This window comes from Paraburkholderia oxyphila NBRC 105797, from assembly GCF_000685075.1.
GTDB lineage: Bacteria > Pseudomonadota > Gammaproteobacteria > Burkholderiales > Burkholderiaceae > Paraburkholderia > Paraburkholderia oxyphila.
Window position 1 is genome coordinate 1 of record NZ_BAYD01000018.1, and the last position, 57,671, is coordinate 57,671.

Below are 57,671 nucleotides of genomic sequence, written 5' to 3' on the forward strand. Positions count from 1 at the left end.
AACACCGGACGCTCGACAACGGCTCATACATTGTCGACAATCAGACCGATTCACCTGTTACCCGACAGGATCAGCTTGACTCTATCAATCCCACCGCTCCCGAACAGATGACCACAGGCGTAATGCAGTCGAACCCTGATCCGCACTCGGGGAATGCAGATAGATTTTCAGTCGTTCATTTTGTGTGGTGGACTGGTTTCCTCTTGCTATGCCTTGTCTTGTGGGAATTCGATAAGGCGGTATTCGGCATATTCATTGTCTCCGTTTTTCTGTTTCCACCGCTCGCGATTGCCTGGCTTGTCGGGACCATTGGGAACACCATTCGTCGCCGATGGCGTCGTGCGGCCTCCGCACTTTTGGGGCCTCCACTCGCCGGCGCTTTGATCGTAGGGCTGTCGTCTATCGGCTGGGACCCCGACCGCGTCCATTTCCTGCTGGTCAAGTATCCCCACGAGATCGAAGTTCATTTCTCAACCTCGGGCGAGAAAGCTGTACACAATTGGAGTTGGGGGCTGGACGCCGCGCCATTGTCGCCAGGCGTCGCCTACACATTAACGTACGATCCGACTGACGCGGCGTTGCACGCGGGAGAGGGTCCCGATAAATCCATTCGACCGATGGGTGATCACTTTTACATCGTTAAAGAGTCAGAGGACGGTAGTCCACTTTGAGTCCAGAAAGCACCAACCGCCCAAAGGTTTGAGGCGAGTTCGCCAATGCGTTGCTCGACAGATTCGTTTCCGGCGCACTTCAGAGGCTGGAGTCGGCCTATAGATGGCGGAGTTCGAGCAAAGCCGACGGCCGGGAGGAGTTGACCACGGGAGTTCGAGATCCCCGCGCCCCAGAAACCCGGGTGTCGCCCCCCACTTCCGGGTTCGGCCACAAAGCGACGTTCGACAGTTGGTCGTAGATCGCCGACAATCCACATTGTGCCCCTTTCTTCGGACGCGGGAGGAAAATGTCTGCCGAACTTGACGAGCTGCGAGCGTTTCACGCGAAGCTAATGGCAGCTGCCAGCAATTCGAACGATCCTCGTCTGGAGCGCGCCTTCGAACTTGTGCCTCGCCATGCTTTCCTGCCACCTGGCCCGTGGAAAATCATGGTGAACAAGGGCTACTACGAGACGCCCAGCGACGATCCTGTCTACGTCTATCAAAACAATCTGGTGGCCCTGGACGCAGAAAAGGGTATTAACAACGGAGAGCCTTTTTTGCACGCTGCGTGGATCGGTGCAGTCAATCCGCGCCCTGGCGACAGGATATGCCACATCGGCGCGGGCTCCGGTTTTTACACTGCCATACTTTCTGTCCTTGCATCCCCGGGAGGTAGTGTCGATGCGTTTGAACTTGATGCAACGTTGTCAAACGCTGCACGACAAAATCTTAAGCCCTACGAAGGGGTCACCGTAACGCATGGAGATGCAACGCAGGTCGATTTGCCACCCGCAGATCTGATCTATGTGAATGCCGGTGTTCTCGCACCCCCACCGTCGTGGTTAAACGCATTGCGCCCTGGAGGCCGTATGATTTTCCCGTGGCGCCCGGCGGATCGCGTAGGTCTCGCATTGCTGATAACGCGAACCGAGGACGGAGGTTTCGACGCTAAGCCTCTCATGAACGCGTGGTTTATCCCTTGTGTCGGCGCGGCTTCGACCCAGGACTATTTCGCAACGGCGCCTGACGCTCGCGCCGCGTGGTCCGTCCGATCACTCTGGCTCACGTCCGAGCGCGCGCCAGATGAAACAGCCGTCGTCACGTACAAACACGTCTGGTTTTCGCTTGCATCTGCTGCATGACTCAAACATCCCCCGCGAGGTGCCCTGTGAAAAGAACCTTAGGTCTGTGGAACGGAGTCGCCGCTCTTTTATTTCTGGTCTCGGCTCTTTGTTCGCCGTTGATTGCACCGCACAAAGGCGTTTGGACGTCTACGTCTCAATTCTTGTTAGGCGCGGGATTTATTGTCCTGGGCGCTGCCGAGGATGGCCTTAGAAACTTGGTGCGCACTTTGCTGTTCTGCTTCGGATTCTATAATGTTGGCGCGGTTATTTTTCGGTGGGTAGGTATTCCTTGAAGTAGGCGCCCCGCGTTTCCTGATGGACGCATTGACCGTTTAAGCTTTGGCAACTACCGTTGCAAACCGGATCCCCGAATGGTCGAAACGGTTCGACTTATGCCTCTTGCATGAGGTGGGGCCGCAAGATGGCAATCGCGTGCAGTCGTCGGATGCAGTGCTGCCATGAACGGTCACTCGATCGACCGAGCTGGATTGACAACAATCGGAATCGTAATTCGCTCGGGTACACTCATGTCCCTGCCACACGCACGGCAATAGCATGGATAGCCAGCTCTGGGTCATATGCGGGCTTACATTCGTAATCCACGTGATTGCGACATTGGCCTATGCAGTGCGAATCGCCGGCGTTCGCACGCGCCGCATCGCCTTGTCGTTTTCCCTTTTCGGGATCATCGCGCTGGTTTCCCGGACGGCCAATTCCTTTCAGGGGCCGTTCATCGCGAAACGGGTCGAACTGGATATCGCGCACCACATGGGCAGCGGGTTGCTCGCCGACTTTCGATTGCTCCTGCTGACCGCTACCGTGGCAACCATTGCTGGCTCGTTCCTGATTCCCACGTTCCAGCGTTACTTCAGCCGCGCCGTCGATCACTTTCAGGCAAACCGCTCGATTCCTCGTCTTCTGCTGCACGCCTTCAGTCGTGCCGGGGTCAACTACCTTCGCATCGGTGCGCGCTTTCCTTCCCGCCACAACGTTACGCAACTGGCAGCCAGCACCGGCGTGTCCTGGAAAGTCATCGCGCTGAACGTTGTCGCAATGGCGATCTGGACAGTCGGCGTGTTCGCATCGCTGTATGCGGGCTATCTGAAGCCCGATCTGAGAGTGACATGCGCGAATCTATCGTCGGTCATCAACGGCTTCGCGACCGTGGTATTGGCGGTCGTCGTGGATCCACAGGTTTCCGTAATGACCGACGATGTCATTGAGGGCCGGATATCGGAAAACAGCTTCCGGCGGGCGATCACGACGCTCGCGGGCGCGCGCGTTCTCGGTACGCTCTGCGCACAGGCTGTGCTCCTTCCGGCGGCATTCGTCATCGTCCGCGTCGCAGAACTCATTTAGCGCGGTGACCGACATGCGCGATACCGCCTGGACCGACCTGGACTGTCTTGTCGAAGATGCAATGAAGTGTTGGGGCGTCCCCGGCCTCGCCGTGGGGGTCGTTAACGGTGACGATGTGATCCTCCTTAAAGGCTACGGCACGCGCGAGCTAGGAGCCAATGCGCCAGTGACATGCGACACCCAGTTCATGATCTGCTCACTGACCAAATCCATCACGGCTGCCGGACTGGCGCTTCTGGTCGATGAGCAACGCCTGGGTTGGGACACAAAGGTGCGCGAGATACTGCCGGAGTTCCAGTTGCGGGACGCAAACGCAACCGAAGAAATCACTGTGTCCGATTTGCTCACCCATCGTACGGGGCTTCCTGCACACGACCGAATATGGTCACCTCCCGGTCGGCGGTCGCGACAGCAAATGGTTGACGCCCTGCGTTATCTCGAACTTAGCCGACGCCTTCGCGTGTCGTTCCAATATTCGAATCTGAGTTACGTGGTTGCGGGTATGCTCGCGGAGCGGCTGAGTGGCCGGAGCTGGGAGCAATTCACGACGCAGCGGCTGCTTTTGCCCCTGGGGTTCACCGGTTTCGGATTCTCGAAAGCGGATCTGGAATCGGCCGCAGACCGTGCTTTCCCGCATCAGTGGGACAGATGCGGTGTTTATCGGGGAAAGCTCTGGCCGATGCAAGCGACGCCCGCCGGCGGCATCAACGCGTCAGTAGCAGATATAGCGCGTTGGGTGCGGTTTCTGCTCTCGCGGGGACGGGTCGACGGCAGGCGACTGGTTTCGCAGGCAGCGATAGACGCGATGACGACGCCGCGCATAAACGCTGGCGACTCGGAATTTGCCGAGATCGGCAAGATCCACTACGGGTACGGATTGACGTGTGAGCATTACCGTGGCGACGTGACTGTCTCGCACACCGGATCGCAGCCCGGCTGGGGCGCGCTGATGACCATGATGCCCGCTCATCGTATCGGTGTGGTCGTGTTGACCAACCGTGACCCCAGCCCAGTTCGAGAATTGATCGCCTACGCAGTCTTTGACCGACTGCGCTCGCTCGCGCCGCTTGACTGGTTCGAAGTATTTCGCGCCAGACGACAAGCAGCTCTGGACAAGGAAGAGACGGAAGAAGGCGCCCGCACGCTGACGCATCGGTCGGATTCACCGCTCGACGAACCGCCGGAAGATCTCATTGGCGAGTACGAGCATCCGGCCTATGGCCGCATTTCGATCGTTCGGGGTGCGTCCGCGATGCACTGGAGTTGGCGTGGGCTCGGGGGGATGCTAGTGTGCCGCGCGCAGAACTCGTTCCAGCTGAAAGAGGATGGGGAAGCTCGCTATCCGAGCGGAATCGTGATCTCGTACGAGAAAAATGCGGAAGGTCGAGTCGATGCGCTTAGATCGCCCCTCGAACCCGCTGTGTCAGATATCGTTTTCCAGCGTCGCGTGGCCGGAGAGACGCAATGACTCGACGGTCTATACGCAGAGCGTCAGTGGAAGATATGAATGATTCGTGCCTTGAACCCGTTTCGAATGAAGGCCGCGCAGGCTCATGAAGCAATCGCCAGTTACGGTCGGTCGACAACGTTTCCTGAATCATTGAGAATCGGAAATCCTCTGTTCGAAGCTCGATCCGCCCAATGAAAATAAAGGCTGTGTTCTTCGATGTCGGTGAGACGTTGGTTGACGAAAGTCGTGATTGGAACGAGTGGGCCGACTATCTTGGTGTTTCGCGACTCTCGTTTCACGCGTCTCTGGGGGCTCTTATCGAGCGTGGTCAACACCATCGCCAAGTGTTCGGCATCGTGCGCCCAGGTGTCAACTTTGCCGCATTGCTTCGAGAACGTGAGGCGACCGGGAGTGTCTATTCGGTTACTGCGGAAGATCTCTACCCCGACGTAGTTCCCTGCCTGAGATGGCTGCGCGAAGCCGGCATTCTGGTTGGCATCGCGGGGAACCAACCCGTTGAGACTGAGCACGCACTCCGTTCTCTCGGAGTGCCGGCAGATATCGTCGCCTCATCTGCATCATGGGGTGTCGAAAAACCGGACGTGGGCTTCTTCCAACGCATCGTGGTGGAAGCCAATGGTCTCCACCCGTCTCAGATCGCCTATGTCGGTGATCGTCTCGACAACGATGTCGAACCAGCACGGCAGGCGGGCATGGTTTCGGTGTTTTTGCAGCGCGGTCCCTGGGCACTCATTCAGTCGCGCTCCGGACGGTTTGCGACTCCCGCTTACGTTATAGGAAGTCTTTCGTCACTTCCGGATTTGCTACACACTCTGTAGGGCCTCGTTCACCCGAGGGACTCTTTCGAGAAAAGCGTTTGGGCGGCCGACCGCCTCGAGCCGATTGTCTCCGGGCGCTGTCCGGCCAGGAGTAGCCTTTCAATTGCCCATCCTCAACCGCCAATAATCTGAAAAGCGGTTGGGTCACCGTAAGGGTGCTTTGCTAGTCTTCGCTCTCCTGTAGCAACTGGAGCAAAAGCAATGACAAGAATATCCGTTCGCCGGGCAGACTTGCTGGACGTGCCGACGCTCACGCAGATCCGTAACGACGCACACGCGTTGAAGGTGGCGCACGGTGACTATGCGTGGGGCAAGGAGGGGGACGGGTTTTCCGAGAGATGGGTACGAAACAATGTTTCAGAAAAAGAAGTGTACGTGGTGGAGCTGGAAAGTACTCCGGTCGGAACGTTTTCGCTTGATCTGGAGGAGGACAATCACTGGGGACCGCAAGAACCGATCGCCGGTTATGTGCACGGGCTTTCTGTGCGTAAAGGCTTTAACGGACGTGGCCTCGGGCTCTTCATGCTTGATTGGTGCGCTAACAAGGTGAGCGGCTTGAACCGGCGTTTTGTTCGACTCGACTGCGCCGTCCACAACGCGAAGCTGTGCGCGCCCTATGAGTCACTTGACTTTATCCGCGCAGGACTGTACTCGGAGCCAGAACCCGGCGGCTGTGTATGGTCACTGTACGAGAAACCGACTGACTAACTTTCCGTCAGAACTCCGATAGGCTGCTTGCACATGCCTAACCGAACGGTCGACGCATAGCGCTCTAGTCATTGCTGATGTACAGAGCCCGTCGAGAGATCGCTCCGGGTCGATCAGAGCCGGCCGCGTCAGGTACAGGTCGGCCAAGATCGGTGACTCGACTCCCACTCATAAATCGTTAACAATCAGGCATCAACGTCGATCTGGATTCTTGACAGATGGCTGACATAACCTTGCGCCCCGCTACTGAACACGACTGGGACTTCGTCGCAAGCACGTCGAGGACATGAATGGCGATTCTCGCGACTATCGCTATGGCAGCTGCTATCCAATCAGGAATTCCATCGCAAACGATGCGGGCGAATATCGAAGCCCCCGGTCCCGCAGGGCCCTTGCAAGGCACATTGCTATCACCTGGAAACCAGGACGTCCCGGTGGTTCTAATCGTGCCAGGCTCGGGGCCAACCGACCGGAACGGCAATGGCCCGAATGGTCTTCGGCCTTCGACGTACCTGCTGCTCGCCGACGGACTTCTGAGTCGCGGCATCGCGTCGGTTCGAATCGACAAGAGGGGCATGTACGGTAGCACGCTCGCGATACCGGACGCAGAGGACGTCACCCTCGACGACTACGCAGCGGACGTTCATTCGTGGGTGACGACTATCCGAAAGCGTACTGGTGTTTCCTGCGTATGGGTGTTGGGCCATAGTGAGGGGGGCTTGGTGGCGCTGGTAGCCGCTCAGCACACGGCTGACATCTGCGGTTTGATTCTGCTATCCACGGCAGGACGTCCGCTCGGAAAGGTATTAAGAGAGCAACTGAGATCCAACTCCGCGAACGCCCCTATCCTGGACAACGCGATGTCGATACTCGATGCGCTAGAAGCTGGCCAAACAGTAGACGTGACAAAAATCGATCCCGCACTGATGCCGTTGTTCAGGCCGCAAGTGCAGCGTTTTCTCATGAGTGAATTGACTGTTGATCCAGCGGCTCTTGTGGCGGGTTACAACAAGCCGGTGCTCATTGTGCAGGGATTGCAGGATCTTCAGGTCGGCTCCGAGGATGCGCAACTGCTAGAGCATGCAGATCCCGGCGCTGAACTCGTGCTCGTCGCCAACGCCAACCACGTCCTCAAAGCGGTACATACGCCGGACCGTCGAGCAAACCTCGCCGCTTATTCGGATCCCGATCTCCCGTTAGCGGACGGTATCGTCGAAAGGATTTCCGCGTTCGTGTGGAAATCAACGACAGGGCAGCGATAGGCTTGGTCACGTGATTGCCCGTCGGCGGTGTCTGCGCGTCTAATCGGCAAGCCGATACGTGACGACGAACGTCCGCTTTCGAAAAACTCGAAGGTCGCCTCCGGGTCGGGAAGCGCCGGCTGAATCGCATACCGTGATTGCGTTACCCATGCGCTAGCCAAACCCCGTTGCGTAGCTGGCCAGCCCATCGCATTTGACGCCATTCGGGCTCCGCTAGATGGGCGCATGCAGTCAGGTGGTCCATCCGCAGATATCTGTTGCCGGGGGGCACCTGCCGCCGAAGGCGCTAGCTGTTTTTGGGGCCGTGGATTGTTAGTTGCAATCACTCATCGCGCTTCGCGTCCAGGCACCTGGCGCGAGCCTGAGCTGGTTCACGCGCTGTTCGATGGCAATCTGCCAGAAGGCTTCACGATCTCACCGCTTCCCAACCGTGATCCCTCGATCCTCGTTGCCGAGCCCGAGCGTGCCCTGCTCGAGCTCGCGAGCGATGTCGGCAAGCGCCTCGCGAAAGGACAGTCCCTCGAAGAGGCAATCAATATCGCATCCTCATTGCGCAACCTGCGCCCGAAAGTACTGGATACCCTCCTCTCCCATTGCACGAGGGTAAAGGTCGTCAAGCGGGTGCGTGATCCTGGAGAATCCAGCGGCTTTGCCCTGGGGCCAGGATCTGCAACGCCATGTCGACAGGCTGGGTCCCGGAAAACGCTGGACCGGCAGCCGCAAGGGCACGCCTCCATTGAAACTGAAGGCGTCAAGCGCTCATTTCCAGCCAGCCATGAGCAGATGAACGACCCGTACCCCTACACACCGGCGATCATCAACACCGAGCCGGCGCGCAAAGCAGGCGATTGACGCGATGTAGCAATTGTCAATATCTGAAAGTTGCCGCGGTCCGCGAATTGGGATTGCTGGAATGGACGTCAAAGGCCGTCTTGATCATGCTCATGCGATCGGCCACGCGCTGCGGATAGCCTCTGGCGCCGCCGCTATAGCGCAGCAGCGCGTCGTGGACATCGCCATTGGAAGCCTCGATGTAGTCGTGCAATATTGACGAGCCGATGCTCACGTTCGTGCTCGAGTCCGTCAAATCCGCCGTGCGAAGGACGATGTCCTTATGTTGCGAGGGCAGGACTTGCATGAGCCCCCTGGCACCCGCTACGCTCACCGCGAAGCGATTGAAATCAGACTCCACCGCGATCACCGCGAGCAGCAGGAGTGGCGAGATCGTATCGCGCCTTGCGGCATTGAGCACCGCCTCGCCAATCCTCAGGGCCTCACGCAGCCCGATATGAAAGCGTACGTTCAGCACGGTTGCGATATCTTCGGCTGTCGGGGTGCTCGCCGGTGCCGTTTCGGAGACGGCATCGGGCGGCAAGGCAGTCGATTCCTCGGCGTCACACGCCATTGCGTTGAGGAAGCTCATGACCAGGAGTGTCGCGAAAACCAGAGCGCGAAGACCGTATATACGAACGCCCGGCCGGTCACCGAAATTGTTGCTCATGTTCGTTTGCGCTGTGCCAGTTGAACAAGTGGACACACTACACGCGACGAACGAACGATTTTGGAAAAAGATCGTCTCCCAGCAGAAAAATTGCATAAAGGGATACCTGGCCCGGCGTGAACCCGGTGTTGCGCGCGTAAGGGGCACAGTCGACAGGCGCGGTCAAGACTACTTATTAATTGAATTTAAATTGCTGGCGATAATTTACCACTGCCGGAAAAGTCACTTTTTCGCTTGAGGCACTCCCGTCACAATACGCCGGGCGTATCAAGCCGATCGACAATGCCCTTTCTCAGGACCCGCAACACCTCCCTGCCCTCCCGCGTAATCGAGAACTCCTGCCTCCCGGGTTCACGGTCGACACGTTGCGCGAGGCCGGCGTCGCGAAGAGCGGTCATGTCGGGATCCTCCACGTCTACCTCGACCGGTGCATAGCCGAGCAGCATCAACGCTGCCATTTCATGTGCGCTCAGTCGCGGCATACTGATCTTTCGACGCTCTGCAATTGGCGTTTCCATATGCATTTCTCTCTACACGGATCATACGCAGGCGGAGTCGCCGCTACCCCGTGCGCCGCAATGACTGCGCCTGAAGCGCAACGATGGCCGGACTTCCGGCCCGACGCCGGTCAATTGACCGGTATCGCCACGGAACGCGGCGAGGCGGCAACGCAACGCCCGATAGCTTCATTTAGCTATCCCCATCACGTGACAAGGTGCATAGGAGGTGTCGATACCACGCACACCGCTCGCCTGCTGGCAAGACGGTGGCTCAAGGAGAGAGACGCAGACGTCTTGTAAGTCAGGCAGCGAAGCGACTTCGGGGACGTGGAATTCGGATGATACTCATGGGACAAACCCTGGATATTTCGGTATTCGAATATTGTATTGTGCCGCTGCCAGTTCGCAAGTAAAAAGGTCGTAAAAGGCGACTCGCGTTGCGATTGGCGTCTGCAATGATGCGCGTTATATCGATTCGGGGCTGATTTTTTCACTTCCCTTATACATTTCAGACTACGCTAGTTTCACCTCGACAAACTTCAAGGAAAACCTGCGTATGAACACAGCACAACGCATCGCCCTTCGCGACGGCGTTCCGGATCACGCCAGCCTGTTGCGCGGCGGCACCGCGCCCTCGCGCGCACAGCGTGCCGAACTCGACGTCTGCCTCACGGGACTCGCTCCGGAAGTCCCACGCAGGAATCTCGCCACCCTTCTGCGTTCGCCACTCGGCGTCTACGTCGCCCACACCGAAGTCTTGCGCAACAGCGTGCGGGTACGATTCGACGTCGCCCCCGAAGACCTCGCTTTCACCTTGCACACGCTGTTGGCCACTTTACCCGAAGCCGTGATTGGCGCGGTTCAATACCACGAATGCGAAGAGGCCTGCTGATATGGACTCCGGAGTCTGGCTCCCGCTGGTTACCCCTTTTTGCAAGGGCAAAGTCGACGTCGCAGCACTGCAGACGCTCACGGACCATTATGTGCGCAGTGGCATCGCGGGTTTCGTCGCGCTGGGCACGACGGGCGAGGCGGCACTCCTGTCCGACCTCGAGCGCGCAACCGTGCTGCAGGCGATCACGGACGTCGTTGCGCAACGCTTGCCGGTGCTGGCCGGTGTCGGAGGGATCGCCACCCGCGATTTTGTGCGCGAGATTGAGCGGCTCGAGCGCTGGGATGTGTCGGGCTTTCTCGTCTCGGCGCCCGCTTATGTTTGCCCCAGTCAGGCGGGGATCGAATGGCATTTCCAGCAGGTCGCGCGGGCCACGCAACGGCCCATCGTGCTCTACGACGTGCCACACCGTACAGGCGTGGCGATCGAGCCCGACACGGTGCGCCGGCTCTGCGAGCTCGAGAACGTCGTCGCCATCAAGGCATGCGCGAGCCACCACTTCGGCGCGCTCGGCAATCTCTCCATCGACATGCTCTGTGGCACGGACGAGGCATTCATGGAATGTCTGATCGCGGGCGGACGCGGTGGGATTCTGGCAAGCGCGCACGTTTGCGCGGATCTGCTGATCGAAGTGCAAACACTGATGGACGCGGGCAAAGCCGGCACGGCCTGCCGGATCTTCGCGCAACTCCGTCCGGTGCTCAAATTGCTGTTTGCCGCGCCCAATCCTTCTGCGATCAAGGCGATGCTTGCCCTCGAGGGGCGCATTTCGCCAGAAGCCCGAATGCCCCTCACGCCGATCCACGACGAACTGCGTGAGCAGCTCGTGCGAGCGTCCGAAGTATTGCAAGCACTGCGCGCGGAATTGCCGTTAGCGCTAGCCTGACTTTCAGCCGAACGACAGGTGCGGCATCGCAAGCACCCGCCGTTTGAGCCGTCGTGCGGTCATCGCTCCGCTTGCCCAGACTTGCCTCTCACCGCACGTCAGAGCCATCGTCCAGGCGCAATGTGATCATGCACGTGACACTGGAAGCGCAACACGCCCTGCCGTCAGACCAGATCGAGTCGCGCGCCCATCTCCACGACGCGGTTGGGCGGCAAGCCCAGGTGTGCTGTCGCATCCAGTTCGTTCTTGCGCAGCCGGCCAAACAGGCTCAACAGCATGTGCCGTAACGGGCGCTGCTTCGTCTGTACCGAGAGCGACTCGCGCCCGAGGTAGAACGTGGTCGTCATCGCGTCATAGGCCGGACATCCCGCGCACTGCAACGCCTGCTCCAGCAGATGCGGCACGTCCAGCGTTTCCAGATAGCCGTAACGCCCCTCGATCCGCACGAAGCCCTGTTCCAGCCGCTTCACCCTGAATCGTTCGGCCGGTGCCACGCGTGGGATTTCCTCAGTCAGCAAGGTCAACAGAACCACCTGCTCGTGGAGTACCTGATTGTGCTTGAGATGATGCAACAATGTGGTGGGCACCGAATTGCCGTCGGCCATCAGAAATACGCCGGTGCCGTTCACACGGTGTGGCGGCGCGGCGGCAATGCTTGAGATAAACATGTCCAGTGGCAGGCCCGAGTCCTTGCGAGCCTGTTGCAACGCCCGCAACCCGATCAGCCAGGACGTCGACACGAGGAACGTCACTGCGCCAATCGTGAGCGGCAACCAGCCGCCATCGAGAAATTTCATGGCGTTCGCTGCGACGAACGCCAAATCCACCACCATGAATACCCCGGCGACCAGTGCAACACGCCACACGGGCCACATCCAGCGCACGCGTGCAAACGCGGCAAACACCATGGTCGTGATCGCCATGGTTGTCGACACGGCGATCCCGAACGCGGCCGCCAGGCTGTCCGACGTACGGAACCCCAGCACCACGCCAATGGTACAGATCATCAGCACCCAGTTCAGGCCCGGCAAATAGATCTGCCCGGCCGTGCTGGACGAAGTGTGCCTGACCGTCACGCGGGGGGACAGGCCAAGCTGCGCTGCCTGCCGCGTCAAGGAAAATACCGCCGAAATCAGTGCCTGCGACGCCACAATGGTGGCAAGCGTCGCCAGCACCACCATCGGATACAGGCCCCACGCAGGCACAGTCGAATAGAACGGCCGGTCCGCCGCGCCCGGATTGCGCAGCAGCAATGCCCCTTGTCCGAGGTAGCTGACGGTCAGGGCTGGCAACGCGAGGTAATACCAGGCGAGGCGAATCGGCCGCGCGCCGAAGTGGCCCATATCGGCGTACAGGGCCTCGCCCCCGGTGAGACACAGCACCACCGCGCCCAGCGCAACAAAGCCCTTGAAGCCGTTACGACCGAAAAATGAGATTCCGTTGAGCGGGTTGAACGCGGCCAGGATGGCCGGTGTTTGCGCCAGCGACATGAGGCCCAGCGCAAAGATGACCAGGAACCAGACCGCCAGAATCGGGCCGAATGCCACGCCTACGCGCCCGGAGCCAAATGGCTGGACGGCAAACAGCATGAGCAGGATCACGACCGTGATCGGCACGGTGTAATGCGCGAACGCAGGCGTCGCGACCTCGATCCCCTCAACTGCGCTGAGCACCGAGATCGCCGGCGTGATGACACCATCGCCATACAGCATGGCTGTACCGAACATTGCCATGAACACCCAGCGCAGGGCGCCACGCCGGGTCACGCGCCCGGTGCGCTCCCCCACCAGCAGTGCCAACAGCGCCAACAGTCCACCTTCGCCGCGGTTGTCGGCCTGCATCAACACCAGCACGTATTTGATGCTGACCATCAGGATCAGCGACCACAGGAACAACGAGACGACGCCTATCACGTTGGCGTGGGTCGGCGCGACCCCGAGCGCCCCTCCGAAAGATGCCTGTAAGGCGTAGAGGGGACTCGTTCCCAGATCGCCAAATACGATGCCAAGCGCGGCGAGCGCTAGCGCCAGTGTTCCACCGCTACCACTTGAGGACTGCGAAGCCTGCGGAGCGCGCATGATGTTCATGGATGTGTCATGTGTGTAGAGGCGCCGGCTCGCGACTGGCACAGTCACGACGATGCCGAAATCATGGTGATTCTTATACGCCAAAATGGCTCAATCGTGTCGCTCGATGCGCTGTACCTGCGTTGGAGTTGACGGAATATACTTTGAGATTCGCATGGCAGCGAAATGCGCCGTCATGCTCGAAGCAGCCGCAGCAAAAATCCCTTTTCTCCCGCTATCGGAGCCGTCCGGATGGACTTTAACGTCGGGCTCTTCGAACTGCTGCTGCTCGTTTCGGCACTGGTGGCCATGCTTGTACGGCGTTTGCGCATGCCGTATAGCGTCGGTCTGGTTATCGCTGGAATCAGCCTCTCCTTGCTGGCGTCTTCCCGATTTCCCGATATTCCCCTCAACAAGGATTTCATCTACAACGTCCTGTTGCCACCGCTCATTTTCGAGGCGGCGTTTCACATGCGCTGGGCCGAGGTGCGCAGGGATTTTGCCGTGGTCCAGACGCTGGCGATTCTCGGCGTCCTCCTGTCGGCGGGTGTGACGGCGGCATGCATGCATTACCTGTTGCACTGGGAATGGATCAGTGGGCTGCTCTTTGGTACGTTGATTGCCGCCACGGATCCTGTGTCTGTCCTGGCAGCTTTCAGGGATGCCAATGTGGCGGGCCGTTTCAGGCATTTGATGGAAGCAGAAAGCCTGTTCAACGACGGGACGGCCGCGGCAGGCTTTCGGGTCATGCTGGCATTCGTTGCCGGCACGCACGTGGGCCCGGTCGACGTGCTCAAGATTTCCGGCATCGTGATTCTCGGTTCGTTGTTTTGCGGCTGGCTGATCGGCAACATCGTGCTGTCGCTCGTTCACCGCACCGACGACCACCTGGTCGAGATTACGTTTGCGATGATCGCAGCCTATGGTTCGTTTCTGCTGGCCGAGAACCTTCACCTCTCCGGCGTGCTGGCGACGCTGATTGCCGGGCTTGTGATGGGCAGACGCACCGCAGTGAATCCGATGACGAAGAGAGGGCGTGAAGCGGTTGAGAGCGTGCTTGAGTACACGGTATTTGCCGCCAATTCATTCATCTTTCTCTTCATTGGCATCCAGCAGGCCCAGCGGGAGTACGAGACAGAGTGGGCATCGCTCGGCATCGCCGTTCTGGTCGTGATGCTGGCGCGCGCTGCGGCGGTGTACCCGTCCTGTGTGCTCTTCTCGCGCTCTTCGCTGCGAATCGACGCGCGGCATCAACATGTCCTGTTCTGGGGCGGACTGCGCGGCGCGCTGGCCCTGGCGCTCGCAATGGGATTGCCGCCCGGCGTGCCACGTCGCGAAGAAATCGTGACGGTGTGCTTTGCGGTGGTCGCTTTTTCAATCTTCGTTCAGGGCACAACCATGCCCGCGCTGCTACGGCGACTGCGCATCGTGTCCTGACATGCGTGCGGTGGTCAGTGAAGCATTGTGACGGGCGTTGTAGACAGGCGCCATAGCCTGGCGAGCACCGTCCATCTGTGAAAGAAGCCAAGCTGGCTTGCGTCGAGCACCACGATGTCGGCGCGATCCCTGGCCGCGTACGTCGCGATCGTCCGCTCGGGCGGCCCGAAAACGCGTTTCCAGGTGTACGGTACGCCGGCGTCGTCAAGGATCGCGCAGGTTTGCATCAGTGCGTCGCGTGTGCGCTCCTTCTCGGCTCTGCGCAGCTCGGCGCGCGAATGGAACGCGCTCACGCGACCTTCTGCCAGTTCATCGAGTACTTCGATCACCTCCACCTCTGACACGCATCGCTCGGAGAACAGGAACGCGCCATGACGCGCCGCCTCGGTTGCCCCTTTGGTACCCAGCACGGGAATAAGCAGTTTCAGCACAACATTCCTCCAGTCCCCCAATCGGGTGTTCTCGGTTTGATTGAAGCACGGACGTCACCAGGATGCGGTAAAAGCACAGGGGCAATGTATAAAAATGTCATCAAAATCGGCAGGCCATCGAATCTGGATGAGGGTCTTGCCTGTTGTTCAGACGATTGCAGCCGACAATCCATCGTCGGTCATTCAATGCTGCAGGCCCACCCGTTCCCCGCCGCGCAGAATCGCGCATCGTGCCCGGCCGCTACCGCTCCACTCATCCAACGCCAACCAGGCAATATCCAACACCGGTCTCCGTAACAATATGCCTGGGTCGGGCCGGGTCCCCTTCCAGTTTCTGGCGCAGGTGCGCCATATAGATCCGCAGATAGTTTGCGTTTTCTGCATGGGCGGGTCCCCAGACCTCCTCCAGAAGCTGGCGATGGGTCAGCACACAGCCCGCATGACGGACGAGTGTGACCAGCAGGCGATACTCGATGGGTGACAGATGAATCGTCTCACCGTTGCGCCGGACTGACCGGGCTGCCAGATCGACCGTCACCGCGCCAAACGATACCCGGGCCGATTCTGTGGTGACGGAGCGATCCTGCCTGCGCAGTTGCGCCCGGATTCGCGCCAGCAGTTCGGCAATGCCGAACGGCTTGGTCACATAGTCGTCAGCCCCCGCATCGAGCGCCGTCACCTTGTCCTGTTCCCGGGTGCGGGCCGACAGCACAATGACCGGCACAGCGGACCAGCCGCGCAGTTGCCGGATCACGTCCACACCCTCCATATCCGGCAAACCCGGATCGATAATCACCAGATCGGGCCTGGCGGTGGCGGTCATGGCCAGACCCTCCTCTCCCGTGCCGACATCGAATACGCGCATTGCCGCGCTCTCCAGCGAGGCTCGCACATAGCGGCGAATCTGCCTGTCATCCTCGATCAGGACGACCTTGACGGACGGATCGCTCATGACATTCACAGGCGATTCATGGTGTTGCCGGAGACGTTCGAGGACGGGTCTTGCGACGTCCCCACACCGGGAAGCTCCGGAACTTCAGTTTCCGTGGGCGGCGTTTCGTCCGCAGGCAACATGAACCAGAAACTGGCGCCGAGCACTTGACCTGCCATATCGGTGCGGTTCGACGCGCCTATCCTGCCCCCGTGCGCCTCGACGATCGCGCGGCAGATGGCAAGCCCCAGACCCATGCCTGGCAGTGCTGATTCCTTCTCACCGCGGGTGAACTTGTCGAACACCCGGGATTCCATGCCCGCGGGCAGACCCGGCCCGCTATCGCAGACTTCGACCCGCACGTAACGGTGCGCCTCTTCCTGCAACATGGACGCATCGATGGTCAGCGGCGTCCCGGCGGGCGTATATTTGGCGGCGTTCTCGAGCAGGTTCGCGAAGAGCCGTTCGACGAGTACCGCGTCGAGCTGCACGAGCGGGAGATCCGGAGGCACACGTGCCTGAACCTTGCGTTCGCCCAGCATGCGCCGGCAACCGGCCAGCGCGGAACCGATCACCTCCTCGATCGACGACCACTGCCGGTTCAACCGCATGCTGCCTTCCTGAAGACGCGCCATGTCGAGCAGGTTGATGACGAGTCCATTCATCCTCAGTGCCTCGTCGTGGATCGCCTCCGAGATTTCCTGTGCCCTCGGCCCGCCCGACATGGCGGCGCCCTGTTCGGCAAGCACCGAGGCAAATCCCACGATCGCCGTGAGCGGCGTGCGCAGGTCATGGGAAATCGCGGACAACAACGAATTGCGCAGTCGTTCCGATTCCATGCTGACGAGTGCATCCTGTGCGATCTCGACGTAGTGCACCCGTTCGAGCGCCAGCGCGATCTGTGCGACGAAGGTGTCGAGCATGCGCCGCTGCTCGGGCACGGCAAACTCCTCCATTCGTTCAGACACCAGCGCGATCACGCCGCGCGTGCGCATCGGCGCCTTGAGCGGCAGGTACAGCGCGATCGCGGCAGGCAGTGTCTCCGTGCCGTGACCGGCCTGTTTCTGCTGGTCGTAGACCCATTGGGCGATATCGCGATCGAGATCGGCGTCGTTGAGCGTGATCGCCGGATCGGGATTCTCGACCTTGGGCCGCACCTTCTCCGCGCTGTCCGGCAGCAGAATCACCGTGCGTGCCTGGAACACCTCGCTCACATGACGCATGCCGATCTCGATGATCTGGTCCGTCATCAGCGCGCCACCCAGTTCGCGCGTCATCGCGAACATGGCCCCCGTGCGGCGCTCGCGCAGCGTGGCGACGTGCGCCTGACGCTTGAGGCTCGCCGTCAGGTGGCTGATCGTCAGGGAGGTCATCAGCATCACGGCGAAGGTGAGCAGATATTGTGTGTCGGACACCGAGAACGACATGCGGGGCGGCACGAAAAAGAAGTCGAACGCGGCCACGCCGAGAAACGAGAACAGCACGCCTGGCCCGCGCCCGAGCCGTGCCGCCGTGAAGACCGCGCCGAGCAGGAAGAGCATCACGAGATTGGTCTGCGCGATCCGGTCCAGCAGCATGCCTGCGATAGCCGTGATGGCCGCACAGATCGCCAGCGCCCAGGCGTAGGAGGCCGGCGTGGAGCGGCGCGCGCCCAAATCGCGCCCCGCCAGGCCACTCACGGCGTCGTGGCGCTCGGCGGCTTCGCGCACTGCGCCCGAGTTGACCACCGTGACGTCGATATCGCGCGCCGACCAGACCATCTGCTGCGCAACAGACGGCATGAGACGCGCGCGCCATCCCGTCACGGACGATGCGCCCACGACCAGCTTCGATACGTTGCGCATGCGCGCATACGCAATCACCGTGGGCGCGACCTCGCCGCCTTGCAGCGTGACCGTTTCCGCACCCAGCTCCGACGCGAGCCTGAGCGCGTCTAGCGTGCGCTTGCGAATGGCATCGGGCAGCCGCTCGAGCTTCGGCGTCTCGACGTAGACGGCCAGCCAGTCCGCTTTCTGGTTCGAAGCGAGGCGCGCCGCCGCGCGCACGAGATTGCTGCTCGCGTGGCCCGCGCCGACACACACGATGATGCGTTCGCGCGCCTGCCAGATGCGCTCGATCGACTGATCGGCGCGGTACTCGCGCATCTGCGCATCGACACGGTCCGCCGTGCGACGCAACGCGAGTTCGCGCAGCGCGATCAGATTGCCCTTGCGAAAGAAATTGCGGACCGCATGCTCCGCCTGCTGCGGCATGTAGACCTTGCCTTCGCGCAGCCGGTCAAGCAGCTCCTCTGGCGGCAAATCGACCAGCGTCACCTCGTCGGCGAGATCGAACACGCGGTCGGGGACCGTCTCCCACACGCGGATGCCCGTGATCTGCCCGACCACGTCGTTCAGGCTCTCGAGATGCTGGACGTTGACCGTCGTGAACACGTCGATGCCGGCGTCCAGCAGTTCCTGCACGTCCTGCCAGCGCTTCAGATGCCGGCTGCCCTGGACGTTCGAATGCGCGAGTTCGTCGACGAGGATCAGTTGCGGCTTGCGCGCGAGCGCGGCATCGAGATCGAACTCGGCGAGCAGCCGGCCGCGATACTCGATGCGCGCCGGCGCGATGGCCTCCAGGCCTTCGATCAGTGCGAGCGTCTCCTTGCGCCCATGCGTTTCGACGATCCCCACCACGACGTCGGCGCCTTCGTCCTTGCGGCGCCGCGCGGCCTGCAGCATCGCGAACGTCTTGCCGACGCCGGCCGATGCGCCAAAGAAGATCTTGAGCCGTCCGCGCTGGCTTTTCTCTTCGTCACGCTGGATCCTGTCCAGCAGTTCGTCGGGATCGGGCCGGTTCATCGCACGTCTCCTCGCGAGTCATCCCGTTATCGTGTTGTCGCCGGCACGCGCGTTGACCGCGTACGGCCGCGCCGGGAGAAACTCAATGCATCGGCTTGATCTCGTCGAGCGCGAGATTCAGTGTCAGCACATTGACCCGGCGCTCACCGAAGATGCCCAGCTGCCGTCCCGAGGTGTTCTGCGCAATCAGCCCGTCGACCTGGTCAAGCGACAGCCCACGCGCCCTGGCCACGCGCGCCGCCTGCCAGGCGGCAGCAGCCGGCGTGATATCGGGATCCAGCCCGCTGCCGGACGAGGTGACGAGATCCACCGGAATCGGCGTCGTATTCGATGGATCGGCGGCGTGCAGGGCTGCGATGCGTCCCTTCACCTCGTCAGCGAGCGCCGGATTCGTCGGACCGAGGTTCGAGCCGCCAGAGTTCACTGCGTTGTAGGGATTGGGCGTTGTGGCCGACAGCCGGCCCCAGAAATAGTACGCAGCGTCGAACTGCTGGCCGATCACGCTGGAGCCGACCGGCTTGCCGCTCTTCTCGATCATGCTGCCGTTGGCCTGATGCGGAAATACGGCCTGGGCGACGGCCGTTACCACGAGCGGATAGACGATGCCCGTGATCACCGTCAGGAGCACAAACAAAACCAGCACGGGTCGCAATGATTGCTTCATGGCTCAGGCCCATCCCAATGCGGTAAGCAGCATGTCGATCAGCTTGATGAACGGAAATGGCATCAGGATGCCGCCAAGACCATAAATGAGCAGATTCCGGCGCAGCACCGCTGCCGCGCCGAGCGCGCGATACGGGACACCCTTGAGCGCGAGCGGTATGAGCGCGACGATGATCAGCGCGTTGAAGATCACCGCCGACAGGATGGCCGATGAGGGTGACGTCAGGTGCATCACGTCGAGCACGCGCAGGTTCGGGTAGGTCGACGCAAAGGCCGCCGGAATGATCGCGAAGTACTTGGCGACGTCGTTCGCGATCGAGAACGTCGTGAGCGAGCCGCGTGTCATCAGCATCTGCTTGCCAATCTCGACGATCTCGATCAGCTTCGTGGGATTCGAATCGAGATCGACCATGTTGCCCGCTTCCTTTGCGGCCTGCGTGCCGGTGTTCATCGCGACGGCGACATCGGCCTGCGCGAGCGCCGGCGCGTCGTTGGTCCCGTCACCCGTCATTGCGACGAGCCGTCCTGCCGTCTGGTGACCTCGAATCATCTTCAGCTTCGCTTCGGGCGTGGCTTCGGCGAGGAAGTCGTCGACGCCGGCTTCTGCCGCAATCGCTGCGGCTGTCAACCGGTTGTCGCCCGTGATCATCACGGTCTTGATGCCCATCTTGCGCAGCTCGGCAAAGCGCTCCTTGATACCGCCCTTGACGATATCCTTCAATTCGATCACGCCGAGTATGCGTGCGGGAGCGCTATCCGGGCTGCCATGCGCGCCCGGCTTTTCCGCGACGACCAGCGGTGTACTGCCGCGCCGTGCAACGTCGGTCACCGCGTTGTTGACTTCCGCGGGATAGCGGCCACCATGCGCCTCGATGTACAGCTTCACCGCATCGGACGCGCCCTTGCGGATCTCCCGGTCAGGCAGGTCAACGCCGCTCATCCGCGTTTGCGCCGTGAAGCCGAGGAACGTGGCGTGCAACGCCCCCATGTCGCGCTCGCGGATATTGAAGCGCTGCTTCGCCAGCACGACGATGCTGCGGCCTTCCGGTGTCTCGTCGGCCAGCGAGGCAAGCTGCGCCGCGTCCGCAAGGTCCTGCTCCGAGACGCCCGGAGCCGGTATGAAAGTCGACGCCTGCCGGTTGCCCAGCGTGATCGTGCCCGTCTTGTCGAGCAGCAGCACGTCGACGTCGCCGGCCGCTTCCACCGCGCGGCCCGACGTTGCAATCACGTTCGCCTGCATCATCCGGCTCATGCCCGCCACGCCAATCGCCGAAAGCAGCCCCCCGATCGTGGTCGGAATCAGGCAGACCAGCAGGGCCACCAGGGCCGTAATGGTCACCACATGACCGGCGTGGACGGCGTCAACGGAGAACATCGAGAATGGCAGCAACGTTGCCGTGGCAAACAGCAGCACGAGCGTCAATGCAACCAGCAGGATCGTCAGCGCGATCTCGTTCGGCGTCTTCTGGCGCTTTGCTCCTTCGACCATCGCAATCATCCGGTCGAGAAACGCCTCTCCGGGATTCACCGAGACCCGCACGACAATCCAGTCCGAGAGCACGCGTGTCCCGCCCGTCACCGACGAAAAGTCGCCGCCCGACTCGCGGATGACCGGCGCGGATTCGCCTGTGATGGCCGATTCGTCAACGGACGCGACGCCTTCGATGACCTCGCCGTCGGCCGGAATCGTGTCGCCCGCCTCGATCAGCACGACATCGCCCTTTCTCAGGTCGGTCGAAGTCGTGAGAAGAACGGGCGCCTTCGGATTCGGGGCGTTGAGCTTCTTGGCCATCACATTGTGCTTCGCGCTGCGCAGCGAAGCGGCCTGGGCTTTCGAGCGGCCTTCGGCAAGCGCCTCCGCGAAGTTTGCGAACAGCACCGTAAACCACAGCCACAGCGCAACGGCGAGGATGAAGCCCGCTGGCGCCTCCGCCTGGCCGGTGAGCGCGGCAAACCAGAGGATCGTGGTCAGGATGCTGCCCACATACACACAGAACATCACCGGATTGCGCAGTTGCGTGCGGGGCGTGAGCTTTCTGAACGACTCGACAATCGCGGGCTTCACGAGCACCGGCTCAAACATCGAGTGTGCAGCCGTACGTGCCTGGCCGAGATTGTCGGGACGATGGACAGGCGGCTGACTGGACGTAGTCATGCTTTCCTCGCATTCAGTGACCGGAAATCATCGACAGATGCTCCGCGACCGGACCGAGCGCAAGCGCAGGCACGAACGTGAGCGCGCCAATCAGCAGCACGGCGCCGAGCAGCATCACGACGAAGAGGGGTCCATGCGTGGGCAACGTCCCCTCGGTTACGGCGAGACGCTTTTTTTCCGCGAGGGACCCCGCGACCGCGAGTACCGCGATTGCTGGAACGAACCGGCCAAACCACATGGCGATCGCCAGCAATACGTTGTAGAAAGGCGTATTGACCGAGAGCCCGGCAAACGCGCTGCCGTTGTTGTTCGTGACCGAGGTGAACGCATAGAGAATTTCAGAGAATCCGTGCGGGCCGGGGTTGGCGATACCCGCGGTGCCCAGCGGTGACAACACGCCTATCGACGTGCCAACCAGCACGATCATCGGCATGGCGAGTACCGCGATGGCCACCATTTTCATCTCATACGACTCGATCTTCTTGCCGATATACTCAGGTGTCCGACCGATCATCAAGCCCGCGATGAACACCGCAAGCAGGGCAAAGACCAGCATCCCGTAAAGCCCCGAGCCGACCCCGCCGTAGATCACCTCGCCCAGCTGCATCATCAGGATCGGCACGAATCCCCCCATCGGCGTCAGCGAATCGTGTGCGTTGTTGACTGCGCCGCACGACGCGGACGTGGTCGCGACCGTGAAAATACCGGAATCCGCAATGCCGAAGCGCACCTCCTTGCCTTCCATGTTGCCCCCAGGCTGCAGTGCGGACCTGCTCTGGTCGACCTGCAGCGAGGTGAACAACGGATTGCCCGCCTGCTCGGCCGAGATCTCACCCCAGCATCCAATCGCGAACGCGATGGTCATCGCCGCAAGGACTGCATAGCCCTGCCGGTTGTCGCCGACCATTCTGCCGAAAACGATGCACAACGCCGCCCCAATGCACAGCATGGCGACCATCTGGACGAAATTCGACAGCGGCGTCGGGTTCTCATACGGATGCGCGGAATTTGCATTGAAGAAGCCGCCGCCATTGGTGCCGAGCATCTTGATCGCTTCCTGGGAGGCCAGCGGCCCCATCGCGATGGTCTGCTTGTCGGCCTTCATGTCCTGCATCACCGGATTGCCCTTCGCATCCTTGAGCGCGTTGCCTTGCGCGTCGGTCTTCGGCGCCTGCCAGGTCGTGACCTGAAGCGTCGGCACGTCAACATACGACCTGAAGTTCTGGATCGCGCCCTGACTGACAAACACGAGCGCCAGTACAAACGCAACGGGCATGAGGATGTACAGGGTGGTACGCGTCAGGTCGACCCAGAAGTTGCCTATCGTCTTTGCCGTGTGACGGGCAAAGCCCCGGATAAGCGCAATGGCTACCGCAATGCCGGTGGCGGCGGAAAGGAAGTTCTGCACGGTGAGGGCCGCCATCTGCGTGAGATAGCTGACCGTGGTTTCCGGCGTATAGTCCTGCCAGTTCGTGTTGGTGATGAAGCTGACTGCCGTATTGAAAGCGGCATCGGGCGTCATCGGGCCAAAACCCTGCGGGTTGGCGGGCAGCCACTGTTGCAGCCTCAGGAAGCCGTACACCGCCAATGCGCCCAGTGCATTGAAAAGCAGGACCGCAACCGCGTACTGTTTCCACGACATTTCGGCGGCCGGATCCACGCCCGCGAGTCGATAGAGCAGATGTTCGATGGGTCGCCCGATCCTGAGCACGACGGAAGATGAGCCATCAAGCACCGAGGCCATGTAGTGGCCCAGCGGGATCGCAACGGCGATCAGGACTACGATGAAAAGCACGACCTGGAACAGATTGTACGCATTCATTCGAGTTCCTCCGCGCGCAGTAGTGCGTACACAAGGTACACGAGCAGCAGAAGCGTCGAAGCAGCGGCGAGCCAGATCATCCAGGTGGTCATGGCCGGCCTCCCGGTGCGTGCCGGTGCAGTTTCTCGCATCCGACGACAAGCGCGAGAGAGAGCCCCAGAAAGACGGCGATGCCGGCAATGTAGATCAGATCCATTTCCGCTCCCCGGTAATGGTTCGGGCAATGACGACGCGAGCGGCAAGCCGCGTGTCATAAACGACATGTCAAGCCTAGGCAAGGCTGAATAAAAAAGGTGTAAATATCGATCGATCCAATGAGCCTGCCGGGCGGCGTGGATCTTGAGGACGAACCCGAAGGCGAGAGTCGCGTTCACACAACATTCACACAGCGGGCTCTCCGAGCATCTCCAGATACCGCTGAGTCGCCCCCCACGCCCCACCGATCCGACTGATCACCACCAGCTCCGATTTCGGGCCGCGGCTCGCCAGCTTGCGATAGACGACGTTCGGTATCGCGATCCGGCTCACCGGCTCGGGCGCGAGCACCAGCCCGAGGCCCGCGGCCGTCAGCGCGAGCGCGGAGAGCGTGCTGCCCATCTTGTACGCGACGCGCGGCTCCTTGCCGAGCACCTGGCGCAGGATCGCCACTTGCCCTTCGTCGTCGCCGTGAGCGGCATAGACGATGAACGGTTCGTCCGCAAGCGCCGCGACGCTCACTGAGCGCCGCTTCGCCAGCGGATGCCGGTCGCTCATCGCCACTTCCCACGACCAGCTTCCGACCGTTCGCACGGCGAGCTTCGCCTCGAAGGCCGTGCCGAACGCCGGGCAATAGCCGATGTCGAGGCGATCCGCGAGGATCGCCTCCTGCTGCGCGGACGGAGCCATTTCGTGCAGGTCGAGCACCACGCCCGGCCACGTCGCATGAAACGCGGCCAGGTCCTCGGACAGCCGCGCCGACGCAAGCGCATTCCCGACGAAGCCGATCCGCACCACGCCCGTCTCGCCGCGAGCCGCACGCTGGACCAGCGTCTTCGCGCGCTCGGCCTGCTCGAGCGTACGCTGCGCCTCGATCACCAGCAGCCGGCCGGCGTCAGTCAGCGCCACCTTGCGCGTGCTGCGCTCGAACAGCGCCGTTCCCAGTTCATCCTCGAGCGCGCGGATCTGCGCGCTCAGCGCGGGCTGCACGATATGCAGCCGTTGCGCCGCGCGGCCGAAATGCGCCTCTTCGGCAACCGCAAGAAAGTAGCGTAAATGGCGAAGATCCATGGTCGATTAATCACTCAAAACAATCAATCCTGCAATTTAATCTATTGGATCGAAAAATCAACCGCGCGCATAGTGACGGCCGTACCCTTCGCCGCAGTGCCCCCCTACAGGAGCCCATTCATGTCTCACCGCAACCGCATCGATGTTCACCAACACATCGTCCCGCCATTCTGGGCCAACGCGCTGCCCGCGCACGGCGGCGATCCGTCCGGCTGGAATTGCCCTGCGTGGAGCGTGGACAGCGCGCTCGCCTTCATGGATTCACTGGAGATCGCAACCGGCGTGGTGTCGCTGACGGCGCCGGGCGTGAAGGGGTGGAGTGGTCAAGAGAAGCGCGACCTCGCGCGCAAGGTGAATGAATACACAGCCGACATCGTTGCGAAACATCCGGCGCGTTTCGGCAACTTCGCGACGTTACCGCTGCCTGACGTCGATGGCTCGCTGGCAGAAATCGGCCATGCGTTCGACGCGCTGAACGTCGACGGCGTCGTACTCCTGAGCAACTACGATGGCGTCTATCTCGGCGACCCAGCGTTCGAACCCGTATGGGCCGAACTCGACTGCCGCCAGGCGGTGGTCTTCATCCACCCCACGATGCCCCCGATCGCGCACATGCCAGGGATGCCCGGCCCGATGCTCGACTACCCGTTCGATACGACGCGCACCGCAGTGCAACTCGTGCTCAACGGCGTGATCTCCCGGTACCCGAACGTGCGCATCATCCTGTCCCACGCGGGCGGCTTCCTGCCATACGCGGCACGCCGGATCGCAGAAGTGGCGCCAGTCGCGCGCAACGACGTCCCGCCCCCCGACGGACTGCTCGACCTGCTCCGGACGTTCTACTTCGATACCGCGTTGTCGTCGCCGTCGGCGCTGCCTAGCCTCGCGGCGTTCGCGAAGCCCGATCGCATCCTGTTCGGAAGCGATTTTCCGTACGCGCCCGCGCCCATCAGTGCGTCCTTCACCGCGCGACAGGATGGCAGCGCGGTGTTGAGCGCCAACCAGCAGGCTTCGATCAACCGCGGCAACGCCCTTGTCCTGTTTCCTCGCCTCGCCGCGCTCGTGTGAACCTGGCTATTGTTATGAACAAAAGGTCCGGCGCGCAAACAAAAGATGCCTGTGCTTAAGAATTCCCATAATTCAAGCGTCCAGACGCATGTTGCGCCAACCGATATGCATGTTGCGCCAACCGATATGTGCGGTAGGTAACATCGGCGATTGACGCGCCGGTGGAAAGCACCGATATTCTGCTTTTAGCGGCTGCGCTGGGTCCGGCCTCGCCGCTTTCTTGCGCATGTAGATCGTGAGTTCCGCGAGTCTTCGCCGTTCGCCTCAACGACGATCCTGAGCATGCAGAATTGGCATCGCCACTACGGTGAGTCAACGCTATGTCCGCTCAGATTACCCGTGACCAGCATTTCCCCTCGGTGTGCAAGCGTTGCGGCACAGTCATCTATGAGCACGCCGACTTCTGCCCTCACTGCGGCGCGAATCTTCCAGTCGACAAGGCTGGGCTGGAGACGCGTGCGAAAGCCCGATTAAGAGTTCGAGATCCCGCGGAATCGCAGCCCCCAGCGGCCGCAAAGCCATCACCGGCCGGCGTGTCCGCATCCGCTCCCTCCTCGGTAAGGCCGGACTACCTGAAGGACTCGCCAGCGCCGATCACGCACGAGTCACTCTTCTGGAGCCTGGGACGACGGATCTTCTCGAGGGGCCTTTTGCTTGCCTGCTTCGTTCTCGCGATCGCGTGTGCCGCGTATCTAGTGCTCGGCGACAAATTCAAACATGAAGGCGTGACTGGGGATCAGAGCATGTATTCGTCCAGCGGTACGATTTCGGGGTCTTCGCCTCAGCAACAAGCGACCGTGTTGCCCCCGACTGCCGAAACGGGGCCGCGCTCGACTACGCCGCAATTCATCGATGTCCCCGACAGTCTGCGCGCCGCGCGTGCAAGCCTCGCGGAAAACAACCTGGCTGACGCGAAAATCGCGGACAATGCCGCAATCCTGCGCGACGCGGACAATGAGGATGCGCGCGCAATACAGCGTGACATCGCGGCGCGCGAGCAACGGCGCGACAGCGCGTTGCAAAACGCGGACCAATGTGCCAGTCGGCTTGCCTGGGCCTGCGTGCAGCAACAGGCATCGGAAGCGCTCGCGATCGATTCGAGCAGCCTGCACGCGCAATCGTTAATGGAGCGCGCCATCACGCAGACGGGCTGGACGCCACTGAACTCGCCGAATTCGCCGAAAAACGCCGCCGCAGCGACCGCCGCGGTTCCGTCGCCGCGCGGCACGAGCACGGCGGGGCCACCGTTGCCGCAAGACCGGAATGCGGCCACTGCCGCTGCCGTGAACGGATCCGCTGGCGCCGGTGTCCCCAGTCCGGCGAGCGACCGCTCTGGCGTCGAAGCGCAGGAGCGCGCGATTCTGCAATCCGGATGGACGCATGCGGTGTCGTCCGACTCCACACATCGATAAGGATTTCATCACGCATCAAGATCTTGCGTACATCACATCCAACGCGGGAGAGAGACCATGCTGAAGACAACCCTGGCGGGACTGGCGGCACTGCTCGCCCTGCTCTTCGCGACGCTTGCCGTCGCAGCTGAGCCAGACGCGCACTACAAGATCGTAACGGGCCCTGAACGCGGTACGTACATTCAGATCGGCCAGGACCTGTCGAAATGGGTTGCGCAACCGGCTGGCATCGACCTTGAGGTGATGCCCTCCAAAGGCTCCGCTGAAAACGTGCAGCGCATGCGATTCGAGCCTGGCGTCAAGCTCGCGCTCGTCCAATCCGATGTCTACCAGGCCTACGTGGATATGGCCAATTCCGGCAACCAAGAAGCCAGCACGACGATTCGCCCGTTGCGGCTTATCATGCCTCTATATAATGAAGAAATTTATTTTGTGGTGCGAAACGATTCGCCAATGAAATCGATCAATGAGATCAAGGACAAAACGATCAGCGTTGGCCTGATCGGCAGCGGCACCGCACAATCGGCAACGACACTCTATCGCCTGATGTTCGGCCAACCGATTCCCGAGCAGAACGCGCAGCACCTGAGCAACGAAGACGCGCTTGCCGCGCTGATCGTGAAGAAGATCGACGTCGCGATCATCGTCGCCGGGCAACCCGCGAAGCTCTTTACCGACATGAAGCCGGAACTGCTGCAGCAGATCCGCTTCCTGCGCGTCGACCCGAACGCTCCCGAAACGGCACGGGCGAAGCAGACCTACTTTCCTGCGACGATCCACGTATCGAGCTATCCAGACTGGTTGAAAGAGGACGTGCCGACATGGACAGTCAAGGCTTTTCTGGTCACTTACGATTACAATCTGCGCGATACGGTCGTCAACCTGAAGCGCTTTGCCGATTCGTTTTGCGAGAATTTCGACAACCTCCAGGAGCACGGCCACCCGAAGTGGAAGCAGGTCAAGCTCGAATTACCTGATCTCGGCAAAGGGTGGCAATACTATCAGCCAGTCAAGCAGCGCCTGAAGATGTGCTTTGCACATCGCGCCGCGATGGCGGCGGCCCCGGCCACACCACAACACGCCGCTACTACGCCAAAGAGCAATGAACGGCCCTGTTCGGACGAGGCGCGCCTGCTGCTGCTTTGTGGCAAATAATTTCCGCTCGCGCCGGCGGGTTTTGGCATCAAAGCGTATCTTTCGATCGACTTGCCTCAAGTCGCCTCGGTGCCACTACCGCCGCGCTTGCGCCGATAAAGCAGCTGGCCGCGCGAGATGCCGAGCAACGCCGCCGCGCGCGACATGTTCCCCTCTGCCTGCGCGATCGCCGCATCGACCATGGTGTTTTCCATTTCGTCGAGCGTGAGGCCGCGGTCCTTCATCCATTCGGCCACGATCTCGTCAATCGAACGCGACGGAAGGGGCTTCGCGCTGTCTGCCTGCGGCGCCGTAAAGGCACCTTCTTGTACGGGCTTTGCGGGTGCGCGCTTCAACTCCTTCATGAGCACGACATGCACGGCATCGAGCGAGCGGCCGTCTTCTGCGAGAATCACGGCGCGCTCGACGACGTTCGAGAGCTCGCGGATATTACCCGGCCAGGAATAGCCGAGCAACATGGCCATCGCCTCCGGTGTCAGCCCATACACGTCGCGGCCATAGGCATGCGCGAAGCGCTGCATGAAATGCTCGATCAGCACCGGCAGATCCTCCTTGCGCTGCCTTAAGGGCGGAATCTCGATCGGAAAGACATACAGACGGAAGAACAGATCCTCGCGGAAATGTCCCGTCCGCACGGCCTCCCAGAGATCCTCGTTGGTCGCCGCGACAATGCGCACGTTCGCCTGCCGCGCGACGCCGCTGCCGAGCCGCTCGAACTGCCCCGTCTCCAGCACGCGCAGCAGCTTGCCTTGCGCGACGAGCGGCAGCGTGGCCACCTCGTCGAGAAACAGTGTGCCGCCTTCCGCCAGTTCGAAGCGCCCCGCGCGCGCCGCATCGGCCCCGGTAAACGCACCGCGCTCCACGCCGAATAGTTCGGACTCCATCAAGGTTTCAGGAATCGTTGCGCAGTTGATGGCGACGAAGGGACCCGTGGCACGGCGGCTCTGCTCATGCAGCAGCCGCGCGAATGTGCTTTTGCCCACCCCGCTCTCTCCCAGCAGCAGAACCGTCGCTCCCGTTTGCGCGACACGGTTGATCTTGCCCACCGCAGTCTGATAAGCGGGCGACAGGCCCACGATATCCGAGCGGCTCTTCGACTGCTCGAACGCCGCAAGCGCGCTGCGCTGCCGGCCGGGCTGGGCGCGCGTAGCGGCGGGCGCCTCGGGAATCACGGGGGCCTTGAGAAATTGCAGGTCCGCCTCGGCGTCGTCCCACTCGCTCGCGGGACGCGCGATCACGCGACAAGCCTCGAAGCCCGTCGCCCGGCATTCGACCTCGCGCACGATGATGAGCTTGCCCACGCACGCGCTCAAATAGCCGCTGGCATAGCCGGTTTCGAGCCAGCAGACCGGCGTTGCCTGGGTGCCTTCCGTGTGCGTGTAGTGCTCGTCTTCGAACGAGTGCTTCCAGAAGAACTCCAGCGAACAGCGCCCCTTCGCAATGTCGATATCCGCGGCGATCATCTCGACCAGCGCGACACCCTGCAAGGCATGCAGCTGTCCGCCGCGCGCGAGCAGGTCGAAGATGCTTGCTTCGGCCGAGTGCAGCTGCAACGCGAGTTGCGCGTCGCGCGTGCCGGTGGAAAAGCCGATGCGCGTGAGCAGCGTGCGCGCGGTCTGGCTGCCGAGCGAGGCGATCAACTCGCTGCGCAGATCGCTGAGCGACTCGGTGTGCATGAGGACCATGCGCTGCTCGCCCAGCGTGATTTCGGCGCGTTCGGGCCTGAGACGAAGCTTGTCCCTGATCGGCGCAATGTCCGGGAAAGCCCGGCTTGCATAGGCATTCTGCACGTTTGTCTCCATGTTCTTTCGCGTGAGCGGCTGCGTGCGGCACCGCCAGAATTTTTCAGTCGCTGTCTATTTTTTGACATCTGCTGCGAATTTTCAAGCTTCGGCTACGAGCCGTCCGTTTGCTGCGCCGCGCATCGCGCGCCGCTCGCGATCTGCACCAACTCCCCGGCAGCATTGGGGTTCACGCCGCAAGACCCACCCGATGCGACGCAGCATTGTCGCGCTGGCACGACCGTTGCATTAAGGGAGCCGCGCCGCGATGCTCCCGCACCGGCGCAAAAAAATCAATCAACAGGAGACATCATGTCGGAGCTTTCAAGTCTCGGATACGTCGTGTTCAGCGTGAGCGATCTCGCGCGCTGGGAGGCATTCGCCGCCGGCATTCTCGGCCTCATGCCCGGACGCCGGGCGCCGGGCATGCTCGGCCTTCGCATGGACGAGCACGCGCAGCGCATCCTGCTCGTGGAGGGACATGACGACGATATCGCCGCCGCCGGCTGGCAGTTCGACACGCGCGACGATCTCGAAGCCTATGTCGAGCGTCTCACCGCAAGCCGCATAGCCGTGCACGAGGGCGATCGCGCACTTGCCGAAAGCCGCCAGGTCGAGTGCGTATACGTCTGCGACGATCCCAACGGCTTTACGCACGAGTTTTATTTCGGTCCGACGCATGCGTCCATCTCCACGCCGTTCCGCTCGCCGCTGCTCAAGGGCGCGGGCTTCGAAACGGGGCGCCTCGGCATGGGCCATATCCTTCCGGTCGCACGCGACTACGCGCAATCGCTCGACTTCTACCGCAATGTGCTGGGCCTGCGCGTGAGCGATACGATCCGCGACTCGCACACCGTGCCCGGCGCGACCGTCGATGCCACCTTCTTCCACACACGCACGGGCCGCCACCATTCGCTCGCGACCATGGCGATGCCGTTTCCGAAGCGCCTGCATCACGTGCTCGTGCAGGTGCAGGACATGGACGACGTGGGCATGGCCTACGACCGCTGCGTGAAGGCCGGTCTGCGCATTCACGCGGGGCTCGGTCATCACCCGAATGACCGCATGTTCTCGTTCTACGTGGAAACGCCGTCGGGTTTCGGGCTGGAATATGGCTACGGCGGCATCGTCATCGACGATAACGCGTGGGAAGTCAAGAACTACAGCCAGTTGAGCGACTGGGGCCATCGCCCGCAGCCCGCTGCGCAATAGACCTGCTGCGCTCGCACGGAAATCCCCCTATTTCATACGGTTTGGAATACTAATCATGCAGCTAGAGACTCAAGACTGCACACTGCCCGTGGTGTGCGGCACACCCGCCACGCCCGATGCCTTCAGGGCCGGCATGCGCCGTCTCGCGGGCGGTGTCTGCGTGCTCACCTCCGAGCTGGACGGCCTGCCGGTCGGCCTCACGGCCACCGCCGTCACCTCGCTTTGCGCCGAGCCGCCGCGCCTGCTCGCCTGCGTCAACCGCAAGGTCTTCGCCCACGCGGCCTTCGAGCGCACCCGCACCCTCTGCGTCAACGTCCTTGCCGCCGAGGACACGCCTGTCGCCATGCGCTTTGCCGGCATGGTGCCGAACGTGAGCGGCGCCGAGCGCTTTGCCGAGCGCGAGTGGCAAGGCACGCCGCCCATGCTCGCCGGCGCGCTTGCGAGCTTCGCCTGTCGTGTGGTCGAGATCGTCGCGGCGCACAGCCATTCGATCCTGATCTGCGAGGTCGAACGCATCGCCATGCGCGAGACGGCCGCCGCCCCGCTCGTCTACGCGCAGGGCCAGTTTGGACACTTCAGCAGCATCAACTAGAAACCAGGAGACGACACATGAATGCCCTCACCGATACCGTCCAGCAACCCACCGTGAGCGAACTGGTGGAGCGCGCTCGCGCCATGATTCCCGCCTTGCGGGCCAACGCCGCCGAAGTCGAGAAAGCGCGCAGCGTGCCGAAGGAAACCATCGACGCGTTCAAGCAAGCCGGATTCTTCAAGATCCTTCAGCCGCGCCGCTGGGGCGGCTGGGAAATGAACCCGGGCGTATTTTCAAAGGTGCTGATGGAACTGGGCCGCGGCTGCCCGTCGAGCGCCTGGAACATGATGATCCTGGGCGTCCATCAATGGGAATTCGGCCTGTTCGACGAACGCGCCGCCCATGACATGTGGGCCGCCGACAACAGTGTGCTGGTCGCGTCGTCGTATGCGCCCTTCGGCAAATGCCGCAAGGTGGAAGGCGGCTGGATGCTCGGAGGGGAATGGAAGACGTCGAGCGGCTGCGACCACGCGCAGGGCGGCGCGATCCTCGGCGCGTTCTGGCTCGACGACGAAGGCAATCGCCGCGACTATCGCTCGTTTCTGGTGTCGCGCAGCGACTACGAGATCATCGACGACTGGCACGTCGTGGGTCTCGCGGGCACGGGTAGCAAGAGCGTGCGCATCAAGGGCGAAGCGTTCATTCCCGACTATCGCTCGCACAGCATCGTCGACTACCAGAAGACCGAGCGCGGCACGCCGTATCTTCATCCGTTCAACCAGGTGTTCTATTCGGCTGTGTCGTCGGTGATCGTGGGCTACGCGCGCGGCATGATCGACCTCTACATCGAACAGATGGCGCCGCGCCAGAATATCGTCGGGCCAGCCGGCGCCGCCGCGCAAAACCCCTATGTGAAGGACAAGCTCGGTAACGCGATGCTGCTGGTGCGCTCCGCGCAGGCGCGGCTCGCGCAGGTGTTCGCCGAGGCGCAGGCCCATGTCGAGCGTGGCGAACTCGTGCCGCTGCACGACCGTGTGTTCCACTTCCTCGAAATCCAGCGCTGCGGCAAGGACTGTCTCGACGCCTCGACGATGCTCTGGAAGAAACTCAGCGCGCGCGCCATCTGGCTGAACAATCCCGTGCAGCTGTGGATGCGCACGATGCTCGTGGCCGCGAATCACATCACGCAGAACGAGGACGACAACGCGGGCGTGCTGGGCGGCTATCTGCTGGGCCAGGGCGTGCCGCCCTTCATCTACGGCCTGCCCGAGGAAGCCGCCGCGCTTGCGGGAGCGTGCGCATGACACTCGACGCCACGACACTCGACGCGCTGGGCGATCGCCTCTACACCGCCTGGCATACGCGCAGTGCAATCGAGCCGCTTACGCAGACCCACGCGCAGCTGACGATCGAAGACGCCTATCGCGTCCAGCAGCGCTTCGTTTCGCATCGTCTCGAGCGCGGAGAGCGCATCGTCGGCAAGAAGATCGGCGTGACGAGCGATGCGGTGATGTCGATGCTCGGCGTGAATCAGCCCGATTTCGGCCAGCTGCTCGACGGCATGATCCGCGACGACGGCGCATCGATCGACACGCGCGAACTGATCCAGCCCAAAGCGGAAGCCGAAATCGCCTTCGTGCTCAAGCGCGAGCTGCGCGGCCCCGGCGTGAGCGCCGCCGACGTGATCGCGGCCACGGAAGGCGTCATGCCGTGCTTCGAGATCGTGGACTCGCGCATCCGCGACTGGAAGATCCGCATCGAGGACACCGTGGCCGACAACGCCTCATGCGGCCTCTTTGTCCTCGGCGATCGGCTCATCGATCCGCGCGCGCTGGACTTGCGCACCTGCGGCATGGTGCTCGAGAAGAACGGCGCGGTGGCGGTCACCGGCGCAGGCGCGGCGACCATGGGCTCGCCCGTTATCGCGGTGGCCTGGCTCGCGAACACATTGGGCCGTCTTGGTACGGCCCTCGAAGCCGGCTCGGTGATTCTTTCGGGCGCACTCGGCGCCATGGTGCCGGTCGTGGCGGGCGACAGCCTGCGCGCGACGATCGGTGGCCTGGGCGGCTGCTCGATCCGCTTTCGCTAGGGCGCGCCCTTCCCTCTTGTCGTCATACGCACACAACGCAACCCAACCTGATCCAGGAGACTCACCATGACTGTATGGACCGAAGCGAATACCAGCCAATTCGCGCAGATCGACGAAGGCAGCCTGAAGCTGCGCATCCACTACAACGACGCGGGCAACGGCGATGCCGTCGTCATGCTGCACGGCTCGGGCGCGGGCGCATCGGGCTGGAGCAATTTCCACCGCAATGTCGAAGCCTTCGTGAACGCGGGCTATCGCGTGATCCTGCCGGACTGCCCCGGCTGGAACAAGAGCGACCCCATCGTCTGCGACAAGGGCTCGCGCGCGGTGCTCAACGCCACGGCATTGAAAGGCCTGCTCGACGTGCTCGATATCGAGCGCGCGCACCTGATCGGCAACTCGATGGGCGGCGGCAACGCGCTCGCCTTCGCGCTGGCATGGCCCGAGCGCATCGCCAAGCTGGTCATCATGGGCGGCGGCGGCGTGGGGCCGAGCCTGTTCCAGCCCATGCCGCTCGAAGGCATCAAGTTGCTCTACGGCCTCTACAAGGCGCCGACGATGGAAAACCTGCGCAAGATGCTCGACGTGTTCGTATTCGACCCGTCCGCGCTGACCGAGGAGCTCGTGCAACAGCGCTATGAAAGCATGATGGAGCATCGCGAGCACCTGGAAAACTTCGTGAAGAGTGTCGAAGCCAATCCCGACTGGCTGCCCGACCTGAGCGGCCGTCTCAAGGAAATCAAGGCGCCCACGCTCGTGACGTGGGGACGCGACGACCGCTTCGTGCCGCTCGACAGCGGTCTGCGCATGCTGTGGGGCATGCAGAACGCAGAACTGCACGTGTTCAGCCGCTGCGGTCACTGGGCGCAGTGGGAGCATGCGGAGAAGTTCAACCGTCTCGTTCTGGATTTTCTCGCGCAATAGCACGGGTGACACGGCGTGCGGATGCGCCTTCGCGCATCCGCACCACTCTAGGAATTGTTAAGCATGACTACACGAATCAAGGCCGCGATCATCGGCTCGGGCAACATCGGCAGCGACTTGATGATCAAGATCCTGCGTCACGGCCAACATCTGGAGATCGCCGCGATGGTGGGCATCGATCCCGCCTCGGACGGACTCGCCCGCGCCGCGCGCATGGGCGTCGTCGCGATCAGCGACGGCGTTGAAGGACTCGTGCGGCATCCCGTCTTTGCCGACATCGACATCGTCTTCGATGCCACCAGCGCCGGCGCCCACATTCACAACGACGCCCGGCTGCGCGCGCTGAAACCGGAGCTGCGCATGATCGACCTCACGCCGGCGGCCATCGGACCGTACTGCGTGCCGGTGGTCAACGGCGCCGAGCATCTGGACGCGCGCAACGTCAACATGGTGACCTGTGGCGGTCAGGCCACCATCCCCATCGTAGCGGCCGTGTCACGCGTCGCGCCGGTCCACTATGCGGAGATCGTCGCCAGCATCTCGAGCAAAAGCGCAGGCCCGGGCACGCGCGCCAACATCGACGAGTTCACGGAAACCACCTCGCGTGCCCTGGAAGCCGTGGGCGGCGCGCGCAAAGGCAAGGCCATCATCGTCCTCAACCCCGCCGATCCGCCGCTCCTGATGCGCGACACGGTGTACTGCCTGAGCGACGCGGCTGACGAAGCGGAGATTGCGCGCTCGATCGAAGCCATGACGGCGGACGTGCAGCGCTACGTGCCGGGCTACCGCCTCAAACAGAAGGTGCAGTTCGACCGCATCGCGGCGAGCGCCCCGCTGCGAATCCCCGGCGTGGGACACGTCAGCGGCCTGAAGACCTCGGTGTTTCTCGAAGTCGAAGGCGCCGCACACTATCTCCCCGCCTATGCGGGCAATCTGGACATCATGACGAGCGCCGCGCTCGCGACGGCGGAGCGGCTGGGCGCGGCGCTGGCCGGCGTCGCGGCCAATGCATGACGACGAAAGGCAGACCCATGAAACGCGAGACTCCACTTTACCTCTCCGACGTGACGCTGCGTGACGGCAGCCACGCGATCCGCCATCAGTACAGTGTCGAGCAGGCGAGGACCATCGCGGCCGCGCTCGACGCGGCCGGCGTGGATTCCATCGAGGTCGCGCACGGCGACGGATTGCAGGGCGGCAGCTTCAACTACGGTTTTGGCGCGCACACGGACATCGAATGGATCGAAGCGGTTGCAAGCGTGGTGCGCCGCGCGAAGATCGCGACGCTGCTGATCCCCGGCATCGGCACCGTGCACGATCTCAAGGCGGCCTACGACGCGGGCGCGCGCATCGTGCGCGTCGCCACGCATTGCACGGAAGCCGATATCGCGCTGCAGCACCTCGACTATGCGCGCACGCTCGGCATGGAAGCAGTCGGCTTCCTGATGATGAGCCACATGACCACGCCGCAGAAGCTTGCCGAACAGGCGAAGCTGATGGAGAAAAGCGGCGCGACCTGCTGCTATGTCGTCGACTCGGGCGGCGCCCTCACGATGCGCGACGTGCGCGAGCGCTTTCGCGCCTTCAAGGACGTGCTCGATCCGGCGACGCAGACCGGCATTCACGCGCACCACAATTTGAGCCTTGGCGTCGCCAACAGCATTGCCGCCGTCGAGGAAGGCTGCGACCGCATCGATGCCAGCCTCGCGGGCATGGGCGCGGGCGCCGGCAATGCGCCCCTGGAGGTGTTTGTCGCGGCGGCCGAACGCATGGGCTGGACACACGGCTGCGATCTCTATGCGCTGATGGATGCCGCCGACGACCTCGTGCGTCCCTTGCAGGACCGGCCGGTACGCGTCGATCGCGAAACGCTCGCGCTAGGTTACGCGGGTGTCTATTCGAGCTTCCTGAGGCACAGCGAGGCGGCGGCGCACAAATACGGGTTGAGCACCGTGGACGTACTGGTCGAACTCGGCCGCCGCCGCATGGTGGGCGGCCAGGAAGACATGATCGTGGACGTCGCGCTCGATCTGCTCAAGCGTTAGTCCAAACTCCCCATACACATCGGGAAGGAGATTCACTCACCCATATCAATCGTAGTCCGAACCATAAAACTATCTGGAGATTTTTGCCTGGGTGCCTAGAACGAAAGCCGTCGCGCACCCGGGCAGGAGACGAAAACATGCTGAAATCAGGAAATAAGTCGGTGCGCGCCGCCGTGGGTGGCTGCGCGCTGCTTTGCGCCGCGAGCCTTGCGCATGCGCAGAGCAGCGTCTCGCTATACGGCATCGTGGATGCGAGCCTGCTCGTGACGAGCCGCACGCGCGATAGCGCCAGCGGCGCCAACGACGGCACGCGCGTTTCGCTGACCGACAGCGGCCTCTCGCCCTCGATGTTCGGTTTGACCGGCAAAGAGGATCTGGGTGGCGGGCTCGTCGCCGAATTCAAGCTGGAGAACGGCTTGAACATCGCGAACGGCGGCTATAACAACTCCAACGGCAATCTGTTCGGACGGCAGGCCTGGCTAGCGCTGCACGGCGGCTTCGGCGAGGTGAAAGCGGGCCTGCAATACTCGCCCTTCTTTCTCGCGCTTTACGATCTCGATCCGCGCGGCTGCCCGGAATTCGGCAGCGGCCTCGTTCCATATCTGGACAATGTCGTGGGCACCGGGGTTTTCAATGCCAACGCACTCACCTGGACATCGCCGGCTCTCGCAGGCTTTCAGGGTCGCGCGATGATTGCGCTCGGCGGGGAAGCGGGCAATTTTCAGGCTGGCCGCCAGTATTCCCTGAGCCTGCGCTATGACAATGGCACGCTGGCCGTCGAGGGCGCCTTCTACGACGGCAACGGCGGCGGCACCGTTGCCACCCCGTTGCCCACGACGGTGCCGTTCGTGGGCCGCACGCTGGGCGCCTCGTACAAGATCGGCTCGCTCACGGCGAAAGCCTCGTTCGCGAGCTACAAGGTCGCCGGTGGTTTCAGCAACAACGTCTACGGCGGCGGCCTCGACTACTTCGTGCTGCCGCAATTCGATGTGAACGGCGGCGCGTGGCTGACGAGCGATCGCCACGATACCGGCAACCATTCGATTCTCGCGGCCGTGGGTGCGAACTACCTGCTCTCGCGCACCACCACGCTCTACGCCCAGATTGGCGTGGTCAACAATCATGGCGCGATGAACACGGGGCTCGACGTCGATGGCGCATCCGTGGATAGCGCGCTCTACGGCACACACGGCACCACCGTGGGCGGCAATGTTGGCATTCGCCATATGTTCTGACGACTCGAGCAAGGGGGCCGGCCGGTGAGATCGTTCCAACGCGAAACGGTCCGCCAATTCGCAAGCCGACCGGTGCCGATGCGCGAACGCGACGCTCCCGTACCGATCTGAATCGGTCACCCGTTGTGCGATCGCGGCTCGAGATAGCCGACTCGCACAGGCGGCACGAACCACGCGAGACACAGGCCCGCCAGCGCAGCCACGGCCGCCACGGCCAGGCCGATGTGGATCGAATCCACGAGCGCGCTGCGCGCCGAATTCATCATCGCGTCGCCGGCATGGCCGGCGCTCACGAGGCGAGTGATCAGCGCAGCCTGGTCAGCGCGGTTCACGAGCAGTTCGGGACTCGCAAACGACTTGAACCACTGCGTCGCCTGGTACGAGTCCAGCGAGCGATTCACGCCCACCGTGTAAAGATGCCCGAGCAGCGCGCCTGTCATGGCCGTGCCCAGCATGCCGCCGAACGTGCGCAGTGAATGCAGCAGCGCCGTGGCAGCGCCAATGTGGTCGCGCGAGACGATCTGCTGCGAGCAGACCGTGAGGCTCGTGCCCACGAGGCCCAGCCCCAGGCCGCTTGCGCCCATGCACGCCATCCACGCGAGATAGGGCTCGTTGCCGCGCAGAACGACCACCGCGAGGCACGCGAAAGCAGACAACGCGAAGCCTGCGTAGAGGATCGCGTTGGCTCTTCGGACACGCGTGACCATGCGGTTGTTGACGACGCTTCCGACCGTCGTGCCGAGCAGAAGCGGCGTGATCAGCATGCCCGAGGCGCGCGGCGACATCGCATAGCCGCCCTGGAACAGCAGGGGCACATAGAAGACGAGCGAGAACAACGCGAATCCGCCGAGCACCGACATCGCAAAGAGCGGACCCAGCTTGCGGTCGAGCAGCATGTCCACGGGGATGATCGGATAGCCCATGCGCTTTTCCCAGAAGAAAAGCGTCAGCGAACAGACCAGCACGAGCCCACTCAGCACGATCGTCGTAGCACTCCATCCTTGCCTCGGCAAGAGCTCGATCGCTAGCTGCAACGCGCCGAACGTGACGGCGACGACGAAAGCCCCGAGCCAGTCCAGACGCAGTCGCGCGCCATCACGGGCATGGCGCAGATCCGGCAGGAAGTAGCGCACGAAGACGAGCGCCACCACGCCCACCGGCACATTGACGAAGAACACGAGCCTCCAGCCCCCATGCTGGGTCAGCATGCCCCCGAGGGTTGGCCCGACCATGTTCGCAAGGCCGAACGCCGAGGTGACGAACACCAGCCAACGCAGGCGCAGCTTCGGATCAGGGAACAGGTCGGCGACGGTCGCGAACACCGTCCCCATCATGATGCCGCCACCGATGCCCTGCAGGCCGCGCGCGAGCACGAGAAACAGCATGTTGGTCGCCATCCCGCAGAGCACCGATGCGAGGGTGAAGACAAGGATGGCTGCCAGCATGAAGGGCTTGCGACCGAACAGATCGCCCAGACGCCCGAAGATCGGAATCGTGATGACGGATGCCAGCATGTAGGCCGTTGCGACCCATGCATAGAGCTCGAAACCCTTGAGCTCCGCGACGATGCGCGGCATCGCGGTGCCGACGATGGTCTGGTCGAGCGCGATCAGCATCGAAACCGACGCGACGCCGAGCATCGCCAATACCGACTCGCGAAACGGCAGCAGTTGCCGACCTTGATCGTGAAGCCCAATGCCCGTAGCCATGAAGCGCTCCTTGCTGCCGCGAAGCGGCCGATATGCCTTGCTGCGCCCGCAAACGCGCACCGCACGTCACATCGTTCCGCTGCTGCTGCCGGTACCGTTAGTGCCGGAAGACGGTGTGGACGTCACTGTAAGAGGATGAGCAAGACCCGCCGCGGACAGCAGCGAGATGGCAGCCTGATCGGGCATGCCATTGTCGTCGATAGCCCCCGCTGCCGCCAGCGCGCCCAGATCGCTGTCGACGCCCGGTTGGCCAACCGTAAAGGCTGTCGTTAGAAACGCCGGTGCTGACAACGTGAGCGAATAGCGCTGCTGCAGATTCGTGACGACTGCCGATTGCGCGGCCTGCACGTCGGCCTCGTTTGCCAGCACTTGCTGGAACTGTGAATTGGCCGGAAAGCCCGCTATCAGACCGCTCTCGCTCGTGCCGAGTTGCGAAGCGATATAGACAAGCATCAGTTCGGTCTCTGGCGTCGTATTGAAGGTGCCGCCGGCAAATGCGAGCGAATGCAGGCTTATGCTCCCTGAGGTCACCGTGAGGATGCAGGGAGGTGTGGCATTGAACGTGATCGCGTAGTGTCCACCGCCATCGGACAGGATGGAGCCCGAACCCTGCACACAACTGAAGTTGACGGTCGCGCTGGCGAGCGCACGACCGGTCGCGGCCGTGCCGGACAGGGCGACGTTTGGCGTCACGTTTGCGCCGCCGCAACTGTCGAGGCCGATGCAACTGTTACCGCCACACGCGGCGAGCGTTGCGAAGGAAGCCACGCAAATTGCAGCCCGCGCCGGACGAACGAAACACGCGCAGTGACTGTTCATGGTTGCCCGCCGTTGATCGATCTGGATAGTGCAATCGGTTCCATGGAACCGATCGACGCTACATACAATATAGCGCCCCATACGTTGAGACCGTTCTACACTTCAAACGCATTCGCCGGTGATATCCCCTGACTAAAGGGTCTGTCGTCATGCGGACAGCTCAACACGTTTTAAAACATTCAATCCTCCATTGCCAATCTCGGTTGCATAGGTCCAGGGTCCTATGACAAGCTTCCCATGTAGTGCCAGGCTGCGACAAAATACGCTCTCGGTTCCAGGCCGGCGCAGAACGCGTGACACCTGATTGCACCAGGCGGATTCCTATGCTCTTTCTGTCGAATTCATCTATTTCGGTTGCGCGCCGCTGCGCGCTGGTCTTCGCGGTCATCGGCCTGTCCGCGGGCTGGGTGCCCACGTGCCACGCGGACGACTCGGACGCCTCGGCGGCAGGACAGGCCGTGCCAAGCGGTGCGTCGGTCGACACGGAGAGTGGCACCATCAGCCTGATCGACCAGAAGAACGCACTCATCGTCGTGACCGTGCCGGGCCACGATGACCTGAGCTTCAGCGCAAAGGATCACCGCGACGTACTGAATGCAATCAAGGTTGGCGACAAACTCACGGCAATCTATCTGGAGCCCTACGTCACCGGATTGACGCCCGCTGGAGGCGCGGCGCTCACACGGCTGAACCACACTGCAAAGGTGACCCAGCATTCGTCCGGCGCCGACCAGGAAAGCTTCCACGTGCTCCGGGTCTTCAGTGGCGTAGCGGAAGTCACCGGCGTCGACCGCAAGCTCAACCTCCTGACCGTGGAGGACAAGTCAGGCACAGCCCGTTCGGTTCGGGTAAGCCGCCCTGACCTCGTCGAGGTGATGCTGACGCTCAAACACCATAGCCGCGCGCGGATCACCTACGAATCCGAGATGACGGTAGTCACCTCGCGTTAGCGGCCGGGCTCCAGCCATGTCAGCGATCAAGCGCATCGATCCGGGCCATCCCGCCCATCGGGCCGCGCCGCACAGAACAACCCGCTACCCTGCGGAGCACGTTACGTTGACGGCCGGCTCCAGGCAGAAGCTGCGCCCCTGTGCGCCTCATCGCAAGGTCGGGCGCGGGAAGGTCGGCGTCGGCGGCAAGAGGAGCGCCAAGTAGGCATCTGCAAACCCAATACGGTTGTTAACGCAATGCCTGCCGGATTCCCAGCGCAATCATGAGCCCTCCACAGGTGAGGTCGATCCATGCCTTCGCGCGACGGTACGCCGTCGCAATCGCCGCGTGCGATAGAACGAGTGCGACTGCTCCGTACCAGCACGTCGCTGTTGCACCGACAGTAGCAAGCACTGCGAAGAACGTCGGCATGGAAACGTGCGTGGGCACCGCTGAGGAAAACACCGCCGCATAAAAGGCGATGGACTTCGGGTTCGCAATATTTGTCGAGATACCTTGCAGGAAGGCGGCACGAAACAGAGGCGCCTTCGTTGGGTGACGTGCTCCTGACGGGGTTGCCCGTGCCGACACAGTCCTTGAGAACTGTTCCCAAAGGCGGTCCGTCGCTTCCTTACCTCCTCTCAGATCGGCCTTGATAGCGACGGCTTTTGCACCAGGGCGCTCGATCTCCCGGATCGTTGCTGCGGCCGCATCGGTGTTGGCGCCAAAGTGCACACCGATCAGCGCGGCACCTTCTCGTGCGAAGGCCAGCGCGGCTGCACGGCCGATCCCACGTGAGCCTCCGGTGATAAGGGCAACCTTGCCTGAAAGTTTTCCAGACATCGATCACTCCCGGTTGTACATCAGTCGAACTTGATCAAGTCTTTGAAGATCAGTTGTCCCCAGCTTTTTCCGCGCGCATGGACGAGCAGCCCGCCTTCAGAGAGCCCGCCAAGTTTGATTGGCGCGAAACCGAGTTTTTCCGCAAGCTCGCCAACCTCCGCTGCAGCCCGGTCATCGTCGCTCGCCAGAAACACGGCTCTCCTGCCACCGTGTACGGCCGGGTCCTGGTCAAGGACGGCAGCGACCAGATGGTTGAAGCCTTTCACCAGCCTGGCCCCGGCGAACGCCTTCGCGACGACTGCAGAGGATGGCAGACCGTCCAGTTCCTCAAGCGGGGCTTGCGTGTTCATTGCGTCGATGATGGTCTTTCCCTTCCAGTCGGGCAGCGCCTTTGCGACCTCCGGGTGCGACTCGAAACGGACCGCCAGAAAGATGACCTCCGCGTTGACGGCTTGCGCCAGGGTTTGGGGAATGATCGTGGGCCCGATCTCGGCCGCATCGGATGCAAAGCTCGCCGGGTCACGCGTGGTTGCAACGGATACTTCGATGCCGCTGCGGGCAAACGCCTTGGCCAGAGCCTGGCCGATCTTGCCGAAGCCGATGATTGCGTAGCTCATGAGATTCTCCTTCGGTGTTTCGGCGCGCTCAGAGCTTGTAGCCGCCGCTCGCTTCAATCGTCTGGCCGGTCACCCAATGACCATCGTCGGAAGCCAGGAACGCCTCGTCTGCTCCGGATTTGCTGGCGTTGTAGCTGAGCGCCACCGTCGCATCATCCTTTGCAAGACGTTCGGCGATGGCGCGGCCAATGCCACGCGATGCCCCGGTAACGAGAGCGGTTTTGTGAGGGCGGCCACAGCGGCGTCGAGCGCTTCCTGCCGGCGGCCGAAGATGAAAACGAACGCGCCCTCCTCGATGAAGCGCTTTGCTGCGGCGCGGCCGCTGCCGGTAGCGCCACCGGTGATCACGGCGGTCTTTCCTTTCAGTCTGTTCATGTCATGCATCCTTCGAAACAAAAGCGACGCACACCATTCTGAAGCGCTTGATTCATGAAGCCAATTGACTGAATATCTATAAGTACCATCTACTTTCTAGATAAATAGATATGCTGGATAACGTCACCATCAATCAACTTCGGGCCTTCGTCGCCGTGTGCGACGAGGGAAGCTTTTCCGGGGCTGCACGGGAGCTGAGGCGTGCACAGTCGGCGATCAGTCACGCGATCAACGCGCTCGAGAGTGCCTTCGATGTGGTGCTGTTCGAGCGCAACACGCGCAAAGCGACGCTGACGGCCGCGGGCCGCAGCCTCCTGCCCGATGCTCGCGGTGTGATCTCGCGCACCGAGGAAATGAAGATGCGCGCGGTTGCCATTGCTGAAGCGGGGGTCCCACAGGTCTCGGTTGCCGTGGATACCTACTTTCCGCGCGCGCACCTGATCGAATGCCTGCGCACCCTGCAGGCGGACTTTCCAACGGTTGCAATCAATCTGCGCATGACGACCATGCAGGACGGCGAGCGTCTGGTTCTCGAAGGCACGTGCGCGTTGGCGGTGACGATCACGGACGTGCCGGAGCTGAGACCCGGCACCATAGAAAGGCTGCATCTATGTGACACGCAGATGGTGACTGTCTGCGCGCCATCGCATCCGCTGGCCGCAATCGCGGGGCCCATCCCGCGCGAGGAATTTGGCCGGCACATCCAGCTCGTCGTCACCGACAATCAGCCCGATGCGGAAAAGACACAACAGGGGGTCGCGAGTGAGCGCCAGTGGCGGGTGAATGACCTCGGCGCGAAGCACGATCTGCTCAGGGGGAGCTTGTGCTGGGGGCACATGCCGCTTCATATGGTTGCGGAAGACCTCGCGAAGGGAACGCTGGTCGAACTCCAGCGGCGCGCATGGCACATGCGCCCCCTCACGTTCATGATCTCGCAGCGGCGCGGGTACGCGTTTTCCGAATGTGAGTCGCGGCTGGTCGAGCTCCTTGGCAATCGTCAGCGCTTGTCAAAGGGTGCCAGCATGCGCGGCAACTGAATTCATGCGCCAGACGCGCAAGGCACACCGCTCCACGCCGCCCCAAGCAGAGACGGCGTGTTCTACATCGCCCGACCTGGTCAGACGAAAAAGCTTATGACCCGCCAAAGAACACCGGCTTCATCCCGCTCGTGCTGGCGCGAGAGCCCATTTGCGACGAACCGTTGGTCGCAGGGCCGTATCCGCTGTTCTGGTCTGTGGCACTGGCGCCGGCAGTCGGCATATTGGCAGGAAAGTCGACGGTATTCGCATTGGCCGGATTGAAGCCGGCTTGCTGAAGCTGAGCGATCTCGGCCTGCACTTGCGCGCGCGTCAGCGCCCCATCCGATTGCGCCAACGATGCAATTGGCACTGCAATGACGGCGGCCGCGCAAACTGTGTGGACTAACGTCTTCATCATGGTCCACCTCCTGTGATTAATGACTCCAGCTGTTCATTCATCGAATTTGGATATCGGCGAGGTGCACATGCGAACGGATGCGCTCGCCCCGCCCGTCGAGCGTCCGCGAGGGTCGAGGTACGGACTTCCCGCGTGGCCGTAGCTGCTACGGGGCACGCCGGCAGTTATGACTGTATTCGCAGACAAAATGCGCATGAATAAGGCTGGTGTCCTAAAAGAGGCTAGGGGATTACCCTATTCCTTGTGCAGTTCCGCCCTGGTGGCGCTCGATCCACTGAATTGCGTACCGCATCAGCGCCTTGCCGTCACGGACATTAAAGGTTCCTTGCTCGACCAGGTCTCTTGCGCTCCAGCGCCACCTTGCTCACATCCACCGGAACGAATGGCGCCGGATCAGGATGCCGTGACCATCCAGCGCCCACTGCAGCACGATATTGCAGCCATCGCAGCGACGTGTCTTTCGGCGGTCCTGTCCGGTTCTGGGGTGGTGACCTCCCGAGCAAGCATTCGCACGGGACCGGCACCCACGCCGGTCAAGCCGCCACCGAAAAAGCCGGCTTGATACAGGTTCGTCCGGGCATGTGCCGCCGCCTCACCCGTGCTGGCCCAGCATGGTCTCCAGTCGCACGCGAACCTGTGGCCACTCGTCGTCAATGATGCTGAAGCGCACCGAGTTGCGCTTGCGGCCATCCGGCATGATTCGCTCGTGGCGAACGATCCCCTCCTGTTTTGCTCCGATGCGCAAGATCGCCGCTCGCGACTTTTCATTCAGTTCGTCGGTGGTGAACTGCACTCGAACGCAATTCAGCGTTTCGAATGCGTATTTGAGCATCAGGTATTTCGCTTCCGTGTTGACGGATGAGCGCTGCGACGATGCCGCGAGCCATGTGTGTCCGATCTCGAGCTTGCGGTTCACGTGGTCGATCTTCCAGAACCGCGTGCTACCCACCATGCGGTCCGTTGCCCGATCGACAATGACAAACGGCATGACGGTACCCGCCTGCTCCCCTTCCAGGGCTCGGGCGATATAGGCCTCTACCGTCTCCGGCCCAGGCACGACGGTCACCTTGAGATTCCAGAGCGCCCCATCGGAAGCGGCCTCGATGAGTGCCCGGTCGTGCTCCTTTCGCATCGGGCGCAATTCGACCGTGCTGCCCGACAAGATTGGGGTGTTTCGGTGTAGGGATTCGCTATTCATAGCCTGCGTGCTTTGCATTCTTCAACGACAAAAAACTTATATACCCGTTCCCGTCTCGCTCTCCACCTCGGCGACGAGCGGCCACGCCCAGCGCTCGAACTGCTCGGGCGGAACTGGCTTCGAATAGAGAAACCCCTGCGCGAAATCGCAGCCCACCGCTTTGAGAAACGCCTGCTGCTCCGCAGTCTCGACGCCCTCGGCAATGACCTGGATACCAAGCTTGTGCGCCAGCACCACCATCGCCTCGCAGAGCGCCTGGTTATCTTCGTTCACGCTCAAATTCTGCACAAACGATCGATCGATTTTCAAATAGTCGATTTCGAAGCGCTGAAGATAAGCCAGCGATGAATAACCGGTGCCAAAATCGTCGATCGAAATACCGATGCCAGCGCGACGGAACGTGAGCAGCTTCTCGTCGATATTCGACTCCGACTGCAACAACAGGCCCTCGGTAATCTCCACGGCAACGCTCTCGCCCGCCATGCCTTCCCGCGTGAGGTACTCGGACCATCGCGCACACTGCATGCTGTCCTGGCGCACCTGCACCGGGGACATGTTGACGCTCACCTGAAAAGCGCCGTCATAGCGTTCGCGCCAGCGCTTCGCCTGCTGCACGGCCTGCCTGAATACCCAGTCGCCTATCGGCACGATCAGTCCCGTGTCTTCCGCCAGCGGAATGAATTCGAGCGGGCTGATCATGCCGCGCACGGGATGGAACCAGCGGATCAGCCCCTCGGCCTTGCAGACCTTGCCGGTCACCAGATCGATGATCGGCTGGTAGAACACCTGAAACTGCCGGTCCGGCAACGCGGCGCGCAAGTCGCTCGTCAGGCGCAGACGCCTTTCGGCCTCCACGCGCATGTCGGGCGTGAAATAGCCGAAGCGATTGCGCCCGGCATTCTTCGATGCATACATCGCCTGGTCGGCGTTCTTGAACAGCACGTCGAGCTCGCCGGCATCGTCGGGGTAGAACGTGATGCCGATGCTCGCGGAAATGAATTCCTCGTCCGCGCCGAGCTTGAACGGCAGTGCCAGGCTCGCATTGATCGTTCTCGCGACCCACTCGACGCGCTCGTCGTCTTTCAGCTCCGGAAGGATGACCGTGAACTCGTCCCCGCCAAGACGGGCCACGGTATCCATTTCGCGGACGCACGTGCTGATGCGCTTCGCCGCCTCCACCAGCAATACGTCGCCCGTGTCGTGTCCGAGTGAGTCGTTGACTTCCTTGAAGCGGTCGAGGTCGATGAGCATCAGGGCCATGCGCCGTCCCGAGCGGCGCGAGCGCCGCGCTTCTTGATCGAGACGCTCATGGAACATCTGCCGGTTCGGCAGGCCCGTGAGCGCGTCGAAGTTGGCCTGCCGCCAGATCGTCGCCTCGAACGCCATGCGGTCGGAAAGATCGCGGCCGACGGCCATCACCGAGTTGACCTCGCCGGAGCGGTCGATCTCCGGCGTGATGCGGATGTGGGAGCATTGTTCCGCGCCCTCCTTGCCGATCCATCTGAGCTCGAACTGCGCGCTTTTCCCGCTCGCAATGACTTCGCTGATTTTCTCTTCGTAGAGCAGCGCGTTGGGGCCGCCGGGGTATTCCGATGGCCGCTTACCGAGCGCCTGAGCCAGCGTGCTCCCCGAAGTCGCGCAAAACGCGGGGTTGGCATAAATGCGGCGCAGCTCCCGGTCGTAGCGCGTGATGGTATCGGGCGAGTTTTCGATCAACGTGCGCGACTCGCGCTCGCGCGCCACGAGCTCCGCCGTGCGCTCGACGACGATCTGCTCGAGCGACGCGTTGATCTCGTTGATCTTCTGTATCTTCTGGCCGATCGCGCCGCGCATGCGCTCGAAGCGCAGTTCGAGCCTCGCCAGTTCGTCCTGGCCGCACCCTGCCGTTCCCGGTGGCACGCCGTCGTCCAGCGGGACGCCGGCATCGTCGCCCGTGTCGTGCATCTTGCGCACGAGCTTGATGAGCGGCTCCGAAATACTGCGCGAAATGAAATACGCCAGAAAGAGCGAAAGCAAAAAACCCGAGATGCCCACCAGCACGATCTGGTTACGCACCGCCCGCGCCTCGATCGTCAGGCTCCTTTCCGCAATCGTGCTGACCACGATCCAGCTCGTATTGGGAATGCGTGCATACGCGACGAGGTAGCGCTCGCCGTGCGTGCCCGTGACGCTCACAAAGCGGCTCGCGTCGTCGGATGCGCCGTTGTGCTCGATGCGCTCGATCAGGCCGGGCACCGACAACGCGCCCGCACTTGCCCGGGTATCGTCGGCCCGAATGATCGCCTTGTTGGTGCTCGCATCAAGAATGGATATCTCGATGCCGCTTCGGGAAGCGACGTTGCTGAAGATCGTGGAAAAGTACTCCGGCCTCACGATCAACACCAGATTGCCGATCTTCTGGTCGTTGCTTTTGTCGAAGATCGCGGTCACCATCCCCAGGTTCTGTTCGCCGGCGCCGTTGTCGTAGCTGCCCCACCAGGTCCGCCCCTGCTGCGCCTCCGCACGCTCAACGAGGCCGGTGATGCCACGCGTCAATTGCGCGAACGCCTGCGTGTCCAGAATCCGGTTGTCCTTGTCGAGCAGATACTTCTGGTCGATGAAATCCACCGACCCAAAATGTTCGAGGAGCAGCCGCGCCATGTCTTCGCGCGCTTCGCTGCGGTGCTGGATGCTCGCGCTCGACGCGCCCGCGAGCGCGCCTTGAAGCTCGTTCGATAACACCAGGAGCTTGCTCTCGGTTTCGATCTGCTCCATGCGCATCCGCACGTTCTTCGAAACCTGCTCGACCACCTCCTTCGAGAAGACTTCCGCATTCTCCTTGATCGCCGTAACCGATTTCACATAGGAGAGGAAGCCCGAAATGATCACGGGCAGCAGGCACAGCAGCACGAAGGCCGCCATGAGCCGGTGACGGATCTCGACGCGACGAAGCAGATCCTGCGACAGGTAGTCGAACGCGACGCGCAGCGGTGCGGGAATCAAGTTCATTTGTAGTGCATCTTCGCTTCGTTTTTGACCGACTGGTCGAGTCGCTTCGCGGCTTCCCCTGGCGTTATTTTGTGGAGCAGCACGTCCTGCATGAGCCCATGCACATATTCGATGGTGTTCGACGGCAGCGACGAGTAATACGGGCTCGCCGTGACCGGATAGCGGCGAACGGTGTTGGTGTAGTCAACGATCACCGGGTCGCTGACCGCCATGCCCGCATTTTCGCGAAATGGCGAAATGTTATGCCGCTTCTTTTGCAGGATCAAAAAGCCCTTGCCTGCCATGAATTCCAGAAAACGCATCGCCGCCGCCTTCCTCGGCGTCTCGCAGACGGCAAAGCCCGTTTCGCTGCCGAGCACCGGCACGACCTGCGCGCCGCGCGCATTCCATGGCGGCACGAATACGCCGGTCTGAAAGGCATTGCCGTGCAGCATCGCACCGGCAGACCAACTGCCTTCGAAGGCCATGGCTACCTTGCCTTCCTTGAACAGCCTGATCCCGTCATCGTAGCCCGTCGTCATGAAAGCAGGCTGTACATAGCCGCGTTCGGGAATCAGCGCCATTTTGGCGAAGATGTCGGCGACCGCGGGGGTGTCGAGATTCAATGTGCCGTCGGCCATCTTGTTGCGCCAGTCCGGTGCGTGCGCCACGACGTCGTTGGCGAAGCCCGAAGCAAATGGCCCGTTGCCGAGCATATTCGGAAAACCGCCACTCCACATGATGGGCGTAAAGCCCGCCCGTTTGAGCTGCGCGCAAACCCGCACGAACGCGTCGAAGTCGGTCGGCAATTCGGTAATGCCGGCCTTTTCGAACATTGCCCGGTTGTAATAGATCATGGTTGTCGCGACGCCGCCCGAAATGCCGAACCCTTTGCCGCGACGACTGGTCCAGTCGGCCTTGAGGGGAGCAAGCATGTTATTCCACGCGGACGTCTGCCGTAAGTCGGCAAGGATGCCCTGGTCCGCCAGATCGGCCGCATAGGCGTTCGGATTGACGCTCACGAAATCGGGCAGCGTGCCCGCCGCCACGCGCGGCTTGATATTTTCCTCGACCGAGTTGCCGATCATGAATTGAACGTCCACACGCACGTCCGGATTCGCCCGCGTGAATTCGGCGGCGATCTGCAGCATCTCCTGCGGCCAGTCGGGAGCCCAAACCAATGCGGTGATGGTTGTCCGGGCGGCTGGACGCGCGCTCGTCGAGGCGTCCTTGTGCGCGTGGCAGCCAAACAGGAAAGCCAGCCCGATCAGGCAGTATCGCAACCAGAGAAACTTGACTCGTCCCACGCAAGGCTCGCTTTCAGATTAAGGATGGGCCGATATGGCTTCATTAGCGGCTTCATTAACGGCTTCATTCGATGCTTCGAAACGTGTCAGCCGTCTCGCGGCCGCCCTTCGATCCGGGCGACAAGCACAGTTCGCTTGCACGGGCATGGCCGGCGAACAGGACGAATGCCCACAATGATGCCTCATCCGCCATATCGGCTGGAGAATTCAATCCTTTAGGGCCGGTTCACACGCTAATGCAGCGCACGCCAACCACGCCGCTGCCGTTGCCCTCTCCGTCCGGCGCTACGGGCTGGCACGGTCTTGCCGCAGGCGCACACCGCGCCTAATGTTTAAACGCGGGCACGGGGCAAGGACCAGGTCATATGCGCTGCGCAAACTGCGGATTCGATAACCTCACCGGCGCCAGGTTCTGTGAGGCGTGCGGCGCCATGCTGCTGCGCGCCTGCCCGCGCTGTGGGCACGAGGCGAGCCCGTCCGCGCGGTTCTGCAACGCGTGCGGCGCGCCCCTCACCAACGCGCCTGGCCCCTCCACTGAGCGCCCGCCTGCGGATACGCGCCCGCTGCCCGCGCCTATCCAGTACACGCCGCACCATCTGGTCGAGCGCATTCGCGCCGAGCAGGCGGCCATGGAGGCGCGCGGCGAAACGGCCGGTGAGCGCAAGATGATCACGGCGCTCTTCGCCGACATGGCCGGCTCCACCGCCCTGATTCACAATCTCGATCCCGAAGAGGCCCACCGGCTGATCGAGCCCGTCGTCGCGCTAATGATGGAAGCGGTCCATTACTACGAGGGCTACGTCGCCAAGTCGCTGGGCGACGGCATCCTCGCGCTGTTCGGCGCGCCCATCGCCCACGAAGACCATGCACAGCGTGCGCTCTATGCGGCGCTGCGCATGCAGCAGACGATGCGGCGCCACAGCGACAGCATTCGTCTGGAGAAAGGCATTGCGCTGCAGATTCGCGTCGGCGTCCATACCGGCGAGGTCGTCGTGCACTCGATCCGCACGGACGACTTGCACACCCATTACGATCCGGTCGGACACACGATCAACATTGCGTCGCGCATGGAAAGCATCGCCACGCCCTCGTCGATTCTCGTGAGCGAAGTCACGCACAAGCTGGCCGAGGGCTATTTCGAGTTCAAGGCGCTGGGCGCCACACAAGTCAAGGGCATTCCCGATCCGCTCGTGGTGTACGAAGTCCAGGGTCTCGGCGCGTTGCGCACGCGCTTGCAGCTCGCGGCGCATCGCGGGCTGGCGCGGTTCGTGGGCCGTCAGGCCGAGCTGGAGCAATTGCACGATGCGCTCGAGCAGGTCAAGGCGGGACACGGGCAGGTCGTGGCCGTGGCCGGCGAAGCCGGCGTGGGCAAGTCACGCTTGTTCCACGAGTTCAAGGAGCGCTCGCGGCGCGGCTGCCTGCTGCTGGAAACGTTTTCAGTCTCACATGGCAAGGCCTTTGCCTATCTGCCGCTGATCGACCTGTTAAAGAACTATTTCCAGATCGTGCCCGAGGACGACGAGCGGCAGTGCCGCGAAAAGGTCATGGGCAAGGTGCTCACGCTCGAACGCAGCTTCGAGGACCTCGTGCCTTACCTGCTGTATCTGCTCGGCATAGGCGAGCGCGGTTCGGCGCTCCCGGACATGGATCCGCAGATCCGGCGCGATCGCACCTTCGACGCCATCATCAAGCTGCTGACGCGCGAGAGCGACGATCAACCCGTCGCGCTGCTGTTCGAGGACCTGCAATGGCTGGACCGGGAAACCGAAGCATTCCTGGCATGCCTGATCGAGCGCTCCACCCGCGCGCATCTGCTGCTGTTGCTGAACTTTCGGCCCGAGTACGCGCCCGGCTGGCCCGGTCATTACGCCCAGCTCCGGCTCGAGCCGCTGCGCCCGGAGGAAGTCCAGGGGCTGCTCACCGCGCTGCTGGGCGACGATCCTTCGCTCAACGCGCTCAAGCGCCTCATTCAGGAGAAAACGGAGGGCAATCCGTTTTTCATGGAGGAAGTCGTCCAGACGCTCGCGGAAGAGCAATCGCTGCTCGGCGAGCCTGGTCGTTACCGGATCGGGCGCACGCCTGCCGCCCTGCACATTCCGGCCACCGTTCAGGGCGTGCTCGCCGCCCGTATCGACCGGCTGCCGGTGGCCGAGAAAGAGCTGTTGCAAACGCTCGCCGTGATCGGCAAGGAATTTCCGTTCAGCCTGCTCCAGTGCATATGCATCGGTCAGGTGGCGCAAACGGACAATGACCTGCGCCAACTGCTGGCCCACCTCGCGGCGGCGGAATTCATTTACGAGCGGGCCGCGTATCCGGAGGTCGAATATTCGTTCAAGCACGGGCTGACCCAGGAGGTCGCGGGCCACTCGCTGCTCACGGACCGGCGCAACGTTCTGCATGAGCGCACTGCGCAGGCCATCGAGACGTTGTTCCCCACGCGCATCACCGACTATTGCAGTGAACTGGCGCATCACTACAGCCTGAGCGGCAATATTCCGAAGGCCGTGGAGTACCTGCACCGGGCAGCACAGCAGGCGGTTCGGCATGCCGCGCATCTGGACGCGATGCGGCATCTGCGGGCCGCGCTGGAACTGCTCAAGCGTCTGCCCGAAACGCCCGCGCGCGCTCGCCGGGAACTGACGCTGCTGCTTTCGCTGGGCCCCGCGCTGATGGACGTGCAAGGCTACGGCGCGCCCGAAGTGGCGGCGACTTACACGCGCGCGCTGCAATTGTGCGAGCAGATCGGGGAAGCATCGGAGCTCTTTTCCGCGCTTCTGGGCTTGAGGATTCACTATATTTCGCGCGCCGAGTACGCAACGGCGCGCGAGCTGAGTGAGCGAATGCTCCGCATGGCAAGTGATGAAAAGGACTCCGGATTGCTTGTCGAGGCACATAGCGCACTGGGTGTGTGCCTGTTCTTCCTGGGCGAATTCGCGGCCAGCCGCGAGCACCATGAACGCGCCCTTGCGCTCTACGACCCGGCGCAGCATCAGGCCCATGTCTTCGCTCATGGCGTGGATCCCGGCATCCGCGCACTGAACTACCTCGCGATGACGCTCTGGCATCAGGGCTACCCCGATCAGGCGCGCCAGCGCAGCCTCGAGGCGCTGGCACTCGCGCGGCAGTTCGCTTTTGGGCCGACCCTCGCGTTCGCTTTGGCTTACGGCGCCGAACTGCACCAGCTTCGGGGCGAAGTAGCGCTGACGCTCGAACGCGCCGAAGCCGCCATGGCGGTGACGTCCGATCAAGGGTTGCCCTACTGGCTCGCGTGGGGAATCGCGCTGCGCGGCTGGGCCCTGACCAGGGGGGATCGTCTTCAGGAAGGCATTGCGCAGATGCGCGAGGGGCTAGCCGATCAACGGGCCCACGGTGGCGAGGAAGAGCGTTCGTACTTTCTGGCACTCCTTGCCGAAAGCCACGGAATCGCGGGCGACAGGGAAGCCGCGTTCCGCGTGCTCGACGAGGCCATGTCGATCGCAGAGACGGCCGGAGAGCATTGCTACGAGGCCGAGTTGCATCGACTCAAGGGCATCCTGTTGCTCGCTGCGGAACACGATGGCAACGGCCAATCGGCCTCCGGCGACGAGGCCGAAGCCTGCTTTCGCAAAGCGCTCGAGCTGGCGCGCGAAAGGAATGCGAAATCGCTGGAATTGCGCGCGGCTTCGAGCCTGGCCCGCCGGTGGCAGCGCGCGGGAAAGATTGCGGAGGCCAGGGAGCTGCTGTCCGAAGTCTATGGCTGGTTTACCGAAGGCCACGACACCGCCGACTTGCGGGAAGCGAAGGCGTTGCTTGATGAGCTGGCGACAGGCCAGGACACGGCGTTGTTGCATAAATCGACCACAAGGACGGAATAGCCAAGGTTTTGATTGTCCACCGCCTTTCACTTCGGTCACCAGCGTGCCACCGCACTTCGAGGAGCTGCGCGTTCGGCGCGTTGCTCAGGACTTCAGAAAGCGCTTGGCTGGCACAAAGTGCCACTGCTGCGCTTCAGGATCGAACAGCGCCAGTTCATCGCATAGCGATATGTCAGTCGCTGCGACCTCTATCGATTCGAGCGCGCACAGCGCGGCATTTGCCACGCTCCTCGCATCCCACGATTGCTTTCGAATGTATCGCCGCCAATACCCTGTCCGGATTTTTTGCCTCGCCACGACGCAATACCGAGCGAGCGTCGTTTGATATTCGCGGACTTGATGCAACAGCCCACATGCTTGGCCACCTGTGCATCTGGCATCGTGCCGAGCAACGCGATCGCCTTGTCCGACCACACGTGCTTCGCGCGAGCGATACCCAGCTCCTGCCGCTTCTTGTGGACGGCAGTCTTCGACAGACCGAGACGGGCCGCCGCTTCGATGTCAGTCATTGTCCCAAGGAGCGCGACTTGCTCGTCGCTCCATTTGTAGGCCGCGCGCGTAGATGGAATCTCAAGCGCGAGCCGTTTTGAGCGCACGAGGTACTCAGACAGTCCAAGCCGTAACGCCACCTTTCGATCAGACATTGTGCCAAGCAGGGCGAGATCGGCCTCGCGCCACGTGTTCCGCGGCAAGACGACGGCCGTGATGCGCAGGCTTCGGCGCTTCATGGCGACGGAATACGCACTCAATCCGATCTGCATGCCCACATCGCTATCGGGTATCGTCCCGAGTAAGGCAAGGTGTGCTTCCGTCCATTTGTGACATCCCGCATTGCCCTGGGCGCGTGCCGATGGAATACCCAGTTCGAGGCGCTTGAGGTTGGCGGTTTTTGTCGAGACGCCTACGCGGCTGGCCACTTGCGCGTCCGAGAGCGTGCCCAATAGCGCGATCTCCTGCGCGCTCCAAACGTGTAATGCGCGTGTCGATGCAATGCCGAGTGCCCACCGTTTCTTCTGGACTGTGGTGAGGCCAATACCCAACTGATCCGCTACTTTCGCGTCCGGTGCTTTCCCGAGCATGGTTAGGGCTTTATCGGTCCAAACGCTTGGTTTCGCTTGCACTTGAGCGCCAGCATCGTAACGGCGGGTAGGTATGCCTCGAGTCAAAGGGGGAATTGCACGCGAGGGTTCAGCGAGTTGTCCGAGAAACTGATCGAAACGCGACGCTGGTGATGCACACTGTGCGAACTCGAACCGCCTTTGTCTGCGCCACGCCGGAATGCCGAGATCTTGCCGCTTTTGCCACACGACAAAGGACGTGACGCCGATCTGTCGAGCGACGGATGCATCCGACTGTGTACCGAGAAGTGCAATGTGGTCCACTGTCCATTGGAGCTTCAGGCACCCCTGCTTGAGTGCGGACGGAATGCCGCGTTTCTTCCTCGCGTTGAACACGGTGAGCAGGCAGACCCCGAGACGCTTCGCGATTTGAGCGTCGGGTAGCGTCCCAAGCAATGCGACCTGATCATCGGTCCATTCGGCGCGCTGGAGCATGCCATCGCGAAATGAAGGGATGCGCATCTGTCGTCGCTTCGCGGTGACGGTCGACAGCGGTATGCCGAAGCGCTGCGCAATGTCGCGATCGCGGGATTTCCCGAACATCGCGATGATTTCACTGCTCCATTGCCGGCGCACACTCAGGCGTTTCGACGGAATCCCGAGCTCGAGCCGCTTTCGGTTGACAGTCGCACTGTTCGAGCCGATGCGCCGCGCGAGCTCCGCATCAGGCATCGTGCCAAGCAGCGCGAGCTCCGCTTTCGTCCATACTCGGGCGCGTTTTCCACGAGGTTTGACGACTCTGTCGGTCTTGAATCGCCGGATCGTTGCGCCAGCCCTCGGGCTCCGCGCGCGACGCGGCGCCTTCTCACGGCCAACAGTCGAGGCTGCGTGGTCGATCTGCGAGATCGTGTGTTCGAAACGTTGGTTCATTAGAAGGCCCACCAACGACAACAATGCTTCAATATTGGCCAGATATTCCCGGCCAGCTCCGTCAAGGGGACAAAATGCCAGTTTCCTGTTTCGGGATCCAGGATTGCGTACTGGTTCAGGACAGGCTTATCTTCCGACAACCATTTAGGGACTGACTTCCACCCGGTGCGCACGCGCTTATAAAAATCGACGGCTGTTGTGTGATCGAATGAACGAATAGCGTCTTCCCATGCGTATAACCCTGCGAGCTCACGGAAATGATCAAAGATCTTTAACGCTGGCTCGTCGAGCCTCAAGCAGAACTCGCCGTATGTACGTCTGCCTGTTGGTAGCGTGAACGGCGTCGGCAAACGTGACGTACCGAGCATTATTCGCCCGTTCGATGCCTGCCAGGCGAGATGGAGACGCGGAAAGAATGATTGGCTACGGGGCGCCGTGCCGCCAGTTGTGTCAACCATGCTCACCATTTCACCCATCTCGGTAATGCGAATGGCTTCCAGCATTGCATCAAAGGGCGATAGATAATAATGAAGGTACTGACGTCCGCTTTTGTCGACGCGAAGATATACATTGTCATTGACCGTGCACGTCAGAACCCACGCCATGCGTTGCGCACCGCTTGCGGTAGGCAAGATTCCAGCAGTTTCATTTCTCATTGAATAATCTCAGCTATTACCCGCCACTACCGTACTCAGTACATGTCATTTGATGCTGGAGATCAGTCGGCACCCACATGTGCCGCGATGTCCTTCACGCGCGACCGGTGCGCCATCTTCATCCGTAATGTCGGGATCGCCTTCCTCGATGACGTTCGGATCCACCTCGGGGTGCTTCGGACACCGTATGTGATCACCCTTTCGAGCGAGCGGGATGTGGTCGTAGCTCAGGTTCTCTGACGCGGTGATAACCACCCCGCCATGATCGGTTTTGTCGCCGAGTCGGATGAAGGCGGTCATTGCTTCAATGCGCGAATGATTGATGGAAACGGGTCAACAAGATCGACCGTATGGATCCAGTTGATTGTAATTTTCCCGTAAGAATCTTTGTTCAATCGGGGATCTGAAAAACGTACAAGTGAAAAACCATCTCGTTTCTCCAGAACAATTACAGCATTTCCCTTGGTCAAAAAACCTCTTCTAGCGAGGAATTTGCCGTTCTGATAGTTGTAGAGAAACGATTTTCTTTTTATAAGTCGAATGCCAATGGCGGGGATCGTTTCCTCGACAGAATACCTCGATGCCTCCTTACTCCCTAGTTTGAAAGTAAATCCTCCTGTGGAGTTTTCGCATCCAGCTTGACCGCTTGAAGTATGGAGCACCCATTCATCATTCTCGCGGTATAAATTCCCTGGTATATCGAAAAATCTATTTCGATCATTATATTCAA

49 protein-coding genes and 3 pseudogenes (1 of these 52 running past the window's edge) are annotated in these 57,671 nt (G+C 61.8%); 26 read left to right on the top strand and 26 right to left on the bottom strand.

Going from position 1 to position 57,671, the window contains the following annotated elements; all coding sequences use genetic code 11:
- From BO1_RS60205 to BO1_RS57495, 8 genes are all read left to right on the top strand, one after another.
- Positions 1–671, top strand: a 671-nt coding sequence (locus BO1_RS60205) for a hypothetical protein (protein ID WP_028218101.1), incomplete at its 5' end; no start/stop codon positions are given.
- Between the two features lie 287 nt (positions 672–958).
- Complete coding sequence (locus BO1_RS51060; RefSeq protein ID WP_043284846.1) at positions 959–1,795, top strand: protein-L-isoaspartate O-methyltransferase family protein; 837 nt, start codon at positions 959–961, stop codon at positions 1,793–1,795.
- 537 nt (positions 1,796–2,332) lie between these two features.
- Complete coding sequence (locus BO1_RS14130) at positions 2,333–3,136, top strand: lipid II flippase Amj family protein (protein WP_028218102.1); 804 nt, start codon at positions 2,333–2,335, stop codon at positions 3,134–3,136.
- A gap of 13 nt (positions 3,137–3,149) precedes the next feature.
- On the top strand, positions 3,150–4,604 hold the full coding sequence (locus BO1_RS51065; protein WP_084687958.1) for a serine hydrolase domain-containing protein: 1,455 nt from the start codon (positions 3,150–3,152) through the stop codon (positions 4,602–4,604).
- Positions 4,605–4,777: 173 nt separating this feature from the next.
- Positions 4,778–5,425, top strand: a complete 648-nt coding sequence (locus BO1_RS14140) for an HAD family hydrolase (protein WP_028218103.1) — start codon at positions 4,778–4,780, stop codon at positions 5,423–5,425.
- 201 nt (positions 5,426–5,626) lie between these two features.
- Positions 5,627–6,133 carry a GNAT family N-acetyltransferase gene (locus tag BO1_RS14145; RefSeq protein WP_028218104.1) on the top strand — a complete coding sequence of 169 codons (507 nt, stop codon included), beginning with the start codon at positions 5,627–5,629 and terminating at the stop codon, positions 6,131–6,133.
- A 353-nt stretch (positions 6,134–6,486) separates the two neighbouring features.
- The gene (locus tag BO1_RS14150; RefSeq protein WP_245643799.1) at positions 6,487–7,395 is read left to right on the top strand and encodes an alpha/beta hydrolase; all 909 of its coding nucleotides are present in this window, start codon (positions 6,487–6,489) and stop codon (positions 7,393–7,395) included.
- Positions 7,396–7,704: 309 nt separating this feature from the next.
- Positions 7,705–8,247, top strand: a complete 543-nt coding sequence (locus tag BO1_RS57495) for a type IV toxin-antitoxin system AbiEi family antitoxin domain-containing protein (RefSeq protein WP_407669947.1) — start codon at positions 7,705–7,707, stop codon at positions 8,245–8,247.
- 16 nt (positions 8,248–8,263) lie between these two features.
- Here BO1_RS57495 and BO1_RS51070 read toward each other — a convergent pair whose 3' ends face one another.
- Positions 8,264–8,992 (bottom strand): lytic transglycosylase domain-containing protein, encoded by a 729-nt coding sequence (locus BO1_RS51070; RefSeq protein WP_156992252.1) that lies wholly within the window; start codon positions 8,990–8,992, stop codon positions 8,264–8,266.
- Between the two features lie 152 nt (positions 8,993–9,144).
- On the bottom strand, positions 9,145–9,414 hold the full coding sequence (locus tag BO1_RS14160; protein ID WP_043284848.1) for a hypothetical protein: 270 nt from the start codon (positions 9,412–9,414) through the stop codon (positions 9,145–9,147).
- Positions 9,415–9,952: 538 nt separating this feature from the next.
- Here BO1_RS14160 and BO1_RS14165 point away from each other — a divergent pair.
- Together BO1_RS14165 and dapA are read left to right on the top strand one after the other, a co-directional pair.
- On the top strand, positions 9,953–10,288 hold the full coding sequence (locus BO1_RS14165) for a hypothetical protein (protein WP_028218107.1): 336 nt from the start codon (positions 9,953–9,955) through the stop codon (positions 10,286–10,288).
- Between the two features lies 1 nt (position 10,289).
- Positions 10,290–11,174 (top strand): 4-hydroxy-tetrahydrodipicolinate synthase, encoded by an 885-nt coding sequence (gene dapA / locus BO1_RS14170; protein ID WP_028218108.1) that lies wholly within the window; start codon positions 10,290–10,292, stop codon positions 11,172–11,174.
- 164 nt (positions 11,175–11,338) lie between these two features.
- Here dapA and BO1_RS14175 read toward each other — a convergent pair whose 3' ends face one another.
- Positions 11,339–13,261: a potassium transporter Kup gene (locus tag BO1_RS14175; protein WP_028218109.1), complete on the bottom strand. Its 1,923-nt coding sequence runs from the start codon at positions 13,259–13,261 to the stop codon at positions 11,339–11,341.
- Between the two features lie 231 nt (positions 13,262–13,492).
- Between BO1_RS14175 and BO1_RS14180 the strand changes: the two genes are divergently transcribed.
- A complete protein-coding gene (locus BO1_RS14180) occupies positions 13,493–14,677 on the top strand; it encodes a cation:proton antiporter (protein ID WP_028218110.1) in 1,185 nt (394 codons plus the stop codon).
- A 14-nt stretch (positions 14,678–14,691) separates the two neighbouring features.
- On the opposite strand, the gene BO1_RS14185 is transcribed toward BO1_RS14180, so the two are convergent.
- From BO1_RS14185 to BO1_RS14220, 8 genes are all read right to left on the bottom strand, one after another.
- Positions 14,692–15,108: a universal stress protein gene (locus BO1_RS14185; RefSeq protein ID WP_028218111.1), complete on the bottom strand. Its 417-nt coding sequence runs from the start codon at positions 15,106–15,108 to the stop codon at positions 14,692–14,694.
- Positions 15,109–15,361: 253 nt separating this feature from the next.
- Positions 15,362–16,060, bottom strand: coding sequence for a response regulator (locus tag BO1_RS14190; RefSeq protein WP_028218112.1), 699 nt, complete (start codon positions 16,058–16,060; stop codon positions 15,362–15,364).
- Between the two features lie 5 nt (positions 16,061–16,065).
- A complete protein-coding gene (locus tag BO1_RS14195; RefSeq protein ID WP_028218113.1) occupies positions 16,066–18,882 on the bottom strand; it encodes a sensor histidine kinase in 2,817 nt (938 codons plus the stop codon).
- A gap of 82 nt (positions 18,883–18,964) precedes the next feature.
- Positions 18,965–19,546 carry a potassium-transporting ATPase subunit KdpC gene (gene kdpC, locus BO1_RS14200; protein ID WP_028218114.1) on the bottom strand — a complete coding sequence of 194 codons (582 nt, stop codon included), beginning with the start codon at positions 19,544–19,546 and terminating at the stop codon, positions 18,965–18,967.
- Positions 19,547–19,549: 3 nt separating this feature from the next.
- The gene (gene kdpB, locus BO1_RS14205) at positions 19,550–21,700 is read right to left on the bottom strand and encodes a potassium-transporting ATPase subunit KdpB (protein ID WP_084687959.1); all 2,151 of its coding nucleotides are present in this window, start codon (positions 21,698–21,700) and stop codon (positions 19,550–19,552) included.
- Between the two features lie 13 nt (positions 21,701–21,713).
- Complete coding sequence (kdpA, locus tag BO1_RS14210) at positions 21,714–23,522, bottom strand: potassium-transporting ATPase subunit KdpA (protein ID WP_028218116.1); 1,809 nt, start codon at positions 23,520–23,522, stop codon at positions 21,714–21,716.
- On the bottom strand, positions 23,519–23,614 hold the full coding sequence (locus BO1_RS14215; RefSeq protein ID WP_028218117.1) for a potassium-transporting ATPase subunit F: 96 nt from the start codon (positions 23,612–23,614) through the stop codon (positions 23,519–23,521). The genes kdpA and BO1_RS14215 overlap by 4 nt, the downstream gene beginning before the upstream one ends.
- A gap of 289 nt (positions 23,615–23,903) precedes the next feature.
- On the bottom strand, positions 23,904–24,788 hold the full coding sequence (locus tag BO1_RS14220) for a LysR substrate-binding domain-containing protein (protein ID WP_028218118.1): 885 nt from the start codon (positions 24,786–24,788) through the stop codon (positions 23,904–23,906).
- A 120-nt stretch (positions 24,789–24,908) separates the two neighbouring features.
- On the opposite strand from BO1_RS14220, the gene BO1_RS14225 reads away from it, so the two are divergent.
- The 4 genes and pseudogenes from BO1_RS14225 (at position 24,909) to BO1_RS14235 (ending at position 28,423) form a co-directional block, all read left to right on the top strand.
- Positions 24,909–25,856 (top strand): amidohydrolase family protein, encoded by a 948-nt coding sequence (locus BO1_RS14225; RefSeq protein ID WP_028218119.1) that lies wholly within the window; start codon positions 24,909–24,911, stop codon positions 25,854–25,856.
- Positions 25,857–26,176: 320 nt separating this feature from the next.
- A pseudogene (locus BO1_RS62015) lies at positions 26,177–26,278 on the top strand (zinc-ribbon domain-containing protein); the annotation flags it as partial.
- Between the two features lie 375 nt (positions 26,279–26,653).
- A complete protein-coding gene (locus BO1_RS61130; RefSeq protein WP_245643794.1) occupies positions 26,654–27,268 on the top strand; it encodes a hypothetical protein in 615 nt (204 codons plus the stop codon).
- Positions 27,269–27,325: 57 nt separating this feature from the next.
- Positions 27,326–28,423, top strand: a complete 1,098-nt coding sequence (locus tag BO1_RS14235) for a TAXI family TRAP transporter solute-binding subunit (protein ID WP_028218121.1) — start codon at positions 27,326–27,328, stop codon at positions 28,421–28,423.
- A 56-nt stretch (positions 28,424–28,479) separates the two neighbouring features.
- On the opposite strand, the gene BO1_RS51080 is transcribed toward BO1_RS14235, so the two are convergent.
- Positions 28,480–30,213 (bottom strand): sigma-54-dependent Fis family transcriptional regulator, encoded by a 1,734-nt coding sequence (locus BO1_RS51080; protein ID WP_167338347.1) that lies wholly within the window; start codon positions 30,211–30,213, stop codon positions 28,480–28,482.
- Positions 30,214–30,516: 303 nt separating this feature from the next.
- Between BO1_RS51080 and BO1_RS14245 the strand changes: the two genes are divergently transcribed.
- The 8 genes from BO1_RS14245 to BO1_RS14280 all read left to right on the top strand — a co-directional run bounded on the left by BO1_RS14245 (position 30,517) and on the right by BO1_RS14280 (position 38,241).
- On the top strand, positions 30,517–31,416 hold the full coding sequence (locus BO1_RS14245) for a VOC family protein (protein WP_028218122.1): 900 nt from the start codon (positions 30,517–30,519) through the stop codon (positions 31,414–31,416).
- 55 nt (positions 31,417–31,471) lie between these two features.
- Entirely contained in the window at positions 31,472–32,008 is a 537-nt protein-coding gene (locus BO1_RS51085; protein ID WP_052409465.1) for a flavin reductase family protein, read from the top strand.
- A gap of 17 nt (positions 32,009–32,025) precedes the next feature.
- Positions 32,026–33,252 carry an acyl-CoA dehydrogenase family protein gene (locus tag BO1_RS14255; protein WP_028218123.1) on the top strand — a complete coding sequence of 409 codons (1,227 nt, stop codon included), beginning with the start codon at positions 32,026–32,028 and terminating at the stop codon, positions 33,250–33,252.
- Positions 33,249–34,037 carry a 2-oxopent-4-enoate hydratase gene (gene dmpE, locus BO1_RS14260; protein ID WP_028218124.1) on the top strand — a complete coding sequence of 263 codons (789 nt, stop codon included), beginning with the start codon at positions 33,249–33,251 and terminating at the stop codon, positions 34,035–34,037. Before BO1_RS14255 ends, dmpE begins: the two co-directional genes overlap by 4 nt.
- Positions 34,038–34,103: 66 nt before the next feature.
- Complete coding sequence (locus BO1_RS14265) at positions 34,104–34,961, top strand: alpha/beta fold hydrolase (protein ID WP_028218125.1); 858 nt, start codon at positions 34,104–34,106, stop codon at positions 34,959–34,961.
- Between the two features lie 63 nt (positions 34,962–35,024).
- The gene (locus BO1_RS14270) at positions 35,025–35,975 is read left to right on the top strand and encodes an acetaldehyde dehydrogenase (acetylating) (protein WP_028218126.1); all 951 of its coding nucleotides are present in this window, start codon (positions 35,025–35,027) and stop codon (positions 35,973–35,975) included.
- A gap of 17 nt (positions 35,976–35,992) precedes the next feature.
- Entirely contained in the window at positions 35,993–37,006 is a 1,014-nt protein-coding gene (gene dmpG / locus BO1_RS14275) for a 4-hydroxy-2-oxovalerate aldolase (protein ID WP_028218127.1), read from the top strand.
- Positions 37,007–37,143: 137 nt separating this feature from the next.
- The gene (locus tag BO1_RS14280; RefSeq protein WP_043284850.1) at positions 37,144–38,241 is read left to right on the top strand and encodes a porin; all 1,098 of its coding nucleotides are present in this window, start codon (positions 37,144–37,146) and stop codon (positions 38,239–38,241) included.
- 116 nt (positions 38,242–38,357) lie between these two features.
- Here the strand turns inward: BO1_RS14280 and BO1_RS14285 are convergent, their stop codons facing one another.
- Entirely contained in the window at positions 38,358–39,950 is a 1,593-nt protein-coding gene (locus tag BO1_RS14285; protein WP_043284853.1) for an MFS transporter, read from the bottom strand.
- Positions 39,951–40,016: 66 nt separating this feature from the next.
- Positions 40,017–40,769, bottom strand: coding sequence for a hypothetical protein (locus BO1_RS51090; RefSeq protein WP_043284854.1), 753 nt, complete (start codon positions 40,767–40,769; stop codon positions 40,017–40,019).
- Between the two features lie 323 nt (positions 40,770–41,092).
- Here BO1_RS51090 and BO1_RS14295 point away from each other — a divergent pair, with 323 nt between their 5' ends.
- Positions 41,093–41,719 (top strand): hypothetical protein, encoded by a 627-nt coding sequence (locus BO1_RS14295; protein ID WP_028218130.1) that lies wholly within the window; start codon positions 41,093–41,095, stop codon positions 41,717–41,719.
- Between the two features lie 229 nt (positions 41,720–41,948).
- Here BO1_RS14295 and BO1_RS57505 read toward each other — a convergent pair whose 3' ends face one another.
- From BO1_RS57505 to BO1_RS57515, 4 genes and pseudogenes are all read right to left on the bottom strand, one after another.
- On the bottom strand, positions 41,949–42,542 hold the full coding sequence (locus BO1_RS57505; protein ID WP_084687961.1) for a LysE family transporter: 594 nt from the start codon (positions 42,540–42,542) through the stop codon (positions 41,949–41,951).
- A gap of 20 nt (positions 42,543–42,562) precedes the next feature.
- On the bottom strand, positions 42,563–43,159 hold the full coding sequence (locus BO1_RS14305) for an NADPH-dependent F420 reductase (RefSeq protein ID WP_028218131.1): 597 nt from the start codon (positions 43,157–43,159) through the stop codon (positions 42,563–42,565).
- A gap of 91 nt (positions 43,160–43,250) precedes the next feature.
- Positions 43,251–43,349, bottom strand: a pseudogene (locus tag BO1_RS57510) (short-chain dehydrogenase); the annotation flags it as partial.
- 35 nt (positions 43,350–43,384) lie between these two features.
- A pseudogene (locus BO1_RS57515) lies at positions 43,385–43,534 on the bottom strand (SDR family NAD(P)-dependent oxidoreductase); the annotation flags it as partial.
- A 110-nt stretch (positions 43,535–43,644) separates the two neighbouring features.
- On the opposite strand from BO1_RS57515, the gene BO1_RS51105 reads away from it, so the two are divergent.
- Positions 43,645–44,571: a LysR family transcriptional regulator gene (locus BO1_RS51105; RefSeq protein ID WP_043284863.1), complete on the top strand. Its 927-nt coding sequence runs from the start codon at positions 43,645–43,647 to the stop codon at positions 44,569–44,571.
- A gap of 94 nt (positions 44,572–44,665) precedes the next feature.
- Here BO1_RS51105 and BO1_RS14320 read toward each other — a convergent pair whose 3' ends face one another.
- The 4 genes from BO1_RS14320 to BO1_RS14335 form a co-directional block, all read right to left on the bottom strand.
- Positions 44,666–44,968 (bottom strand): DUF4148 domain-containing protein, encoded by a 303-nt coding sequence (locus BO1_RS14320; protein WP_028218133.1) that lies wholly within the window; start codon positions 44,966–44,968, stop codon positions 44,666–44,668.
- Positions 44,969–45,563: 595 nt separating this feature from the next.
- Positions 45,564–46,169 (bottom strand): GNAT family N-acetyltransferase, encoded by a 606-nt coding sequence (locus BO1_RS14325; protein WP_028218134.1) that lies wholly within the window; start codon positions 46,167–46,169, stop codon positions 45,564–45,566.
- Between the two features lie 36 nt (positions 46,170–46,205).
- Entirely contained in the window at positions 46,206–49,157 is a 2,952-nt protein-coding gene (locus BO1_RS14330; protein WP_028218135.1) for a bifunctional diguanylate cyclase/phosphodiesterase, read from the bottom strand.
- The gene (locus tag BO1_RS14335; RefSeq protein WP_156992261.1) at positions 49,154–50,287 is read right to left on the bottom strand and encodes an extracellular solute-binding protein; all 1,134 of its coding nucleotides are present in this window, start codon (positions 50,285–50,287) and stop codon (positions 49,154–49,156) included. Before BO1_RS14335 ends, BO1_RS14330 begins: the two co-directional genes overlap by 4 nt.
- 521 nt (positions 50,288–50,808) lie before the next feature.
- Here BO1_RS14335 and BO1_RS51110 point away from each other — a divergent pair.
- The gene (locus BO1_RS51110) at positions 50,809–54,297 is read left to right on the top strand and encodes an adenylate/guanylate cyclase domain-containing protein (protein ID WP_043284865.1); all 3,489 of its coding nucleotides are present in this window, start codon (positions 50,809–50,811) and stop codon (positions 54,295–54,297) included.
- 188 nt (positions 54,298–54,485) lie between these two features.
- Here the strand turns inward: BO1_RS51110 and BO1_RS14345 are convergent, their stop codons facing one another.
- The 4 genes in view from BO1_RS14345 to BO1_RS59115 are tightly spaced (at most 45 nt apart) and all read right to left on the bottom strand, a layout consistent with a single transcriptional unit that may run on beyond the window.
- A complete protein-coding gene (locus tag BO1_RS14345) occupies positions 54,486–56,285 on the bottom strand; it encodes a hypothetical protein (protein ID WP_028218137.1) in 1,800 nt (599 codons plus the stop codon).
- Positions 56,285–56,941: a hypothetical protein gene (locus tag BO1_RS14350; RefSeq protein ID WP_156992255.1), complete on the bottom strand. Its 657-nt coding sequence runs from the start codon at positions 56,939–56,941 to the stop codon at positions 56,285–56,287. Before BO1_RS14350 ends, BO1_RS14345 begins: the two co-directional genes overlap by 1 nt.
- Positions 56,942–56,986: 45 nt before the next feature.
- Positions 56,987–57,241, bottom strand: coding sequence for a PAAR domain-containing protein (locus tag BO1_RS57520; RefSeq protein ID WP_084687963.1), 255 nt, complete (start codon positions 57,239–57,241; stop codon positions 56,987–56,989).
- Positions 57,238–57,671: the 3' portion of a hypothetical protein gene (locus BO1_RS59115; RefSeq protein WP_156992256.1), read on the bottom strand. The gene runs 325 nt beyond the window's last position; only the last 434 of its 759 coding nucleotides appear in the window; its start codon lies off the right edge, out of view — the gene reads right to left on this strand; the stop codon is at positions 57,238–57,240. The genes BO1_RS57520 and BO1_RS59115 overlap by 4 nt, the downstream gene beginning before the upstream one ends.

Excerpts from the sequence above, each read along its gene's own strand:
- dapA (WP_028218108.1), top strand. The coding sequence starts at position 10,290 with ATGGACTCCGGAGTCTGGCTCCCGCTGGTTACCCCTTTTTGCAAGGGC.
- BO1_RS14245 (WP_028218122.1), top strand. The coding sequence starts at position 30,517 with ATGTCGGAGCTTTCAAGTCTCGGATACGTCGTGTTCAGCGTGAGCGAT.
- BO1_RS51090 (WP_043284854.1), bottom strand. The coding sequence starts at position 40,769 with ATGAACAGTCACTGCGCGTGTTTCGTTCGTCCGGCGCGGGCTGCAATT.
- BO1_RS14180 (WP_028218110.1), top strand. The coding sequence starts at position 13,493 with ATGGACTTTAACGTCGGGCTCTTCGAACTGCTGCTGCTCGTTTCGGCA.
- BO1_RS51110 (WP_043284865.1), top strand. The coding sequence starts at position 50,809 with ATGCGCTGCGCAAACTGCGGATTCGATAACCTCACCGGCGCCAGGTTC.
- BO1_RS14175 (WP_028218109.1), bottom strand. The coding sequence starts at position 13,261 with ATGAACATCATGCGCGCTCCGCAGGCTTCGCAGTCCTCAAGTGGTAGC.
- BO1_RS14285 (WP_043284853.1), bottom strand. The coding sequence starts at position 39,950 with ATGGCTACGGGCATTGGGCTTCACGATCAAGGTCGGCAACTGCTGCCG.
- BO1_RS51085 (WP_052409465.1), top strand. The coding sequence starts at position 31,472 with ATGCAGCTAGAGACTCAAGACTGCACACTGCCCGTGGTGTGCGGCACA.
- dmpG (WP_028218127.1), top strand. The coding sequence starts at position 35,993 with ATGAAACGCGAGACTCCACTTTACCTCTCCGACGTGACGCTGCGTGAC.
- BO1_RS14270 (WP_028218126.1), top strand. The coding sequence starts at position 35,025 with ATGACTACACGAATCAAGGCCGCGATCATCGGCTCGGGCAACATCGGC.
- BO1_RS14335 (WP_156992261.1), bottom strand. The coding sequence starts at position 50,287 with ATGCTGCAGATCGCCGCCGAATTCACGCGGGCGAATCCGGACGTGCGT.
- BO1_RS14345 (WP_028218137.1), bottom strand. The coding sequence starts at position 56,285 with ATGAACCAACGTTTCGAACACACGATCTCGCAGATCGACCACGCAGCC.
- BO1_RS14330 (WP_028218135.1), bottom strand. The coding sequence starts at position 49,157 with ATGAACTTGATTCCCGCACCGCTGCGCGTCGCGTTCGACTACCTGTCG.
- BO1_RS51065 (WP_084687958.1), top strand. The coding sequence starts at position 3,150 with ATGCGCGATACCGCCTGGACCGACCTGGACTGTCTTGTCGAAGATGCA.
- BO1_RS14305 (WP_028218131.1), bottom strand. The coding sequence starts at position 43,159 with ATGAGCTACGCAATCATCGGCTTCGGCAAGATCGGCCAGGCTCTGGCC.
- kdpA (WP_028218116.1), bottom strand. The coding sequence starts at position 23,522 with ATGAATGCGTACAATCTGTTCCAGGTCGTGCTTTTCATCGTAGTCCTG.
- kdpC (WP_028218114.1), bottom strand. The coding sequence starts at position 19,546 with ATGAAGCAATCATTGCGACCCGTGCTGGTTTTGTTTGTGCTCCTGACG.
- BO1_RS51060 (WP_043284846.1), top strand. The coding sequence starts at position 959 with ATGTCTGCCGAACTTGACGAGCTGCGAGCGTTTCACGCGAAGCTAATG.
- BO1_RS14195 (WP_028218113.1), bottom strand. The coding sequence starts at position 18,882 with ATGAACCGGCCCGATCCCGACGAACTGCTGGACAGGATCCAGCGTGAC.
- BO1_RS14130 (WP_028218102.1), top strand. The coding sequence starts at position 2,333 with ATGGATAGCCAGCTCTGGGTCATATGCGGGCTTACATTCGTAATCCAC.
- BO1_RS14220 (WP_028218118.1), bottom strand. The coding sequence starts at position 24,788 with ATGGATCTTCGCCATTTACGCTACTTTCTTGCGGTTGCCGAAGAGGCG.
- BO1_RS57520 (WP_084687963.1), bottom strand. The coding sequence starts at position 57,241 with ATGACCGCCTTCATCCGACTCGGCGACAAAACCGATCATGGCGGGGTG.
- BO1_RS14145 (WP_028218104.1), top strand. The coding sequence starts at position 5,627 with ATGACAAGAATATCCGTTCGCCGGGCAGACTTGCTGGACGTGCCGACG.
- BO1_RS14280 (WP_043284850.1), top strand. The coding sequence starts at position 37,144 with ATGCTGAAATCAGGAAATAAGTCGGTGCGCGCCGCCGTGGGTGGCTGC.
- BO1_RS14255 (WP_028218123.1), top strand. The coding sequence starts at position 32,026 with ATGAATGCCCTCACCGATACCGTCCAGCAACCCACCGTGAGCGAACTG.
- BO1_RS14225 (WP_028218119.1), top strand. The coding sequence starts at position 24,909 with ATGTCTCACCGCAACCGCATCGATGTTCACCAACACATCGTCCCGCCA.
- BO1_RS14165 (WP_028218107.1), top strand. The coding sequence starts at position 9,953 with ATGAACACAGCACAACGCATCGCCCTTCGCGACGGCGTTCCGGATCAC.
- BO1_RS14235 (WP_028218121.1), top strand. The coding sequence starts at position 27,326 with ATGCTGAAGACAACCCTGGCGGGACTGGCGGCACTGCTCGCCCTGCTC.
- BO1_RS14190 (WP_028218112.1), bottom strand. The coding sequence starts at position 16,060 with ATGAGCGATCCGTCCGTCAAGGTCGTCCTGATCGAGGATGACAGGCAG.
- BO1_RS51105 (WP_043284863.1), top strand. The coding sequence starts at position 43,645 with ATGCTGGATAACGTCACCATCAATCAACTTCGGGCCTTCGTCGCCGTG.
- BO1_RS14140 (WP_028218103.1), top strand. The coding sequence starts at position 4,778 with ATGAAAATAAAGGCTGTGTTCTTCGATGTCGGTGAGACGTTGGTTGAC.
- dmpE (WP_028218124.1), top strand. The coding sequence starts at position 33,249 with ATGACACTCGACGCCACGACACTCGACGCGCTGGGCGATCGCCTCTAC.
- BO1_RS14150 (WP_245643799.1), top strand. The coding sequence starts at position 6,487 with ATGCGGGCGAATATCGAAGCCCCCGGTCCCGCAGGGCCCTTGCAAGGC.
- BO1_RS14320 (WP_028218133.1), bottom strand. The coding sequence starts at position 44,968 with ATGAAGACGTTAGTCCACACAGTTTGCGCGGCCGCCGTCATTGCAGTG.
- BO1_RS14295 (WP_028218130.1), top strand. The coding sequence starts at position 41,093 with ATGCTCTTTCTGTCGAATTCATCTATTTCGGTTGCGCGCCGCTGCGCG.
- BO1_RS14265 (WP_028218125.1), top strand. The coding sequence starts at position 34,104 with ATGACTGTATGGACCGAAGCGAATACCAGCCAATTCGCGCAGATCGAC.
- BO1_RS14325 (WP_028218134.1), bottom strand. The coding sequence starts at position 46,169 with ATGAATAGCGAATCCCTACACCGAAACACCCCAATCTTGTCGGGCAGC.
- BO1_RS57505 (WP_084687961.1), bottom strand. The coding sequence starts at position 42,542 with ATGTCTGGAAAACTTTCAGGCAAGGTTGCCCTTATCACCGGAGGCTCA.
- BO1_RS14160 (WP_043284848.1), bottom strand. The coding sequence starts at position 9,414 with ATGGAAACGCCAATTGCAGAGCGTCGAAAGATCAGTATGCCGCGACTG.
- kdpB (WP_084687959.1), bottom strand. The coding sequence starts at position 21,700 with ATGACTACGTCCAGTCAGCCGCCTGTCCATCGTCCCGACAATCTCGGC.
- BO1_RS51070 (WP_156992252.1), bottom strand. The coding sequence starts at position 8,992 with ATGCAATTTTTCTGCTGGGAGACGATCTTTTTCCAAAATCGTTCGTTC.
- BO1_RS14215 (WP_028218117.1), bottom strand. The coding sequence starts at position 23,614 with ATGACCACCTGGATGATCTGGCTCGCCGCTGCTTCGACGCTTCTGCTG.
- BO1_RS14350 (WP_156992255.1), bottom strand. The coding sequence starts at position 56,941 with ATGAGAAATGAAACTGCTGGAATCTTGCCTACCGCAAGCGGTGCGCAA.